Raw genomic sequence first — 57671 nt, forward strand, 5'->3', positions numbered from 1 at the left:
GACTTCGTGAAGACTGAGCAGTATCCGAATGCGACGAAGGATGATCGAGGTCGTCTGATGGTCGGCGCTGCAGTTGGCTACTGGGGAGACACTTGGGAACGCGCCTGTGCACTTCGCGATGCCGGCGTTGACGTCCTAGTTGTTGATACAGCTAACGGTGGTGCTGCCTTGGCTTTGGAAATGATCCGGAAGATCAAGGCTGACTCTTCTTTCGATGGTGTTCAGATCATCGGCGGCAATGTCGCGACAACCGAAGGTGCTCAGGCTCTGATTGATGCAGGCGTTGACGCTGTGAAGGTGGGTGTTGGCCCGGGTTCGATTTGTACAACGCGTGTCGTTGCGGGCGTGGGTGTACCTCAGGTGACTGCGATCTATTTGGCATCTCTTGCGTGCAAGCCGGCAGGTGTGCCTCTGATTGCTGATGGCGGCCTGCAGTACTCCGGTGATATCGGTAAGGCAATTGTTGCCGGCGCGGACACCGTCATGTTGGGTTCGCTTCTTGCTGGCTGCGAGGAATCTCCCGGCGAGGTTGTCTTCACGAATGGCAAGCAGTACAAGCGCTACCGTGGCATGGGCTCTTTGGGTGCGATGAGTTCGCGCGGACGCAAGTCGTACTCAAAGGATCGCTACTTCCAAGCCGATGTCTCATCGGACGACAAGATCGTTCCCGAGGGCATCGAGGGCCAGGTTCCCTACACCGGTTCGCTCGCTGCAGTTGTCTACCAGCTGGTGGGCGGTCTGCATCAGACGATGTTCTACCTGGGTGCCTCGACAATTGACGCGGTGAAGCGTAATGGTCGTTTCGTTCGCATCACCTCTGCGGGCTTGCGTGAATCGCACCCGCATGACGTCCAGATGACGACTGAGGCTCCGAACTATCACTCTTCGGCGAAGTGATTCGTCAGTAGGAAGTCTTTAAGGGCACGGCTTTGAGCCGTGCCCTTATTGCATGTGGGGCGAGTCCTTATTGCATGTGAGGCGTGTCCTTATTGCATGGGCCAGCGGCGATCAATGTGTGCGTCCCTGCCTTTTGATCGCATGAAATTCTCGAAGTTTTCTGCCCAAGCTGCGTGGGCTTCCTTCTGGAAGGCGTAGATTTCCCGACAGTCTTTCGATGCGCAGTCCGGATATTTCCGGGCAATAGCAGCCAGGACATCAAGGGTCATGATGACGTCATATTCAGCAGTGTGAGCGTTTTCTGAAACGGGAACGCCGTAAGCCGCTGCCATCAATGACAGCTGCTTCTTTCCTTTGCGGAAGCGTTCAAGATAGCGGTCCAAGACCAAGGGATCGATGATCGGTGCCGGTTCTGGGGTTCCAAGTCTGTCACTGAGTGTTGGAAGCGAGTGACGGCGAAGCTCTTCTTCGAGCAGGGTGAGGTCGTAGCTTCCATTGAAGGCAACGACTGGGTAGCCCTGCGCCATATGCGCTGTCAATGCAGATGCGATTTCATTGAGAACTTCTTCGATGGGGCGCCCATGGCTGCGTGCGTGCTGGGTGGTAATGCCGTGGATTTGTGCAGCTGTGTCCGGGATATCCACGCCCGGATCAGCTAACCACGTCGTAATCGTGTCAGAATCTGGGGATCCAGATGCGCCTTCGCTGCGCAGAACCAGAGCGGCGCTGACAAGACGGTCGCGATGGGGATTGACGCCTGTCGTTTCGGTATCGAAGCCCAGCCAGGGGAGCTGAGCCCAAGAATGAGGGTGTGTGTCTGCCATGACTTAAGTCTGCATCAGAGCACTGTCATTTGCGTCCAGATTTACTGTTCGCGGCGCATAAAAGTGTCCCGCTTCGACGAAGAAGCGGGACAGAATGGAATTGACCAGTGATCAGGGATGTAACGGCAAGGGGAAGGAGAAATGTGTGTATGCACAGGGCATCTGAGCGCGATCTCGTGATGTGAGCTTCCGGGTTGCACGTTCGCTTGTACGGCGCGATACATCCTGACGATTACGGTTTTCCGTGCGTGAACTGCGTCGGAAATCCTTGGTAATGGCAGCTGCTGCTGTCAACATGGTGACCTCCTACGGATCAAATGACGAACACCGGTAGTAGGTGTATCTATGTGACGACATAGACAGTTTGCCTGTCTGCTCAGTCTGTTTCAAGTGTTTCGTGACCTTGCTTTTTCTCTTTCACTTCAAGGGAAAATCGTGATTGAGCAAAGGTGAGGAAGTGGTGAAGTTTACCCAAGGCTTCCTCATAAAGAGAATAAAATTAAAGTAAAATTTTTGGGTTTTTTACCATGTGTCCACAGGTGTTTGCGATCGAATGTAAAACCGTATCGCCATGTAGACAATATGTGAAATAGCTTACATTATGTGGCTGGTGGGGCTTCGCGTCTTCCACCTCTTGGTGACGCGTCCGACGAGATTGTGCGACTAGAATGGCGTCATGGCTAACGAGGTCGAAATTGGTCGAGGAAAACGTGGTCGTCGGGCGTATACCTTGGATGACATTGCACTAGTTTCGGCACGCCGGACCAGGGATCCCGCGGATGTGAATGTTGGCTGGCAAATCGATGCGTATCACGTCGACGTCCCTATTATGGCCGCACCTATGGACTCGGTGATGAGTCCCGATACTGCGATCCTCTTTGGCAAACTCGGCGGAATTGGGGTCTTGGATTTGGATGGATTGTGGACACGCTACGAAAACCCCCAGCCGATTCTGGATGAAATTGCGCAGCTTCCGGCAGATGGCTCGATTGCGCGTTTGCAGCAGATTTATTCTGCTCCCATTCAAGAAGACCTCATCACCGAACGTTTGCAATATATTCGCAAGGCGGGTGTCGTTGTCGCCGGAAAACTCTCGCCGCAGCGTACCCAGCGCTACTGGCGTGCAGTTGTCGAGGCCGGGGTGGACCTCTTCGTCATCCGTGGGACTACCGTTTCGGCCGAGCATGTTTCATCGCGCGCGGAGCCCCTGAACCTTAAACGTTTCATTTATGAACTCGACGTTCCGGTGATCGTTGGCGGCGTCTCAACAGATACTGCCGCGTTGCACCTCATGCGTACCGGCGCAGCAGGTATTTTGGTTGGCTTTGGAGGGGGAGCGGCGCATGCAACGCGCCAATCTCTTGGAGTCCATGCGCCTATGGCAACGGCCATTGCAGATGTTGCTGCAGCGCGTCGCGATTACATGGATGAATCGGGTGGTCGTTATGTCCACGTGATTGCAGACGGTGGAATTGGGCGCTCTGGTGATATGACACGTGCGATTGCCTGTGGAGCGGACGCAGTGATGATGGGTGCGGCCCTGGCTCGTGCTGAAGAAGCTCCCGGACGTGGATGGCATTGGGGATCCGAGGCCACGCACCCAGAGCTTCCGCGAGGACACCGCGTTCGCGTGGGGACCTCGGGTACCTTCAGCGAGATTCTCTATGGGCCATCAACGCGGGCGGATGGAACGCTCAACTTCATTGGTGCGCTTAAGCGGACAATGGCCTCGACGGGCTATTCGGAAGTGAAGGACCTGCAGAAGGCCGAAGTCGTTGTCAGCCCTTACTGGCGCTAATAGATCTGGGTGGTGAACTTGAGCGTTCACCACCCAGAATGACAGGTGTTCACCTATGCTGTCTTTTCGCTTTCCGAGCCAAAAGTCGGCGTGTGGGACTTGAGTTCTCCCATCCTGTATGGAAGGAAAAGGGTGGAGAGAAGAGTGCCTGTGAACAGCCATGGCAGTAGTGCTGGCGCGGTGATCACATCAGCGTATTCGTTGAGGAAAGCGCCAAAACTGGGCATTGCGTTCATCTGGAAGGTTCCAATCAGAACTCCCAGAGTTACGAATGGAATTGCGAAGTTGTAAGCGATCGCAATCCAGCGGATTGACCGTGAAAGTTGGACCAGATTCGCCAGCCTGAGGATCAATCCCGCAAGAGTTAATGCAAACCCAATGATGATGCCCCATGCGAGTGGCTTGGAGAGCCACAACATCGGCTGATCGCTATACATCCCCTTCAATGAAAAAACGATTCCAAGGGTGCCAAGGAAGAAAAAGACGTAGATCAAGCTATCAAGAGATGATCTCTTTTCGTCGATGATTTTCATAATGTCTCCTCGGAGACGAGAAGGTTGAAATGAAGTGCCAATCTGGCGGTGGCGGTACGAAGGCCGCGAAGGGATAACGCGTGGCGTGCAGCGATTCTTTGGTGCACCCACTAATAATTATTCCTGAGAATTTAAGTCCTTGTCAATGGTTTTTGTGCAGGTCAGGGCATAAAAGTGGGACGGCAACGAAGTGCCGTCCCACGAAATAAAAAAGGTTCTGCCTATTAAGCTGCCGAGTCGATCAGTAGAATCGTGACAGATGGGCTGAGAAGAATCAATGCCATGACAAGGGCGTAGCCCAGATTGTGCGCATAGGACGGGCCGTCTGCTTCTGAACGATTCCAGATTGCCGTGAAGGGTAGGAAAATAGCCGCAAGTAAACCGGCCACCAGAACAGTGACACGTAGGCCGGGTGCAAAAAGACCTGCGAATAGAAGAATCGTGACGCAGGCGGCAGTAACAAATGACTTTCTCACGAAGAAATCATAGGGGTATTCTCAGGACTCTCTCAGTGAAAAAGCCTGTGATTTCAGTCAATCGAAAGTGTACTAATTTTCCCGCACGTCATGCGGGAAAAAGTTATTGGGCGTCAAAGGTCTGGGCGAAGACCGAAATGCTATCGCGAAGCTTCTTAATGTTCTTACGGTTCTGCTTCCCCTGGAATGCAGGAGCAAAACCTGTAGCCTCAACGCGCATTGCTACCGATGTGCCCTGCGGGATGGAGAAGGCTGAGATCCAAATCGTTTCACCGTAGGTCAGCATTGACATATCGGTTGTTGCCTTAATGTGACCTGTCGTGGGGTCAACCATATGAATACCCCACCCCAGTTTTTGTATCTCTTGAACCAGTAGAGGAAAGGTATTCTCAAATGGAAGTGCAACAATGAAACCACCGTCGGTTTGACGTTCGAAAAGTGCCATGAGAGTTCTCTTTCCTTCAACTTTTATGTTTGTATTTTAGTACGTAGAGCTGTGCCCCGGTTTGGATACCGTCCAAACTGGGGCACAGCTACGCGTGATACCCAGTAGGCTTACTTGTCAGCGGCGCTGGGGTGCGTCATATCCGCGGGAACAACCCATGCATCAAACTCTTCGGGCGTGACAAAACCGAGCTCCAGAGCGGACTCGCGAAGTGAAATGCCCTTGTGGTGGGCGTTCTTCGCGATCTTTGAGGCCTTGTCATAACCGATGTGGCGGTTCAGTGCGGTGACCAGCATCAGGTTGATATCCAGGTGGTGCTGAATCTTTTCGCGGTTCGGCTCAATGCCGTATGCGCAGTGGATATCGAAGGACACGCAGGCGTCACCCAGTAGGCGGATCGATTCCAGAACATTCCATGCCATGACGGGCTTGAAAACATTGAGCTGGAAGTTGCCCTGTGAACCAGCGAAGCCGACGGTTGCGTCGTTGCCGAAGACCTGGGTTGCGACCATGGTCATGGCCTCGCACTGGGTCGGGTTGACCTTGCCGGGCATAATCGACGATCCGGGCTCGTTCTCGGGGATGATGAGCTCGCCGATGCCGTCGCGCGGACCGGAAGCGTACCAGCGCACATCGTTGGCGATCTTCATGAGTGCATCGGCCAGAACACGCAGTGCACCAGAGACCAGCACCAGTGCGTCGTGTGCGCCCAGGGCTGCAAACAGGTTCGAGGCCTGCTTGAACTCAATGCCGGTTTCCTCAGAAATCTTCTGCGCAGCCAGCTGACCGAATGCAGGGTGAGCATTGAGTCCGGTTCCCACCGCGGTTCCGCCAATTGCCAGTTCACGTGCACGAGAATCCGCGTAGCGAATGCCGTCAAGTGCGAAATCGATCTGTGCAACCCAGCCGGAAATAACCTGGCCAAGCGTAATGGGCGTTGCATCCTGCAGGTGGGTGCGGCCAACCATGACGACGTCGGCGTATTCCTTCGACTTCTTGTCCAAGGTGTTGCGCAGCTGCTCAACGCGCGGGTACATCGCCTGAAGCTCCTGAACCACAGCAATGTGCATCGCGGTGGGGAAGGTGTCATTTGAGGACTGGCCGCGGTTAACGTGATCGTTCGGGTGAACGGGGGTCTTGGAGCCCATGACGCCGCCCGCAAGTTCGATGGCGCGGTTCGAGATCACTTCGTTGGCATTCATATTGGACTGAGTGCCCGAACCGGTTTGGAAGACAACCAGCGGGAAATGGTCGTCAAGCTTGCCCTCGATGACCTCATCGGCGGCGCGTGCAATCAGGTCCGCGATATCTTGGGGCAGCTCTCCCAGCTCGGCGTTTGCCAGTGCCGCGGCCTTCTTCAGCGTTCCCAGTGCGCGCACCATGGGGCGGCCCCAGACGAAAGTGTTACGGCCGATGTCGAAATTGTGCAGTGAACGTTCGGTTTGTGCTCCCCAGTAACGATCTGCGGCAACCTCAACGGTTCCCATCGAATCTGATTCGGTACGGGTGTTCTCAGCCATGAGTATCTCCTTCACCTCTGTGATCAGGACTGTACCTCTTAAGCGTACCCGTAGAGCTTCACATTTCAGGGGTCACATGTCCTACTTTGACACCTGAGCCAAAACGCAAGAGAAGCACCCTCAACATCTGCATAGGGTTAAAGGGTGAATCCTGTGCGCAAGACTCTTCTTCTTTCCCAGGCTCTGTGGGCAAAGTGCACTCTTCGCCTGGCCCCCGAAGCAGCCGGTGAGCGTCACGGGATCGTCCCTCCTTCCTCTTTCGTTCCCGAGGCCTCGGCCCGACCGCTGCGATTGGTTGCCATTGGGGATTCCTTGGTTGCGGGAAGCGGTGTAGAAAATCAAAATCTTGCTTTGACTCCGCGAATCGCACGAAAAATTGCCGATACGGTCAATCGGCCGGTTCAGTGGGAGACGCACGCGAAACTGGGGTCGACCATGCGTCGCGTACGTTACCGTTTTCTTCCCGAAGTAACTGGGCACATTGACATTCTCTTCATCTGTGCGGGGAGCAACGATGTCATGGCAAAGAGAAGTAAAGAAGACTGGCTTGATGATCTCCGAGCAGTAATTGAGCAGGCAAGAACTCGTGCCGATCACGTCATTGTGTGTTCTTCCGGCCAGCCGCACCATTCCCCGAAACTGCCTGCGATGCTCCGACGGGAGCTCGCGCGCAGAATTGATTGGCAGACCGCGGCTTCTCTGCGAATCTGTGGGGAATATGGAGTTGATTTTGTTGATGTCGCACACGCAGAGCTGGTTTCAGACTTCTGGGCGACAGATGGTTTCCATCCCAGCGCCTCCGGCTATGAACAAGCATCTGGATTGGTTGTTCAGGCGATGAGCTATCTTCCTGAAATGACTGCTACTATCCGGTAGATATCAAAGAAGGGCAATCCGAAGCGCTCATAGGGGAGTGACGACAATGCCAGAAGATACGCACTCTCACAGGAGAAAAGCGCGCGTGGCAATCTGTGCGCTATTTTTCACCAACGGGCTTCTTATTGGCAGCTTGGTGCTTCGCTTCCCTGAAATCAAAGATGCCTTTGACCTCTCGGCAAGTGTTTACGGCGTGACGATCGCACTATCGTCGCTGGGGGGAATTTGTGCGGGCCCCTTCGCAGCAAAGGTTGTTCGCCGCTTAACCTCGCGAATTGCGGCCTCGCTTCTGACAATTGGGATCGGAATCGCGGTACTGACAATCGGTCTGAGTGCGACTCTGCGTCCCTTAGTTTCCTCGGGTTCTCTTCACTCGGTTGTGTTGTATCTGCTTCTTGCGTTCGGTTTCTTCCTGAACGGCTGCAGTGATTCTTTGGTGGATGTCGCACAAAATATGCAGGGCTTGCGTCTGCAACGTGAATATCGACGTCCCATCATCAGTTCATTCCACGGAATGTGGTCCGTGGGCGCAGCAGCAGGCGGGGGCTTTGGGATTCTCACGACTGCCTTTCACGTTTCGCTTCTTGCCCATACCCTCATTGCTTCTTTGGGCTGCATTGCGCTGGGATTACTTGTCCTTCCTTTCACCCTTCCCGGCGTAGATCCAGACAACTCGGAAGAAACAGACCGAGAGGATCTCTCTCGTGTCCGAACTCGTCCCCTGGCTCCGGCGATCGTTTTGGGATTGCTTGTTGTTTTATGCATTTCCGGAATGCTCATCGAGGATGCCGGATCTAGCTGGGCGACGCTTTTTATGCGTGATTACGCGAAGACAGGCGCGGCGCTTGCGGGAAGTGGGTATGTTGTTCTGTTATCGACTCATGCTCTGGGGCGTTTTATTGCAGACCCCTTGGTTGGTAGATTTGGCCCGCGCGCAGTCGTAGCGGGTGGGGGAGGGCTCATCCTTGTCGGGATGGGAGGCGGACTACTCATAGGGACAACCCCTGCCCTGCTGCTCGGATTTGCGGCGGCGGGAATTGGTGCCTCGGCCTCGGTACCTATTGCCTACAATGCAGCTCACGATATCCACGGAATGGATCCCGCGGTTGGCCTGACAATTGTGTCGTGGTTGGGGCGCCTGGCTTTTCTTGTCGCGCCGCCTCTTGTTGGGCTTCTGGTTCAGCACACATCCCTTCTGGCAGCAATGCTGATCATTCCCGCCGCGGGCGTTGCATTGATGGCAAGCTCCCTTGTGCTTGCCCCCAGGCAGCTACGCGTGCAAAAGTGAAGACATGGACTTTCTTGGAATCAGCGGACCCGAAGCGATCATCATCGCTGTGGTGATCCTTGCGGTTCTAGGCCCCAAAGGAATGAGTGAGGCGGCGCGGCGCATCATTGATGTGCGTAGGCGCTACCAAGCGCTCACCGCCTCGTTCAGGCAGCAGTCGGATCAAGCGATGGCGCAGCTTCGCGCTTACGCTGACGACGCCGTGCAAGAAGATCGCGCAGCCAACACACCCCAATCGCCCCAAAATACAGAGCCAGAAGCGCGCACATCTGAAGAATCATCGACCACAGGTCGGGAAGTGGATTTGTAATCGCGGCGAATACGGTCGCTCCCACAACAGCCCAGCGCCAATGTCGAAGGATCTGCCCAGTTGAGGCAAGTCCCAAAGCGTGAATCCCAATAATGATCATGGGGAAAAGAAAAGACGCACCGATCACCAAGGTCAGGATCACGACGAAGCTGATATAGGAATCGAAATCCAGAAGCGCAGAGGTGCCTTGGGGAAGCTCAGAGAGTAAAAGGCTGACCGCATGGGGGAGGAACCACAGCGCCGAGGCGACTCCCGCAAGGAAAAGAATCGCGCTGGGGATCGCGATCAGTGCGGCGCGTCGTTTTTCCGTGCGCGTGAGAGCGGGGGCGATGAAAAGCCAGAGTTGGGTCAGCCACCACGGAGTCGTCAGAACGAAGCCCGCCCAGAGTGCGAAGGTGATGTGGGTCGAAAAGGGGCCGATGATCGTGCGGAAGTTTATTCCCGAGGCCCCGGCTGAGGCGAGCGGACGTGTGAGCCACGTGGTTGCCGGAGTGTAGAGGAACCACGCGCCGATTGCTCCGACGAGGATGCCTGCAAGACTGAGCAGAAGCCGCGCGCGCAACTCAAGGAGGTGGCGCGTCAATGACATATACGCTTCAGAGTCAGCCTTGGCCATTGGTCCGCGGTGAAGTGATGGTGCGTTAGAGGGGAATTACTTCGACGAATCCGTGTTTTCCGGCTGAGAGGTAGACGCCTGGTCGCCGGCGGATGAGGAGTCTTGAGACAAGTCGTTCATTTCCTCTTTGAGGATTTTTGCGCTCTTGCCGATGGAACGCGCCAAGTCGGGGAGCTTTTGGGCGCCGAAGAGTACAAGAACGACGACAAGAACGATGATCCAGTGGATGGGACGCATGGGTTCTCCTTCTGATACGGCTTCTGGGTTGAGCCTACACCGCCTTTCGTGATCTCAGCGTGAGAAAGACAACGTAAAGGGGACGTGCTTAGGTAACACAGGTTATCCTAAGTTCAGTTAATTAGGTTATGAGTGGTTATCGTAAATCATTCGGTTGGGAGATGAATGTTCCTCGCGAACTTCTTGATTGCCCTGAGAGAGGGAGTTGAAGCGGCCCTCATCGTTGGAGTGGTCGCAGCATACTTGGTCAAGGTCGGAAGAAAAAACCTCCTTCCCAAAGTGTGGCTGGGAGTTGTCATCGCGGCAGCCCTTCCCCTGAGTCTCGGCGCAATCATGACCTGGGGACCCTACACGCTGTCATTCCAGGCGCAGGAAATCCTTGGTGGAACGCTCTCATTGGTCGCGGTTGCCATGGTGACGTGGATGATCTTGTGGATGAGTTCAAACTCTCGCCAATTTGCGCGCAAACTTTGCGAAGACACTGCCGCACAGCTGGCCTCAGGCTCTGATTGGGGAGTCGTCTGGATCGCTTTCATTGCCGTGGCGCGAGAAGGAATCGAAACCGCGCTCTTCGTGTGGGCAACAATCAAATCCTCGGCAGAAAACTCGATCGCAGCCCCCGCGCTCGGAGTGGTCACTGGTTTGCTCGTCGCCGTTGTGATCGGCTGGCTGATCTACACCGGAGCCGCTCGCATCAACCTCTCTATTTTCTTCAATATCACCGGTCTGCTCCTGATTTTCGTCGCAGCAGGAATCGTTTCCTACGGTATCGGCGACCTTCAGGAAGCCTCGGTGATTCCGGGATGGGGAACCCCCATCTATGACATCACCGCATACCTTGATGGCTCGGTCCACTCGTGGCTGACCACCTCCTCGTGGTGGTGGACGCTTCTGGAAGCAATGTTCAACGTCAATGCCGCACCCACCCACCTGCAGCTTATCGGCTGGGTGCTCTACATCGTCATCATTCTGCCGCTCTTCCTGGTCCGTTCCGGGATGGTCGGCGCCAAACACCCCACCCTTAAAGGAGAACAATGAAAACCTCCCGCACACGCCTCGTCATTGGAGTTGCGGCTGTTTCTGCACTGGGTTTGAGCGCCTGCGTCGCCAATAACTCCTCGAGCACCTCGGCCTCGGGAAGCGCTGGCGCAAGCGATGCACCCCTGACCGTCACCATCACCGATGACACGTGTAAGGTTTCCGCAGCGAGCGTTCCCTCAGGCGTTGTCACCTTCAAGCTGACCAACAATGGAACCGTCCGGAACGAATTTGAAATCCTTGCTGAAGACAAGCTTCGCATTGTCGGAGAGCGCGAAAACCTGGGTCCCGGAACCTCAGTTGACTACACAGTCACTCTGCAGCCCGGTAAGTACTTCACTGCCTGCAAGAAGAATATGGTTGGCGCGTTGGTCGGCGCCGCTGAGTTCACCGTGACCGACTCGGGCAAGGCCGTCGAGGTCAGCTCGGATGAGCAGGCGCAGATCGATGCTGCCGTCACGAACTACACCGCATACGTTCGCGATCAATCCGGACAACTGCTCGAAGAGACCAAGTCCTTCGCCGAGCTCTACAAGAAGGGCGATTTTGAGGCCGCGCGCAAGGCCTACGCTCCCACGCGCATGTACTACGAGCGCATCGAACCCACTGCCGAGGCCTTCGGCGACATCGATCCCGCACTGGACCAGCGCGAAGCTGACTGGCAGGAAGAAGGTGCGGACGGTGAATGGACAGGCTGGCACGCCATCGAAAAGGACCTGTGGCGTCCCGATGGCTACCAGGGGCTGAGCGAGGAACAGCGCACAGCAATGGCTGACAAGCTGGTTGAGGACACTCAAAAGCTCTACGATCTGGTCTACTCCGACGACTTCAAGATCACTCTGTCAGATATTTCCAACGGTGCGATCTCGCTGCTTGAAGAGGTTGCCACCACGAAGATCACCGGTGAAGAAGAAGCCTTCTCTCACACTGATCTGTATGACTTCGTCGCAAACGTCGAGGGCGCGAAGGTTGCCTACGGCGAGGTTGAAGATATCGCGAAGGCCAAGGATGCCAAGCTTGCAGGAAAGATTTCCGATGCCTTCACCGAGCTTCAGCGCGAGCTCGATAAGTACAAGGACGGCGACGGTTACGTCTCTTACGACAGCATTGATGAAGCTGGCCGTAAGGCGCTTTCCGACAAGGTCAATGCGCTGCGCCTTCCCTTGGCTCAGCTGACCGCAGCAATCGTTCAGTAATTACTGAACACAGCGAGTTGGGCGTGGCGCACTTCGGAGGGGTGCCACGCCCAACCGCATCATCAAAATCCATCTGTCATTTAAGGACCCAGTCATGACTCAGCATCACGAAACAGCTGAAAACAATGGCAATGCCGACCACGAGGGCACCAGGGAAGGACTCTCGCGTCGTCAATTTTTAGGATTAGCCGGGCTTGGCGCACTTACTCTTGGGTTGGGGGGCGCCGGTGGATTTGCATTAGGACGTCACGCGGGTGATGGCATCGATGCCGATGTCATGAAAAAGAGCTACGAGTTTCGCGGTGAACATCAGCAAGGAATTATTACTCCGGCGCAGCAGCAGATGCACACCGCGGCATTTGACTTAACGACCACGAACCGCGACACGCTCATTGAACTTCTCCAAGACTGGACTTTGGCAGCGGAGCGTATGACCCGCGGCGAACTCGTGAAGGAGTACACGACATCCCTGAACGCGGCCCCTGCCGATACCGGCGAGGCCATGGGCTTGGGCCCCGCAGGCCTGACCATCACCTTCGGAGTGGGGAAGACACTGTTCATCGATGACGAGGGGCGCGATCGATTTGGTTTAGCGGATAAGCTGCCCGTTGCCCTTCGCGATGGTATTCCCCCCATGGCTGCCGAGAAGCTCGACCCCAAGCGCGGCGGGGGAGATCTCATCATTCAGGCCTGTTCTGAAGACCCGATGGTCAATCTTCATGCTCTTCATAACCTCACGCGCATCGCTTTTGGCCGAGCCACCATGCGTTGGACCCAACTGGGCTATGGACGGACCTCCTCGACCTCAAAGTCTCAGGAAACGCCTCGTAATCTTTTTGGCTTCAAGGATGGGACATCCAACATCAAGGCTGAGGACTCCCAGTCGGAACTCGATAAGCACCTGTGGATTCAATCCGGTGACGATCAGGGCTCGTGGGCTGCTGGCGGCTCCTACATGTGCGTTCGTAAAATCAAGATGATGATGGAGGTCTGGGACGAACTGGTCCTGGCTGAACAGGAACAGATCATCGGGCGCGATAAGATCCACGGAGCGCCTCTGTCAGGCGGCGAAGAATTCACCAATCCTGATTTCGCGAAGGAAGGACAAGAGGGCAACCCCACCGTTGGATCTTCAGGTCTGGCAATCGCTCCCGATTCACATGTCGCCATGATGAATCCGACCAACAACTCGGGACGGCGCATGCTGCGCCGCGGATATAACTACCTTGAAGGTGTGGACTACCTGGGGCGCTTGGATGCGGGTCTGTTCTTCGTCGCCTACGTTCGTAACCCCGCTGAAGGCTTCATCCCTGTACTTTCCAAGATGAAGAGTGATCAGCTGACTGAATACCTTCAGCACCTAGCATCGGGTGTATACCTCATGCTCCCGGGTATCAAAGAAACTGACACCTACGTGGGACAGAAGCTCTTCGAGTAAAGGGGAAATGTGATGACTGAATCGAATCAGACGGGCGAACACGCAAACCTAAGCGAGTCCCTTCCCATTTCGCAACGTCCGGCCTCGAACGCTCCCGGACACTGGGTTCTCGCCCGCGTTGGCAAGCGCGTTCTGCGTCCCGGAGGCTTGGAACTGACCCTTCAGATGCTGTCCAATGCACGCTTGACCGGTGCACGCGTCGTTGAGTTCGCCCCCGGACTTGGACGCACTGCAACGGAAATTCTGGCTGCGCGACCGGCCTCGTACACGGGGATCGAAAAAGACCCGGCCGCTGCACAGCAGGTCGCCGAGCTGGTTGGTGTGCGTGGGACGGTTGTGAATGCTGACGCTGCCGCGACCGGCTTGGACGCGGGAAGCGCCGACGTAGTCGTGGGCGAGGCCATGCTCACCATGCAGGGAGAGAAAGCTAAACGCGCGATCATTTCCGAGGCCGTGCGGCTGCTGGCACCGGGAGGACGCTATGCGATCCATGAGCTTGCTGTTCAACCTGATGATATCGACGAAGAATTGCACACTCGGATTCGTCAAGACCTTGCGCGAGCTATTCACGTGAACGCGCGCCCGCTGACCTGCGAGCAGTGGGCGGAACTACTGGAAGAGTGCGGCCTCGTTGTTGAAACGATTCAAACCGCGCCGATGGCTCTACTCGATTTCTCGCGCAATGTCCGAGACGAAGGCTTTGCACAGACGCTGCGAATCATTCGAAATGTTCTTTCAGATCGAGAGCTACGTGCCCGTGTGCTAGGAATGAGGAAGACTTTCCGCACATATCAACAGTGGATGTGCGGGGTGACAATCGTGGCTCGTAAGCCACTGGAAGGAAACACCAATGACGCTCAGTGACGACACAAATCTTGAGGTCCCCGTGCCGATCATGACTGATGTTCAAGACATCGCCTCGATGATCCAGATCAACGAACAGGCCACGGTTTCGCGCACCGTCATGCACTGTGAAGGGATGCGTCTGGTGCTCTTCTCCTTCGATAAGGACGAGATTCTCAGTGAGCACACCGCGGCAATGCCCGTGATTCTTCAGACCCTCGAGGGTGCTCTGGAAATCGTCGCTGATGGCCGTACAGTGATTCTGCGTCCGGGAGATGTTATCCACTTCGGAACGCGCCTTCCGCATGCAGTGCGTGCATTGGAGCCCTCGAAGTTGGCTCTTTTCATGCTCGACTCGCGCGAGCGTGCACCGAAGAAGTAAAGCGAGAAAATGTTGATCGGGGCTGGGTTTGTGAGTAACCCAGCCCCTTTCGTATGAGAGGTTCAGTCGACGAGGGCACTGACGGCGCTGTCCAACTCACGCAGCCAGGCCTCGGCAGATACATCCGAAGGCATACGCCAGTCTCCGCGCGGAGAAAGGGACCCGCCGGCCATGACTTTGGGGCCATTGGGGAGCGCGCTGCGCTTGAACTGCTGGGTGAAATAACGACGGATAAACAGACGCTCCCACTTCACGATCTCGTCTAAGGAATACGAAACCTTGTCCTCTTCGGGGTAGCCAGCTGGCCAGTCCCCGCGAGAGGCGTCCGACCATGCGTGCTCTGCCAAGAATGCAATCTTCGACGGACGAGCTCCGCGTCGCAGCACGTAGTACAGGTTGAAGTCTTGAAGGTTGTAGGGGCCGATCTTGTCCTGCGTGGACTGCATCTTTTGTCCGGGCTTTGCGGGAACCAACTCTGGAGAAATTTCGGTTCCGAGAATTGATAGCAAGATCTCGCCAACTTCGGGGGAGAACTGGCCAGAAGACACCACCCAGCGGATCAAGTGCTGGATCATCGTCTTGGGGACGCCGGTATTGACGGCGTAGTGACTCATCTGGTCGCCCACACCATAGGTGCACCAACCCAGCGCGAGCTCCGACAGATCGCCAGTACCCAAGACGATACCGCCCAGGTGGTTTGCGAGGCGGAAAAGATAGTCCGTGCGCAGTCCCGCCTGAACGTTCTCAAAAGTGACGTCGTAGTCGTCGTGCCCATCCGCGTAGGGGTGATCGATATCGGCCAACATCTGCCGGGCAGCGGGGGTGATATCGATTTCCTTGAAGGACACTCCGAGCCTCTCGCACAGTGCAATCGCATTGGTCTTCGTGCGCGCGGAGGTTGCAAAGCCGGGAAGCGTGTAGCCCAGAATATCTGTGCGCGGGCGCCCCAAGAGATCCATCGCACGAGCCGCAACGATCAGTGCGTGCGTTGAATCCAAACCACCAGAAACCCCAATGACGACCTTGGGCTGTCCGATTGCGCTCAGGCGCTTCGCGAGTCCCGCGACCTGAATGTTGTAGGCCTCGTAGCAGTCCTGTTCCAACTGGCTTGGATCATCGGGAACGAAGGGGAAGCGATCGACCTCGCGTTCGAGCCCCAGATCCGTTCGCGGCGGGTTCATCTCAATGGCAATGCTGTAAGGGCGTGGGATGGACAGGCCCTCGAGCATCTTTTGAGCATTGTCGGTAAAAGAATTCTGGCGCGTACGTTCGGTGCGCAGATGCTCGACATCCACGTCGGCGATGGTGATCTGGGTTCCCGAGGCGAAACGCTGACCGGCGGCAAGAAGCTGACCGGCCTCGTAGATCAGGGTCTGCCCATCCCAAGCAAGGTCGGTCGTTGACTCACCCGGGCCGGCGGCGGTGTAGACGTAGGCACAAGCACAGCGCGCGGAAGTTGACTGTGCCAGGAGCTTGCGTTCATCGCCTCGTCCGACGGTAATGGGGGAGGCACTGAGGTTGAGCAGTACGGTTGCGCCTGAGAGTGCAAGGAGTGAAGCGGGAGTGACGGGAACCCACATGTCTTCGCAGACCTCAATTCCCACACACAGCCCGGGGATATCAGTGACATCGATCGTCACGGAGCCGAAAGGCAGCAGGGGAGCGTCACCCGTGTAGGGCTCTGTTGGTGCCCATGGAGCCTGAAGGAGATCGTTGTCAAAGCTCGGTGGAGTCACGAAATGGCGCTTTTCGTAGAACTCGCGGTAGTTCGGAAGATAGGACTTCGGGATGACTGCAAGTGCGCGGCCTCGGTGAATTGCAATCGCGCAATTGTAGAGGGCTGCTCCCTTGCGCAGTGGTGCGCCCACAACGATCAGAGGGAGAAGATCCGCGCTGGCAGTGATGATTGCAGTGAGCGCGCGCTCGACCTCGTCAAGAAGAACGTCTTGAAGGAGCAGATCATCGATGGCGTAGCCAGAAACGCACAACTCAGGGAAGAGCGCGATCGATACACCGCGTTCGTCGCAGGTGTGCGCCGCTGCGATGATTTCTTCAGCATTGGCCAGTGGCTGTGCGGGATGAACGGGGAGCGTCACTGCCGCCACGCGCGTAAAGCCCTGGTCATAAAGGGAATGGAAGTTCATGGCTCTCCTCCTGAGTCGCTAGGGCTATTGTCGCCTACTTGGGCGCCTTGCGCCTTCCCGAGGCCGTACCTGCGTAGGTGTGTCTAGCTCAGTTCGCCCATGACGCTTTCAAAAGACTGAGCAACGGGATCACGGATGATGAGGTCGGCGTCAGCATCGGCGTTCGTTGGCGTTGCGTTCATCAAGACCAGGTGTGAGCCTGAGAAATAGTTGAGCAGTCCGGCGGCGGGATAGACGACCAGAGATGTTCCAGCAACGATCAATAGATCGGCGTGCGCAATTGCCTGAACGGCTCCGCTGATGACTTCCTCGTCCAATGCCTCTCCATACATGACGATATCGGGACGGAGTCGTCCGTGGCAGCGCGGACAGGTTGGGACTAACTCTTCAAAGGCCTCGGGAATAGAGGAAAGGGGATAGCCGGCCCCGCAAGCGGTGCACAGAAGGTGCTCCCAATTTCCGTGAAGCTCCCAGACTGTGCGTGAGCCCGCCCGTTGGTGAAGGCCATCGATGTTTTGAGTGATGACGCATTCGAGAAGACCATCCGACTCGAGCGTGGCAAGTGCGCGATGGGCGCCGTTGGGTTCGACCGGCTTGTGCACCTCGCGGAACCACTCCCAATAGGCCTCGGGATGGAGTGAAAAGAAATCGATACTGAGGACTTGCTCCAGAGGGATTGTGCGCTCTTGGAAATAGAAACCGTTTGCGCCTCGGAAATCGGGAATACCTGACTCCGTGGAGACACCAGCGCCGCCGAAAAATACTGTCGAAGCAGAGGTGCGAATCCAATTCGCAAGGGTTGAGATATCACTGGTCATTGTGGCTCCTTAGGCGATGGAACCTATTTAGAATACGCCGAGGCCGGGGTGCGCATTGCAGCCCCGGCCTCGTATTGTGATGAAAAGTCGCGTCTAGACTCAGATCAGCGTGAGAGCCTGACGTGCGATCGCGAGTTCTTCGTTCGTGGGAACAACCATGACGGTAATTGAGGAATCATCGGTCGAAATGGTTGTGGGAGCAGAGAAACGCTGGTTGTTCGCCTCGTCATCGATGCGCACACCGAAGGGGAGCAGACGCTCGCAAACCTCGCGGCGCAGATCAGCATCGTTTTCACCAATGCCAGCGGTGAAGGTAATGACATCAAGGCCACCGAGCTCCGCAGTGTAAGAACCGATGTACTTGATGATGCGGGTGACATAGATGTCCAGGGCCAGACGTGCGCGGCGTGCAACCTCGGGATCCTCGGAATCGGCCATGTGGCGAACAGCGCGCATGTCGTTTTCGCCGGTCAAGCCCTTCAAGCCCGACTGCTTGTTGAAGAGGTCATCGACCTCGTCGGCGCTCCAGCCGGTCTGACGCTGCAAGTGGAAAACAACGGCGGGGTCGATGTCGCCGGTGCGGGTTCCCATGACCAATCCCTCGAGAGGAGTCAGGCCCATGGAGGTATCAATGGGGCGGCCAGCCTTAACGGCGGAGACGGATGCACCATTGCCCAGGTGAAGGACGATCTGGCGCAGAGCGTTATCGCCCAGCAGGGAAGCGACCTTTTCGGAAACGTACTGGTGGGAAGTTCCGTGAGCGCCGTAACGACGGACTGAGTACTTTTCGGCAACTTCCTGGTTCAACGCGTAGGTTGCGGTGTCCTCAGGCAAGCGCTGGAAGAAAGCGGTGTCGAAAACGGCGACGTGAGGAGTGTCGGGCATGAGCTCGCGCGCAACATCGATTCCCTTGAGGTGTGCGGGGTTGTGCAGGGGAGCCAGTGCGCACAGATCATCAATCAGGTCACGAACTTCGTCGGTGATCAGAGCCGGTCCGTCGAAGTACTTACCGCCCTGAACGATGCGGTGGCCAACAGCCACGATGTTGGCCTCGGCAAGAGAGGGGCCAACCTCATCGAAGAGGCGCAGAACTTCGCGCATACCAACTTCGTGATCGGCAATGGGCTCGTTCACATCGACGACCTTCTCGCCGTACTTGTGCTGGATGTGGCCCTCGGATTCACCGATGCGCTCAACCAAGCCCTTGGCGATCGCATCGCCGTTCTCGGGGTTGATGAGCTGATACTTGATTGAGGAAGAACCAGAGTTAATAACAAGAACGGTGTCGGTCACGACGTGCCTTTCTAAGAATCACCTGCGATGCCGCGGTGCGCGGCGCAATGAAACGCATGGATGAGTGGTCTGATGAGTGCAGTTTACGCGTGGTAGTGATGGAGACGGAATTCGAGGGTGTGGGATTGTCCCCACACCCTCGAGATCTGTTAGCCCTGTGCCTGAACGGCAGTCAGGGCGACGGTATTGACAATGTCTTCAACCAGTGCGCCGCGTGAGAGGTCATTCACAGGCTTGTTGAGTCCCTGCAGAACCGGGCCAATCGCAACAGCATCGGAAGAACGCTGAACAGCCTTGTAGGCAATATTTCCAGCGTTGAGCGAGGGGAAGACAAAGACGTTCTCGTGGCCGGCGATGGGGGAGTCAGGCAGCTTGACCGAGGCGACGGCCTCGTCAACGGAAGCGTCGAATTGGATCGGTCCCTCAAGGGCCAGCTCGGGAGCCTTTTCGTGCGCCAAGCGAGTGGCCTCGGCAACCGCATCCACGTCCACGCCGGAGCCAGAGGTGCCGGTCGAGTAGGAGAGCATTGCAACCTTCGGATCGAGGCCGAACTGGCGCGCGGTCGCGGCCGAGGAAATCGCGATATCCGCCAGCTGCTCGGGGGTCGGGTTGGGGTTGACGGCGCAGTCGCCGAATACCCACACGCGATCCTTCAGCAGCATAAGGAAGACCGAAGAAACGATTGAGACGCCGGGAGCGGTCTTGATGATCTGGAAGGAAGGAACGATGGTGTGAGCGGTGGTGTGGATGGCGCCCGACACCATGCCGTCGGCGTCGCCCATGTGGACCATCATCGTGCCGAAGTAGGAGACGTCGCGAACCTTATCGCGAGCTTGCTCAAGGGTCACGCCCTTCTTGGCGCGCAGGCGTGCGAATTCTTCCGCGTAGCGCTCTGCATATGCGGGGTCATCGACGGAAACGACGGTAGCTGCCGAAACATCCAGGCCAAGCTCCGCTGCTCGTGCGTTAATTTGCTGAGCATCGCCGAGCAATACGAGATCGGCAATTCCGCGTTCAAGAACAATGGCTGCTGCGCGCAGGACGCGATCATCTTCGGGTTCGGGCAAGACGATGCGCTTGCGGTTGGAGCGGGCTCGCTCGATGAGGTCTGCCTGGAAGGAAAGAGGAGTAACAACCTGGGGAGCTTCCAGTGCCGAGGCCGCTTCCAGAGTTTGTGCGTTGAAAGGCAGTTCGAGAACGGGAAGTTGAGTCTTAATGTGCGAGGCGACTGCCGAGGGAAGAGCAACTGCTGCGACGCGAGTTGCGTGCTGACGTGCGCGACGCTCAAGAACCTCGATTTCACGTTCAATGAGTTCAGGGGAGGCGCCTTCGGTATCGAAAGCTGCGATGACGCGAGCGTTGGTTGATGCTGCCACGTCGAGGTTCCACCCCAAGGTGTCGAAAGTTGAGACGGAGCCTTCGGGGAGTGCATCGATCAGGACAATATCCTCTGCGTGGCTGCGGATATCTTCTACAACGCGTGGAAGGGCTTGCTCGGGGTCGAAGGTGATGGCCTCGGTAGTGGAGGTGCCGGCGGCGCTCACCCGTGCCAGCGTTGAGGCGGGGACAAGCGCTGCGAAGTCGTCACTGACCTGTGAGGCGGCTTCTGCCTGGGCGGCAATGACGATAAAACGGGTGCTCACGTCTACTCCTTTATATCGGTATGTATTTTGGCTGGATTGGTTAACAATCAAGTGAGCCGACGGGGTCTATCGTAGTCCGCTCGTTTGAGTGCGTCGCGCTTATGTCTGCTTTCGCGATACCCTGAAGGCATGGAAGATCAGTCCTCGGGATCAACAGGTGGAGTCGCTACCTTAGCGAGCGTTGCCTTTGTTGTCCTTGCGTGCGTGCTGATTACTCTTCTTGCTGTCTTTAATCACCCGCATAAAGCTGTTCTGGTCCTGGTTGTGACGATGTTCATCATGGCGCTGATGCGTGCAGTGTGGCCAGGACGTCCCTGGTTCGCTTCAAGGCGGCGATGGGCGGACGTTGGATTGTATGTCTTGCTCGGAGCTGTCATTTGGTACTTCTCGCCCTACACCGCAACCCTGGGGCTCGGCTGAATGTGACCCGGTAGACAAAGTGTCCATAATGTGGCCGATGGTGACTTCTTAGGCGAAAGCTGTCACTCTTGCCAAGTCCGTACTTCTTTATACGAGGTTTGAGCAATGAGAAAGTTTCTTGAACAGAGCGGCATCCTGATCTGGGTGCTGGTAGCGATCGTTCTGGCATTAGTTCTGGGATCTGTCACCATTGGCGATTCCCACATTATGCCGTCGGCACTGGGCGATGTTTTCGTCACTTTCTCTACTATTTTTGGGCAGTTCCTGTCCTTCTCAATTCCGCTCATCATCATCGGTCTTGTCACCCCGGCAATCGCAGACCTGGGTAAGGGTGCAGGCCACTGGTTGGGTCTGACTGCGGCTCTCGCCTATGCCTCGACCATGTTTGCGGGCTTCCTGACCTATGGAGTGTGTGCGTACTTCTTCCCGAAGATTCTTGTCGGACAGCTGACTCAGGTCGAAACTCCGAAGGAAGTTCTCAAGACCTACTTCACCATCGAAATGCCTCCGGTCGTAGGAGTGATGACCGCGCTCTTGCTGTCCTTCGTCGTTGGAATTGGCTTGTCGTTGGTGCCTCGGGGTGTTCTACGTAAGGGCTTTATTGAGTTCCGTGCGATCATCACCCGACTGATCGAGAACATCATTGTTCCTCTTCTGCCCCTGCATATCTTCGGTATCTTCTTGAATCTTACCTACACCGGCGAAGCGGTTCACATCATGCGAACTCTGATCCGCGTGGTTGTCATTGTTCTGGTTCTGGAAGTAGTCATTCTGCTCACGCAATACTTTGTTGCCGGTGCGATTGGCCGCGTCAACCCCTTCAAGGCTCTCTTCACCATGCTGCCCGCATATCTCACGGCTCTGGGTACTTCCTCCTCCGCAGCGACGATTCCTGTCACCTTGCGACAGACCCGTAAGAATGGCGTGTCCGATGCCGTTTCCTCTTTCACGATTCCTCTGTGCGCGACGATTCACTTGGCAGGTTCGACCTCGAAGATTTTCGCTTTCGCCTTTGCGATCGTCTATACCCAGGGCATGACGGTCACCACCGCGCAGTGGGTCGGATTTATCTTCATGCTCGGCATTACCATGGTGGCTGCTCCGGGCGTCCCCGGCGGTGCAATTATGGCTGCTACCGGCATTTTGCAGTCGATGCTGGGCTTCGATGATTCTGCAGTTGCCCTGATGATTGCCACTTACATTGCTCTTGACTCCTTCGGTACCGCAACGAACGTGACGGGAGATGGTGCTATCGCGATCATCATGGACCGTCTGACAGGCGGAAAGCTGGGGCCCGAGGCCGATTCTGAGCACACTCGTGAACTTGCCTTTGACGGAATGGCATACCTCCACAAGGTTTCAGTCGAGGGTGTTGTGACTCCGGAAGAACTCGCAGAGTCTGCTGCCCTGAACGGTACGACCATTGCCGAGACTGGTCGTTCCTGAACAATTTTTCACCTCGAATTTAAGGTAGATGCAACGGCGTGCGTTAAGCAATAGACTTAATGCACGCCGTTCGCTGTTGATCATTGTGGGAATGGAGCATGACTCGTGGAGCAAGTTGCCTTCGATAGCACGTCAGAACCGATAAAGATCGGTGTCCTCACCTCCGGTGGCGACGCCCAAGGAATGAACGCTGCGGTTCGTGCGGTTGTCCGCACTGCGCTGGCACGTGGCGCTCAGCCCTACGCGATCCTCGACGGCTGGGCGGGAGCAGTTAAAGGCGGAGCTTCCATTCGCGAAATGAGCTGGTCGGACGCCTCGGGAATTCTCGCAGAAGGCGGGACCGTCATCGGAACCGCTCGTTGCCCCGAATTTCGTGAATACGAAGGCCGTCACGCGGCAGCCTTGCACCTGATTGAAAAGGGAATCGACCGCTTGGTCGTCATCGGAGGTGATGGTTCGCTGTCAGGTACGGAAGAATTCCGTACCGAGTGGGCCCAACATCTCAGCGAGCTGGTCGATGAAGGCCAGATCAGTGCCGAACAGGCGAAAGCCCACGAACGCCTCTACATCGTCGGGCTGGTTGGTTCCATCGACAACGATATGGTCGGCACCGACATGACGATCGGCGCGGACACTGCACTGCACCGAATCGTCGACGCAATCGACCAGATTTCTTCAACTGCGGCCTCGCACCAGCGCACGTTCATTGTCGAGGTCATGGGACGTCACTGCGGTTACCTTCCCTTAATGTCTGCGGTTGCAGGCGGCGCAGACTATGTCTTCACTCCTGAAGACCCGGCTCACGACGGCTGGGAAGACGAGATGGTCAATCTGCTCAAGGAAGGGCGCGCAGCAGGGCGACGCGAATCGATCATCATCGTCGCTGAAGGAGCAATGGATCGCGCGGGAAACCCTATTACTTCCCAAGACATTGCCGATGCGTTTAAGGAACGTACCGGCGAAGACGCGCGAATCACCATTTTGGGCCACGTCCAACGAGGCGGTACCCCCTCTGCCTATGACCGCTGGATGTCGACCTTGCTTGGCTACGCCGCAGTTCAAGAAATCCTTAACCCCGCAGATCCGGATGTCGCCTCGATTCTGGGCGTGCGGCACAACCGCGTAACCCGTATTCCTCTCATGGAAGCGGTTCATGAAACTCGCGGCGTAAAAGACCTCATCAAGGCCGGGGATTTCCAGGCGGCGCAGGCTGCTCGTGGACGTTCTTTCACCGTGATGGTGGGAATCAACCAGCTTCTGGCGACGCCTCCTCATCTTGCGGACAATCCCCCGAAGGAAAGTGGCAAGCGTGTCGCCATTCTGCACGCCGGGGGCCTTGCGCCGGGCATGAACACCGCGGCGCGCGCTGCCGTCAGGCTCGGTATCGCTAAGGGCTGGACCATGCTTGGAATCGATGGTTCTTGGGCAGGACTTGCTGATAATCAGGTTCGCGAGCTGACGTGGGATGACGTTGAAGGATGGGCATTCCACGGTGGTGCTGAACTTGGGACGCGCCGCCCCATTCCCTCAGTGAACGAGTACTACGCCTTGGGACGCGCGATCGAACGTAATGAAATTGACGCACTCTTGGTGGTCGGTGGTCTGAATGCATACCTGGCCGTCAAGGAAATGACCTCGGAGCTCGATCGGTACCCAGCTTTCCGTATTCCCATCGTTCTGGTGCCGGCCTCGATCGACAATAACCTTCCTGGCGCTGAACTGGCGATTGGCACTGATACCGCGCTGAATAATGCGGTGTGGGCTTTGGACCGTATTAAGGAAAGTGCCGCCGCCTCCAAGCGCTGCTTCGTCGCAGAACTCATGGGACGCCGCTGCGGCTACCTCACGCTCATGTCAGGAATCGCCTCGGGCGCCGAATACGCCTATTTGAATGAGGAAAACACGACCCTGGCAGAGATTGATGAGGATGCGCACCGCCTGCGTGAAACTTTCGAGGCCGGTCGCCGTCTATTCCTTGTTGTTGTCAACGAAGAAGCGGACGTGCATTACAACCGCGAGTTCCTTGCGAACGTTTTCGAGGCTGAGAGTGGCGGGCTTTACGACGTCCGATCCTCTGCGCTTGGACACCTCCAGCAGGGCGGTGCTCCCAGTCCTTATGACCGTCTTCTTGCCACTCGCCTAGTCTTTGCCGCTCTAGGTGAATTGGACAGCCAGTTCTCGCAGGGACGTTCGCAGGCTGTCTACATCGGCGACGTGGGGAATACAATCCAGGTCCGTCCGGTAGACCGAATGTTCGATGATTTGGATATGGCGAATCGTCGTCCCTTCGATCAGTGGTGGCGCGATCTCCGCCCGATTCTTACCGCAGTGTCCATGCAGTCCCAGCCGCGGGAACTTGAGCCGGTGACTATCATGCAAGCAGAGAGCTTTAATAACTAAGCGGGAAATTCCCGTGACCGTCGATCATCAGGAGAAAGCACGATGAGCGCAATTGACCCGACGACAACCCCCGCTTGGGCAGCACTGGATGAGCATGCAGAAGTGTTCAACCCTGATCTGCGTAGCTGGTTCCAGGAAGACCCAGAGCGCGCCCAGAAGTGGACGAAGAAAGTCGGGGACTTGTACATTGATCTGTCAAAGAACCTGATTGACGAAGAGACTCTGAATCAGCTTCTTGAACTAGCAGATCAGACCGAGGTCTTTCCCCTTCGTGATGCCATGCTTCGTGGTGACCGCATCAACGTGACTGAGAACCGTTCGGTCCTCCACACCGCGCTGCGTCGCGCCCCCGGTGAGGAATTGATCGTTGATGGACGCGACGTCGTTGCAGATGTCCGTGAGGTTCTCGATCGTGTCTATTCCTTCGCAAACCGCGTCCGCTCGGGTGAATGGGTTGGTGTCACTGGAAAGCGCGTCGCAACCGTTGTCAACGTAGGTATTGGCGGCTCGGATCTTGGACCCGTCATGGCATACGAAGCCTTGAAGCCCTACGTCCAAGAGGGCTTGGAATGCCGCTTCATTTCCAATATTGACCCGACCGACGTGGGAGAGACCACCAAGGATCTCGACCCCGAAACCACTCTGGTGATCGTCGCTTCGAAGACCTTCACGACTTTGGAGACCATCACCAACGCCCATGCGGTTCGCGATTGGTTCCTGAGCTCCCTGCGTTCCAAGGGAATCATTAACAATGATCCCGAGCAAGAGAAGGATGCAATCTCCAAGCACTTTGTCGCTGTCTCGACGGCACTGGACAAGGTCGCAGAGTTCGGTATCGATCCGGCAAATGCCTTCGGTTTTTGGAATTGGGTTGGCGGCCGTTACTCGGTAGATTCCGCAATTGGGACCTCACTGGCGATCGCAATCGGTCCTGAGCGCTTCGAGGAATTCCTTGGAGGAATGCGCGCAATCGACCAGCACTTCGCCTCGGCAGCGCCCGAGGATAATGTCCCGCTCATCATGGGCTTGCTCAATGTCTGGTACTCGAACTTCTTGGGTGCGGACACGCATGCAGTGCTTCCGTACTCGCAGTACCTGCACCGTTTCCCCGCATACCTGCAGCAGCTCACCATGGAGTCCAACGGTAAGTCCGTTCGCCGCGATGGCTCTCCGGTCTTCTACGACACCGGTGAGGTTTTCTGGGGAGAACCTGGCACCAACGGTCAGCATGCCTTCTACCAGCTGATTCACCAGGGAACCCGTATGGTTCCGGCAGACTTCATCGCCTTCGCACAGCCTTCGTGGCCGATTCGCGACGCTGATGCGGATATGCACGAGCTGTTCTTGTCGAACTTCTTCGCACAGACCAAGGCTCTTGCTTTCGGTAAGACCGCAGAAGAGGTTCGCGCTGAAGGCACTGCAGAAGAACTGGTTTCAGCCCGTGTCTTCACGGGCAACCGTCCCACGACTTCGATTATGGCGCCCGCGCTGACTCCTGCTGTCCTCGGCCAGCTCATCGCCCTCTACGAGCACATCACTTTCGTTGAAGGCGCTGTGTGGGGTCTTGACTCCTTCGACCAGTGGGGCGTGGAACTTGGAAAGGTGCTCGCCAAGCAGATTCTCCCCGCAATCGAGGGTGACCAGACGGTCTTGGACCAACAGGATTCATCGACTCGTTCGCTCATCGAGTTCTACCGCGCGAATCGCACGAAGTAATCGCTTCTGATCATCGGGAGCCGCGCCGAGGGGCGCGGCCCCCACCGCGTCTCTGCAGTATTGAGACGGGGGTCGCCTAGGCTATGTGTTGTTCGCAGACTTATTCAATTGGCGACGTAGCCAATCCGTCACGGGTATATTGGACAATCCGTTGTTCCGATCGGAGTAGGGGTGAGCATCGCGCACTTGGCGGTTTGTCGCTGCAGCGTCGTCGATCTGTTGCCACTCGTCGTCGGTGAGCGAGTCGAGCGTGGCAAGGACGTAGACTATATCCCGCGTCTGTCGGTAGGTACTAGAATCGGCGAGAGCGCGGATGAACGTAGCTCTCGCCTCTTCGCGCGTCTTCTCCTGTGTTGCAAGCCAGGTACCTATCTCCCTAGCGATTTCCGCTTGGCTCGAAGGATCGGTAACGATGAGTTCCTGCTTGTCCATCAGAAAACCCGCGGAGTGCTCCTTACTGTCGTAGCGCACCCAGAGGGCCGGTATGCCGCGTCCTATTGCCCAGCCGATTTCCTGTTGGCACCATGGACTCTCTGTGTATCCCTGTGAGGCGATACAGACAAGAGCAGAACTGTTTGCAAGGTGATCACGGATCGCCTGCGCCCAACTTGCGCCCGGCTTGATCGAGTGTTTGGCCATAGTGGCATCGATTCCGAGGATCGCAAGCTCCTCTCGTAGCACTTGGGCGCACTCATCGCCCTTTTCGTCCTCGTGATAACTCAGGAATACACGCATGCGATCTCCTATTGGCTCTCGGTGGAAGCGTTCACCGACAAGGAAGCGAGTCCCTTCGCAATCAGGGGTCCGAGATCAGAAGCGCGCTGTGTGGTTGCGAGGCGTTGTAGGTCGTTGTTGTCCAGACCGGTGTGCGCAGGGACGAATCGTTGCTTGATCTCGTCGATTGCCTCCCGATAGGAATCACACTGGTTGATCTCTGCCAGCGCTTCATCTGGGACAGGAAGATCTCGCCCGAGACCAAGCTCGCGGGCCAATAGGGCAGCGGCTCCGCCGAAACCGCCCGCGATGAACAGCGGCTGATCTTCTCGGAGCGTATACAACGCCTCTTCGACGATTCCGGGGAAGTCACCGATGTATCCGTTTGGAATGTCCGTTGACTGACGCCGTGTTTTTCCTCCGATCAGCAAGCGCGCGTTGCAGTACTGGGGGAGGGCCTGCCTAATTTGGCGCAGGGCATTGGCAGTCTCCTTGGGGTCGCCCTGCCACGGCGGAAGGTCATCAAAGTCCTCGATCTTGCGACCGTCTTTGTTAAGTACGACGATGGAGGCGTACCCGGCGAAGTGGTTGGCTGCTTGGGAGAGTCTCTCGATTGATGCGCTGCTTGTCAGGGAGACGTAGGGGACCGCCAAACTGAACATGTTCCCGGGGTGTATATTGTCCTGTTCAGGATCGCCCGCTAGGCGTGCGTAGGCTTTGACTGATGCAGTGTAGCTGGACACTGTGTCCATGACCGCCGTTGTCAGATCAGGGACGTGCGTGCCGGGAGCGCCCGCATACAGGAGGCTGCCCCCGCCGATCAGCATCATTTGTGAAACTTCCGCAACAGCGCATTCAAGGTGTGTCGGATGCAGGCCGATAGCCGTCAGATCGTCGGCTAGGGCCATCGAGATCCCTAGGGCCTTTCCGGCCAGCGGACGATCCTGCGAGAGAAGCGGAATTGTCAACTTGGGTTCGTCTGTGCCAAGGACTCCGCCCGCAGCAAAGAAAGACCTGGGGGTCAGTAGGTGCACCTGTCCTTTCTCATAACCCGCTTGGACGCACAGATCGACTAAGAAGTCTTGTTCGGCGGCGAGGAGGGGTGGGTCGGGGTGAATCAGCCACAGGTGCTTGTCATTGCCGTATGTCTGCCGGTGTTCTTGGATAAATTTCAGTAGCACGGTAGGTTCGGGCGCGGTGGGAGGTGCGCAATCGAAGCCGGGGTGATTCTTGGATGGTGACGGTGCAGTACTCGCCTTCGCGAGGTTAACGTGTGCGGGAATTTCCTGGCAACGCCACAACGCGAATTTGAGAGCCTCATCGACGAGGCGGTTCAGAGCAGTGACGATGGCCTTGTCGACGGGGTCATCCTCCTGCGTTCCTTCTGGTGGTGCCCATCCCTTGGGGATCTGTGGACACGCGATTGTCGGGACGTGGTCGAGGAGGAATGAGCCGCGTGTCTCTCCGGCGGTGAGCGCGGAGAGACACACGATAGGCACTCCAGCGCGCTTTGCCTCGTACACTTCCCACTGAGTCCACTCGCGACAGGAGTAATGATCCGTGCGCACCATGAGAAGCGCGCTCGTCCTGGCGCGCTCGCGTATGGCCTCGTCCCACTTCTCGCCCGTCTGTAGGTCGTACACGTCGAAGAATGGCAGTAAGTGAGTCCGGTGAATCTGATTTCGGACTCTCGTGGTTACGCCTGTCGCGGTGAGGCCGGTGCGGTCTGTCTCGGGTATATCGGCTTGTGCGTGTGACACGAAGATTTGTAGACGGGTGTTGGACGAGTTAGATTCCATTCCTGCTTGGCGCCACAAGAGGTGTTGGATTATCGCCTGTCCTACGCCTCGGATTACCTCACCTGCAGCGTAGGCTTCTTCGCCGATGACGGGCCCCTGGCAGCCAGCTAGCCTTTTCATGAGTGGAGCGGAAGTGTCGAGGCCTTTCGCCCCAATAATCGGGAAGACAAGGACACCAGGTGTGCCTGCTGAAGATGCAGTGTCGCGCAGCGTGCAAAGACTCTTCAAGTACTCGTGCCATGCGCTGTCTCCAGCCTGCGAGGCTTTGATCATATGACGGCCAATGACCGGAATGATAACGGTGTAAGGGGACGCTGTGTTGGTCGGTGAGTTTTGATTGGGGGCCTGTTCACCGTCTGGTGTTGTGTCAACTGTGCCGCAGCGCGTAGGGATCGGCGCAGGTGCATCGCAGTTTGCGTTGCGGGGATAGGAACGGGAAAAGATTTCGATCGCGCTGCCTGCCAGGCCGGAGAAGTGCTCCGAATGGTAGTGGTCAATCAACTTTTCGAAAACGTCTCGACCGCATTGGTCTTTTGGATGCCAGACGACGTAGATATCGAGCACCGTTGGGGAAGGAGCTGCGAGTTCTAGGGCTAAATCAGCGGTCGGTATGCTGTGCGTCATACTGTCTCAGTCTAGGCGTGCGATGTTTGGTTGACTAGCTGATATGGGCTGTCATCAAGGGGCTTTATGTTGTTGTGTCACTAGTTGACATGTTGCGGCAGATGTGATTGAAGTACGTTCGGATGGGCAGACGTAGATGATGCGCGCCTAGTGTCCGGTCGGACGCGCCTTTGAGTGATTTTGGGTTGGCTGAAAGTACGCGCATGCTCTGCGCCGGGAGAGGTATCTGTCTTTCGGGGATCGGGTGCGGCTCACTTCTAGCCGAAGAAAGGTGCCGCTTCGGTGCAGACTGCGGCGAAAGAGGCAATACTTCTTGTGAGAGTAGTGATGGTCTCTAGCATCGTGACCTCGGTAAGCATCATCAACGCGGGGGTGAGCGAGACATTCCTCGCAGGCTTGCCCGACATCCAGCGCAATACTGTCGCCCGCCAGTTCGACTCACTTATCAACGCACCCACGCCGTTCTACCTCCTAAGCATTGGCGAGCGCCTTATCGCCATTGCCTTGCACATCGCCCTTGCCATGTTGGTCTGGATGGTGGTCAGGTTCACCGCTGGTGGATTCTCGGCGCGATCCTCGTCCACGCTTGGGCAGATGCAGGGACTGCTTCGTATCAAAGTGGAGTGGTGAGTGTCATCGTGGCGCAGGTGTGTGCGTTGATCGTCACCATCATCCTCGCGCTCGCGGTGAGGAAACTCTACGTCTCCACTAAGGTGCCGCTCGCTCGCGGGGGCGCGCAGGCATCGTGAGCGAGCGGCGGGCGGGACACGTGCGCTCACGCGGGAATGTCGCGCACGCGGTAGGCGATGAGGCCGCCAGCACAGCACGCGATGCCCACGCCGAGCTGGACGACCAAGGGTAGCCAGTGGGTCGTTCCCCATGGGTCGGCCACATGCCCGAGAACGCTGAGATCTTGCGCCCACTTCGGCATGTCTATGAGGCCCCCGTAGAAGCGCGCGAAGGAACTCCACGCGATGACCGCCCACGTCAGGGACCGCCACCGGGGCGCTGCACCCACCAGTAACGCGGCAATGCCTGCCGCCGCCACGACTCCCGGCAGTTGGGTGAGCGTGGAGACGAGAGCCCGGCCGGCGGCGTGGTCCTCGCTCACCTGGGTGGCCGTGGCGGCTGCCAGCACCGCGCCTGACACGACGAGCAGGAGCACCCCTGAGCCGATCGCGTCGGTCAGGGCCGCTATGAGCGCGCGAGTGCGCGGGACTCCGCAGGCCAGCACCGCCTCGGGCAGCCCCCGCGCCTCCGACGCTGCCAGGTCGAGCACCCGCTGGACGACCGCAGTGGCCACGAGGGACACCATCAGGACCGTGAGCAACGTGGTGTACTGGACGACGGGCCGCATCTCGGGGGCCATCTTGTCGATGTAGGCGGCGCTGGCCGGGTTATTGGCGATCAGGTCGGACACCCCGCCCGACATTACGCCGAAGAGTGCGGCCGTGAGCGCCAGAGCAAAGGCCCATGCTGCTAGCCGCTGAACGCCCAGGCGCGCGATCAAACCTAGGGCACCGCTGACGCGCCACCGCCTGGTGGACACGGAGCGGTCGGCCAGTAGTGCGCCCAGCAACTCCCGGCGGGAGTGGAGCAGCCCCGCCAGCGCCACCAGCGCGGCCGCAATCCCCACGAAGACGGCGAGCGCCCAGACGCGCTGCGCCCCGAAAGGCTCGGCGATGTCCCGCCACGCCAGGGGGCTCAGCCAGCGCAGCCACGCGACTCCCGCCTCGTCGGCCAGGATGCGGACGGCGAAGGCTGCCCCGAAAAACGTGAGACACAGTCCCCGTGCGGCTGAGGTATCCCGCACCAACTGCGAGGCCACCAGGGCGACTCCTACGAAAGCCCACCCCTGGGCAATGGTTACACCGCCGAAAACCAGGGCGCCCCTCAGGGGAGTCTCGCCCACGACGGCGTTCACGCCGATCAGTGAGGCCGCTAGTCCGATACCCAGGATTGCCATGGCACCCAGCGCCCACACCAATGCCGAGGCAAAGGGTGCCCACCTGCCCGCGCCCGCGCCGAGCAGGACTTCGACGTATCCGTCCTGTTCGTCACGCCGGGCCAGCGCGGTCGTGAGCATGATCGCCATGATCGCCACGAACCACAGCAGGTATCCGCCGTCCTCCCAACTGGCGAACTCCCCTACGCTTCCGGTGGCGGGTGCCGGGCCGAAGAGCAGGCGTACTCCCGGCGCGTCGCCCATCTGGGACAGGAGTGTGGTGCGTTCCTCGAAGGAAGGGTAGGTGCGCTGCAGAGCGATCGGATTAACCAGGAGGAATAGCCACATCGGCGCCATCCACGCCACCGCCTGCCATCTGTAACGGCGCGTCGCTAGCCCCAGGCACCGGCGCAGTCCCGTGAACGCGCTCATGATGCCGCCCCCTGGTCCCCCGAGTAGTGGCTCATGAACAGGTCCTCCAAACTCGTGGGCTCCACCTGCACGTCGTCGACCCCCAGGCCCGCGACCACGCCCAGGACGGCGGCCACCAGGGAGGAGGGGACGCGGGTCTCCACGCGGGTGCCGGTGGGGCGGACGGGGGCGCCGAGTCCGGCCAGGGCCTCGACGAGGCGGTGGCGCCGCGCGTCCGACTCCCCGACGCCGACGCGGATGGCGGTCTCGGCCAGGGAACGCAGATACGACAGGTCGCCGCTCTCCACGGTGCGCCCGTCCTTGATGATCGTCACGTGCGAGCACAGGTCCTGAACCTCCGCCAAGACGTGGCTGGACAGCAGGACGGTGGCGCCCCGCTCGGCGGCCTCGCGGACCGCGTCCGTGAAGACCCGCTCCATGAGGGGGTCCAGGCCCGATGTCGGCTCGTCGAGGATGAACAGGTCCACGGGCGCGGACAGGGCGGCCACGAGCGCCACCTTCTGTGCATTGCCCTTGGAATAGGTCCGCACTTTCTTGGTGAGGTCAAGGTCGAAGCGCTCGGTGAGCTCCTCCTCGCGGGCGCGGTCGCGCGAGCCACGTAGGCCCGCCAGGGTGTCGAGCACCTGCCCGCCCGTGAGGCTGGGCCACAGGCTCACCGATCCGGGCACGTAGGCGAGGCGGCGGTTGATCGCGGAGGCCTCGCGGGTGGGGTCCATCCCCATGACCCGGGCACGGCCGCCGTCGGTGTGGTACATGCCCAGCAGCACGCGGATCGTCGTGGACTTCCCCGCGCCGTTGGGGCCCAGGAAGCCGTGGATCTGGCCCTTCCCGACCCCCAGGTCGAGGCCGTCCAGCGCCTTGACCTTCCCGAAGCTCTTGATGAGGCCCTCGGCCTCGATGAGATTAGACAAGGTCCCAGTCCTTTCCTGTTTTCTCTTCAAGTACCGGACCAAACTCTGGGTCGTCGCGAACGCGACGAAGCAAGAGCTTGATGACTTGTCTCTGGTTCGGCTCGGGATAGCCGATCTTGGACAGGCGGGCCACCTGCTTCCATAGGAGGTGCCCGGGTCCGCCGCTGGGCAGGTCTTGCAGCACTCTGAGGGCGGTCGACCTGTTGCGCTCGAGGACTGCCCACGTGGTCTCTTCAAGTTCCTCGATGACGCGCTTCCTCTCCTCGTCGTCATAAGCATCGGGGTAGCGGTTGCGGTCGAGCTTAGCGAACGTAGTGAGCATGCTGGCCACCGCTCGGTGGTCCTCGTCGCTGAGTCCATCAATGAGAGGACCCAGCGAGGAGGGAATGAGTCCCGACAGCGCCAGGGTCAATATGATGCGCCGGTCCGTGTGCACGATGGACAGCGTTGCTGGGTCCTCAATAAGGACCTCGATGCGATTGTAGAAATGTTCGAGGACGACCGGGAGCGGCGAAAGCACCTCGCCCGAGCGTACCCTGGCAACGAGTCGGTCTATCCGCTCGCACTGGTCGCGCAGGACCGCCATGCGGGCTTCAATCTGGGCTCGAGTCGCCAGCAGATCGGCCTCGATGGCGTCGATCGGCTGATCGGGTCGTTCGGGGAGTATCTCGGGTATCTTCCCCAGTGGGATGCCGGACTCAGCAAGCCAACGGATACGCAGCAGGCGTGCCAGGTGCTCGATTCCATAGTCGCGGTGCCCCGCGACGACCGGGGGCACAGGCAGAAGCCCCACGCGGTGGTAGTAGCGCACCGTCCGCGTTGTTGTACCCGCGAGGTCAGCCATCTCTTTGACTCTCATGGAACCCATCGAACACTGTGACCCTACGTCACTGTCAAGGGCACGCGAGAAACAGGATCGTGAACGTCTTCGTCGGAGCCCTGCACCCCAAGATTCGAGCTGATCAGCGCTGCAGTGCTGCTGGGTGACGCCAGCATGGTGTCATGAGGATTTTTGTGGTCGGCGCAGGGGTCTTGGGCCTTGCATGCGCGGACGTGCCCGCCGACGAAAGGTGTTCCGCTTGCTTTGGTGAAGCCTTCACGCACGCGGCCATCGTCTCCGCCCGCGTATTCACCGGCAACCGTCCCACGACGTCGATCATGGCCCCTTCCCTGACCCCCGTCGGTCCTGGGCCAGCTGATCGCCCTGTACGAGCACATCACCTTCGTTGAGGGTGCCGTATGGGTGTTTATCCCTGAGCAGCCTGAGAGAAGCGAAGGGCGTAGAGGCGAAAAATAGTTTTAGTGCTGAAGGTGCTCGTGTTTTGCGTGGGAGATTGATTCGACCTGGAAGGTTGAATGAGCAATTTCGACCGGGAAATGATGCATCGCGCACTCGTTCAGAGAGTGAATAATCTGGTCTCGCTGACCGGCAGTGACGGCCTCGGAAACCTCAATATGCGCGGTGACGGTGATCAGGTTTGAAGCCACCGAACTCACGTGAAGATCGTGAACGTCCTCGACCAAGGGAATCGACAGCATGTGCTGACGGACCTGCGCAAGGTTGATTTCCTCGGGGACTTCCTCCATCAAAATCCGCAAGGTTCGAAGCAGCAGCATGCATGCACGCGGAGCCATTAACAGCGCGATGAAGATCGACGCTACTGCATCCGCGCGGTTCCATCCGCCGATCAATTCAACAGTTGCAGCAATGATGACTGCAACAGAACCCAAAGCATCATTGGCCACCTCAAGAACGGCTGCGCGCATATTGAGCGATGCGTGGCGCCCGCCGATCAGTACCAATAGCGAGAGTGCGTTTGCCACCAAACCCAAAATTCCAACCCACAGCATGGGTGCTGCATGAACCTCGACGGGGGAGAGCAAGCGTTGAATGCCTTCAATCGCAACTAAAATACTGATGATGACCAACATGCCTGCTTGGAAGGCTGCGGCAAGAACTTCTGAGCGCGCCCATCCCCATGTCCGCCGGTTATCACGGGGGCGCAAAGCAAGCGTTGCCGCGATAAAAGCGATGACCAGCCCCGCAGAATCGACCGCCATGTGCCCGGCATCGGCTGCAAGAGACAAAGAAGACGTGAAGTAAGCGGCAACAAGTTCTGCGATGAAAACCGTCGCTGTAATTGCTAGCGCAATCGCAAGCCTTTTACGAGAGGCAGTATGTCCGTGCGAATGATCGTGGCCATGGGAATGCGTTGTGGACTCAGGGAGTTCTTCAATGGCGCTCGGTGACTCTGCGCAAGGATCTTCCTTTACGCCGGGCAGACACGGAGCCGTCGCATGTTCATCTCTGGGAGAAGGAGTGGGTGTAGAACGCATAGAGCAAGCATAGTGCCCTGTCTTGGCTGAAGACAGGGCACTGAGAGTTGACGAAGCTGGTGATTAGAGTGTCAGCATCACCTTTGTTGCGCGACGCTCGTCCATTGCGGCATAGCCCTCGGCTGCTCGCTCAAGGGGGAGGACCAAGTCGAAGACGGCACCCGGGTTGATCTCACCGCGGTAGATGAGATCGATCATGGTAGGCAAGTACTTGCGCACGGCTGCAGGCCCGCCAAACATGTGGATCTCCGCCCCAAACATGCGGTTCATGTCCAGGGAGACGCCGTGAGGAACGCCCACGAAGGACAGGTGGCCACCGGGGCGTACGCAGCCCAGGGCTTGGTCGAAAGACGCCTCGTTGCCCACTGCCTCGACGACGCCGTCTGCGCCTAGACCGCCGGTCATCTCCTTGATCCGAGCAATACCTTCTTCGCCGCGCTCCTCAACAATGTCAGTCGCGCCGAATTGACGGGCAAGTGCCTGACGATCCGTGTGACGCGACATCGCAATGATGCGGGTTGCCCCCAGTTGTTTGGCAGCGATGATCGCGCCGAGGCCCACGGCGCCGTCGCCCACGATAACAATGGTCTTCCCCGGAGCTGCCCCGGCCTCGTCGGCGGCGAACCAGCCGGTGCCGAGGACGTCGGAGGCGGCCAGCAGGGAGGGAATCTGCTCGGGCGTGGGGACTGCAGGCGTCTTCACCAGGGTGCCGTCCGCGAGGGCCACGCGGGCATACTCGGCCTGGGTGCCGCCGGCGCGCGTGCCGACGAAGGGGTCACCCTGGGAGGCTGCGGTTGAGCAGCGTGAGGGGTAGCCGGAGCGGCAGATCGCGCACTCGCCGCAGGAAATGCAGAAGGAACCCACGACGAAATCACCGGGCTTGACGGTCGTCACGGAGGAGCCGACCTCGATAACCGTGCCGACGTACTCGTGGCCCATGCGCTGCTCGTGAACGGGCTGAGCACCGCGGTAGGGCCACAGGTCCGAGCCACAAATGCACGTGGCCGCCAGCTTGATGATGGCATCCGTGGGTTCGAGGATGGATGGCATCGGCATCTCTTCGACGGTGACATTGCCGGGTTCGTGCATGACAACAGCGCGCATGGCACTCCTTGGATAGAAGGTCTATTTTCATAAAACTAGTTCGTCAATGGCTGGGACTGCAGTTGATAGAGCGCGATTTCACTGAAGGCAAAGAATGCTCTCTCAGCTCGCTGAATCTTAAGCAAGTACACTGAAGCCCATGGCTTTCACTGTTACCAGCGTTAATGTCAACGGAATCCGCGCCGCACACCGCAAGGGCATGATGGAGTGGCTCGATGCCAACCCCTGTGATGTTCTTCTTCTCCAAGAAGTCCGTGCGGATGAAGAAATCGCCACTGAGCTGCTGGGCGATTCGTGGGAAAGCATCATTCTTCCCTGCCGAATCAAGGGGCGTGCTGGCGTCGCAGTTGCAGTGCGCAAGGACAGTGCTCATATCAGTGGAGAACCGCGCCTTTTCCTTGATGATCAGGAAAGCGACGTTGATTCGGGACGCTGGCTAGAAACGGTGGTTGAAACCAAAGCGGGTCGCATCCGCGTCGTTTCCGCCTACTTCCACTCGGGTGAAAAAGACACCCCCAAACAGGACGCGAAGATGGCCCATCTGCCGCGTATTGGCCGCCGCATGGGGGAGCTTCTTTCCGAGGCCGAAGCAGGTTCTACGGACGTCTTAGGAACCGTTGTGGCCGGAGATTTCAATATCGTTCGAACCAGGTCCGACATTAAGAATTGGACCTCGAACCACAACAAGCGCGCGGGTGTGCTCGATGAGGAAATTGCATTCCTGGATCAGTGGCTTGATGCGGGGTGGCATGACGTCATGCGTGACCTTGCTGGAGACGTTCAGGGACCTTACACATGGTGGTCTCAGCGCGGTCAGGCATTTACCAATGACACCGGTTGGCGTATCGATTATCAGTTCGCAACACCCGCGCTGGCTGCAAAGGCCCAGTCTTTCTCAATCGGTCGCGCGGCCTCGTACGAGGAACGGTGGAGCGACCACGCCCCACTGTCGGTGAGCTACGAACTCTGAGTACTCAGGCACTCTCGAAATCAAAGAGGGCCATGGAAGAGTAGACGCCGTTCTCATCCACGCGATCTAAGCGGAATCCGGGAACCATCCACGAGGCCTCGTCGTAGGGGCCCAAACTCATTGCGCGATCAAGGACCGCGTCGGGGACGCCCTGCGCCAAGGTGACGTGAGCGTGATAGGGGAAGCGCACAGGTGCATCCAAGGGACCCGATCGAATATCTTCGGCCAGCATCGTGCACTCGCGCTCGCCCTCGGCAAGGGAAAGGTAAACGACGGGAGAAACGGGGCGGAAAGTGCCGGTATCTCCCAGAGTGACGCGGAAAGGTGTGTAGCGCTGAGCGACGCTGCGAAGGTGCTCGATCACTTCTTCGCGCCGTTCCATATCCACTGCGGTGGGCGGCAAGATTGTAATGTGCGCGGGCACCTTCGTGCCCTGATCATCCCCAAGGCTCACGCGTATATCGGTAAGAACGCTCACCCATGGTTCAGGCAGGGCAACAACAACGCCCAGCCATTCTTGGCCCGGTAAGCGCTGTGGAAGATACATTGAACTACCTGAAATGGGGAATAGGAACCTGCTCATGGTACATGGACGCGGGGGTTCGGGGCACATTGAGCTGACAAAGATCGTTGCGTAGAGAACTGCCTGAATAGGCTAGGCTTGTCGGTAGTGTACGAGTTTGAAACACCCAAGGAAGTGTGCACGTGGAACTGTCATGGTCAGCGGCTTTTAGCGCCGAAGAAGGACGCGAACTAGCTGCTCAGCTCTTTGAAGAAACTTTTGGCTACCAGCCCCTAGATGTCTGGTCTGCCCCTGGACGTGTCAACGTTATTGGCGAGCACGTCGACTACAACGGTGGTCCCTGTCTGCCAATCGCCCTGCCGCATCGGGCATTCATTGCCTATGCCCCTCGCGAAGACCGTTTGCTGCGCCTGGTGTCGCCCCAGACTCGCGAGGCCGTGGATGAGTTAGACCTCGACCTCATTGCTCCGCGCGGAAGCGAGGGTGAAGTGAATGGCTGGGCCGCATATCTTTCTGGCGTTGCGTGGGCCCTCGAAAAGTCGGGGTATGGTCCCCTTCACGGTTTTGACGCCGCGCTCTACTCCTGCGTACCCCGCGGTGGTGGGCTTTCATCTTCGGCTGCACTCGAGTGTGCGATGGCTGTCGCGATCGACGAGGCCGAAAACCTGGGCCTGGCGGGCCCGCTGAGTGCGCCGAACGATCAGGGGCGAGCAATCCTTGTCGAGTGTGCTCGCATGGCAGAAAATCAGATCGCAGGCGCGAACACCGGCGGCCTGGACCAGACCGCTTCACTGCGTTGCCTCAGTGGACACGCGCTGGCATTGGATTGTCGAGATATGAGCGTTGAGCACATTCCTTTCGATCTGGAATCGCAAGGGCTTGCTTTACTGGTCATTGATACCCGTGCTGCTCATTCGCTCGCAGATGGGCAGTATGGTCAGCGTCGTGCCGATTGTGAAGAGGCCGCACTCCAGTTGGGCGTTGAACAGCTTGTTGACGTCGAGGACCTTGAGGCCGCCACTCAAGCTTTGAGTGATGAGCGCTTGATTAAGCGTATGCGTCACGTTGTTTCTGAAATTGCGCGCACCCGTGCCCTTATTGAGCTCCTGCAGGAGGGGCCGCTTGAGGGGGATCGCCTCAAAGTCGTGGGCGCTCTCATGAATGATTCACATGACTCACTGCGCGATGATTACGAGGTGTCGTGCCTAGAGCTCGATGTTGCCGTTGACGCCGCGCGAGCAGCAGGAGCTTACGGAGCGCGAATGACCGGTGGTGGCTTTGGCGGAAGTGCAATTGCGCTTGTTGACCGCGAGCGTCTAGAGGAAACCGCGCAGGCGGTCGCACAGGCTTATAGCGAACGCGGATTGGATGCACCGGCATTCATTGTCGCTGTACCTTCTGCGCCGGCCGGCAAACTCTGATGCCACGCAATTGACGGATGAGCGAGGTGTGCCATCTCTTTCCTGGACGCAGATGCAGGAAGGGGGTGGCACAATCGTTCTATGACTTCAACGGATCCCTGGATGGTTGTCGGCCTGGGTAACCCTGGCGCGCAGTACGCCAATACCCGTCACAATGTCGGCCATATGCTCATCGATCTTCTTGCCCACAATGCGGGAGTTCAGCTCAGTTCGCACCGATCGGGAACCCACTGCGCGGATATTCGGCTGGGAATGCTTCCCGGAGGGATCCCCGGGCCCCGCGTTATTGTGGCAACCAGCGATTCCTACATGAACACCTCCGGCGGCCCCATTGGCCGCCTTGCAAAGTTCATGAATGTTGATCCCTCGCATCTTTTGGTCGTCCACGATGATTTGGACCTTCCCGCTGGCTCATTGCGCTTGAAGACCGGTGGTGGCGAAGGCGGGCACAACGGCTTGAAGTCGATCTCCCAGGTACTGGGGACAAAAGACTACAACCGTCTACGTATCGGCATCGGACGTCCGCCGGGACGCATGAATCCAGCTGACTACGTTTTAGCTCGGATGAGTGGCAGTGAGCTTGATGACCTAGCCGTCACCATCGCCCAGGCTGCCGATGTTGTCGAAGATATTGTGACCACCAGTTTCAGTGAGGCGCAGCAGCGCCTGCACACGCGTCAGGGAGCCTAAGTGCCACAGTTTTCTGCTCTTCTTCCCGTCTTTGCTCAGGATGAGGCGCTTCATCGCGTCCTTGAATCCATTGATCACGGTGAATCAGGATGCGTCGTTGCACCTGCGGGTGCCCGCATTCCTCTGATCGCCTCAATGACTCAGCGTCGGGATAAGACAATTTACGTCGTTGTTCCTACGGGACGTGAAGCAGAAGAAACCGCAAGTGCTTTACGCGCGTGGGTCGACGATGTCGAGGTTTTCCCCTCGTGGGAAACGCTTCCTCACGAGCGTTTGTCGCCGCAGGTTGACACCATGGCGCAAAGAATTGCTGTCCTACGTCGTCTGATCCACCCGCAATCGGGAGACGAACATGCCGGGGCGCTGAATGTTGTCGTCATCCCCGTTCGCGCGCTCATGCAGCCCATCATTCATGGGATTGCGGATCGCGCTCCCGTACGCGTTAAAGCGGGGGATATTGTCGATCTACCCAACCTTGCCCGGGAGCTTGAAAACCTGGGTTATACGCGCGTTGATATGGTTGAGCAGCGCGGGCAATTCTCGGTTCGTGGTGGCATTCTTGATGTTTTCCCGCCCCAGGAAGCACACCCTTTGCGTATCGAATTGTGGGGGGATGAGGTCGATGAGATCCGCGCCTTCTCACTGTCAGATCAACGAACATTGGGAGTCGTTGATTCGGGTGTCTGGGCTGTTGCCTGCCGCGAATTACTGCTGACGCCGCAAGTTCGCGCAAAGGCCCGCGGTGAGATGGATCGTCTGCCCGGCGCCGCGGAGATTCTCGAGCTTGCCTCTCAAGGAATTGCCGCTCCCGGCCTCGAGTCCCTAGCGCCGATCCTTGTCGGCGGAATGGATTCCTTCCTTGACCTGATCCCAGCGGGCGGGCTATTTGTCACCATTGATCCCGAACGTATTCGCGCTCGCGGCGCGGACTTGGTTGCAACAACCGAAGAGTTTCTCTCTGCCGCATGGTCACAGGCCGCAGGTGGGGGAGCGGTCCCTCTCGAAGCGGGCGATGCCTCCTTCATCCCCCTTGAGGAAATTTGGGGAGCACAGGGCCGCCCGTGGTGGGAGCTGACGGCCCTTCCCCCGGCTGAACTTGCCGAGGCCATGGCGAAGAATTCCCACGGCCTCGGGGATGAGGCGGGAAACGATGTCGCGTCGGGGGTGCTGCTCAAAAAGGAAGCGCACTCGGTCATCGTGTCGGACACCTTGGTGGCGCTTGGCGCACGCGATGTTCGCCCCTACCGAGGGGACTACACTCGCGCACTCGAGGATATTCGAACGCTTATCCGCAGCGGATGGACGCTCATCCTTGCTGCAGAAGGTGAGGGCCCTGCACGGCGCCTGTATTCGATTGCAACCGATGCAGGAATCGGAAGCAGAATTGTTCAAGAAATCGACCCCACGCAGGATTCATCGGTTCTTGATGTTGTGGCGGCTCCCCGAACGAAGGGTTTCGTCGCGCCGGATCTAAAACTGGCGATTATCTCCGAGTCGGATCTTTCTGGGCGGGTTGGAGCGACGACTCGCGATATGCGCAAGATGCCCTCGAGGAGACGCAAGGGCGTTGATCCGCTCAGCCTGCATCCGGGGGACTACATCGTCCACGACCAGCACGGTATTGGGCGCTTCATCGAATTGGTGTCCCGCACGGTTGGGCGCGGTGAGGGCCAGGTGACCAGGGACTACTTGGTCTTGGAATATGCGCCGTCGAAACGAGGCCAGCCCGGAGATCGTCTCTTTATCCCCACAGATAGTCTGGATCAGATCTCGAAATACACCGGGTCTGACCAGCCCGCACTGACCAAGATGGGCGGTGCCGACTGGGAGAAAACAAAAGCTAAGGCGCGTAAAGCCGTTAAGGAAATCGCGCAAGAGCTCATCCGCTTGTACGCCGTCCGCCAGGCGACGAAGGGCCATGCCTTCGGCCCAGATACACCCTGGCAACGCGAATTGGAAGATTCCTTCCCCTACGTCGAGACCCCCGATCAGCTGGTGACCATCGATGAGGTCAAGGCGGATATGGAAAAGCCGATGCCCATGGACCGTCTGCTGACGGGCGATGTCGGCTACGGAAAGACCGAAATTGCCGTGCGCGCGGCTTTTAAAGCGATTCAAGATGGCAAGCAGGTCGCACTGTTGGTTCCAACGACCCTTTTGGTTCAACAGCACGCGGAAACCTTTGCGGAGCGTTACGCGGGATTCCCAGTGACGATCGGAACTCTCTCGCGCTTCTCAACGCCGAAGGAAGCGGAGAAAGTCAAGGAAGGCTTGGCCTCGGGAGGAGTGGACCTGGTGATTGGTACCCACTCGCTGCTCAGCGGCGCCATTGCTTTCAAGGACTTGGGCTTGGTCATCATTGATGAGGAACAGCGTTTTGGTGTTGAACACAAGGAAACGCTCAAAGCTCTGCGCGCGGATGTCGATGTTCTCTCGATGTCGGCAACACCTATTCCCAGAACTTTGGAGATGGCGGTTTCGGGTATTCGTGAAATGTCGATTCTTCAGACTCCTCCCGAAGAACGACAGCCCGTCCTTACCTTTGTGGGTGCCTACACCGATGCGCAGGTCAGCGCGGCGATTCGCCGAGAGCTCCTGCGCGATGGGCAGGTGTTCTACGTGCACAACCGCGTGGACTCCATCGCATCGGTCGCCGCGCATATTCAAGAACTTGTTCCCGAGGCGCGAATTAGAGTGGCCCACGGAAAGCTCAACGAACATCAATTGGAAAGCGTCATCGTTGATTTCTGGAACCACGATTTTGACGTGCTGGTGTGCACGACCATCGTGGAAACCGGACTGGATATTTCCAATGCAAATACCTTGATCGTTGACCGCGCGGATACCTTTGGTCTGTCCCAATTGCACCAGTTGCGTGGGCGTGTGGGTCGAGGCCGCGAGCGCGCATATGCCTACTTCTTCTATCCCTCGGACCGTCCGCTTTCAGAAACCGCTCATGAGAGGTTGCAGACGATTGCCCAGAACGCTGATCTGGGGGCGGGTCTTGCCGTTGCACAGCGTGATCTTGAGATCCGAGGCGCCGGTAACCTTCTGGGTGGTGCGCAGTCGGGACACATTGAAGGCGTGGGCTTTGACCTTTACGTTCGGATGGTTGCCGATGCGGTTGCGGCCTTTAAGGGCCAGCGCAAGGAAGAGAAGAAGGATCTGCGCCTAGACGTAACCGTTGATGCACATATTCCCGAAAGCTATATTTCCGCAGAACGCTTGCGTTTGGAGGTCTACGGAAAGATCGCCGCGGTGGAAAACAGTGAGCAGGAAAAGGATCTGCGCGACGAAATTACAGACCGCTATGGTCCCATTCCGCCTCAGGTGGACTTGCTCTTCGAAATTGCGCGTCTGCGTGCTCTTCTTCGACAGATTGGGATCGACGAAGTCGCTACACAGGGCAAGTACCTGCGTATTCACCCGATCGAATTGAAGGAATCTCAGGCGCTTCGTCTGAAGCGTTTGTACCCCGGTTGTGTTGTCAAGGCTGCGGTTCGCCAAATTTTGGTTCCGCTCCCCATGACGGCGCGGGTTGGGGGAGTGCCTTTGACCGATCACGCCTTGCTTGAATGGATCGAGAACCTTCTGACGAAGGTTCTGAATCCGACTGTGGCTTCAACGCGCTGATGAGAGCGCTACACTGACACTGACTACGAAGTGAATGAACCGGAGGATATTTTCATGGTTTCACGTGCGCGCGCATCAAAGGCCGCGATCCTTCTTGCCGTGTGTGGTTTGGGACTCGGAGCTTGCTCTGCTCACCCGGGAACCGCCGCAATCGTTGGGGATACGCGTATCAGTGAAGCCGATGTGAGCTTGACCAGTCAGCAGCTCAGTGGGCTGCTTGGTCAAGATGTCGATGCCTCACGGTTGCTTCCGACTCTCAGCCAGAACCTGGCCATCGGCAAGCTTGCCGAGAAGAACGGCATCACGGTCTCTGATCAGGAAATCACTGACAGCCTTGCTGAAATGGGACAAGAAGTTGTTCAGCGTGGCGGAAAGAGCACGCCCATTACGAATCCCAGCTCTTTGCTGAAGACCATCATTAAGAGCTCGATCGCCCAGCAGAAGCTGCGTTCCTCCGGGATGTCTCAAGAGCAATTGGCCCAGGCGAATGCGGAATTGGCAAACACGATTCAATCAACCAAGGTTGAAATTAATCCCCGGTACGGCACTTTGGATGCGCAAAGTGGTTCGCTGACTCAAGGTGTTTTCGGTGACGTCATCCGCGCCAATAGCGGAGCACAGCAGTAGCTCGACTCAGACTGATCGATCGTCTAAATGTGATGTATCGCCCACCCGAGAGGGTGGGCGATACGGCATTTATGGGGACCTATGTCTAATTTTCGCCAAATTACGCACGAATGCCGTCATGAATATGCAGTGCTGTATGGGTGTAGCAGTTCTGCTTGAGCGCCGAATGTACTAGCGTTAGATACGACAGTAGTCACGTAGTTAATCGATTGGAGAATTAACGTGGCAAGCATTGAAGCAATCGGAGCTCGCGAGATCCTTGATTCCCGCGGTAACCCCACCGTCGAGGTTGAGGTCGTCCTTGAAGACGGCACCTTTGAGCGCGCAGCAGTTCCCTCTGGTGCATCCACCGGTGCATTCGAGGCCGTTGAGCGTCGTGATGGCGACAAGGGTCGTTACCAGGGCAAGGGCGTTCAGGACGCCGTTGACGCTGTGAACGAGATCATCGCCCCCGAACTCATTGACGAAGACGCATCCGATCAGCGTCGTATCGACGAGATCATGATCGAGCTGGACGGTACCCCGAACAAGGGCAAGCTCGGCGCCAATGCAATTCTCGGTGTCTCCCTTGCTGTTGCAAAGGCTGCAGCTGAGTCCGCAGGCCTGCCCCTGTACCGTTACTTGGGCGGCCCCAACGCTCACATCCTCCCCGTTCCCATGATGAACATCCTCAACGGCGGTTCTCACGCGGACACCAACGTTGACATCCAGGAGTTCATGATTGCTCCTCTGGGTGCCCCGACCTTCCGCGAAGCCCTCCGCTGGGGCGCAGAGGTCTACCACACCCTCAAGGCAGTCATCAAGGAACGCGGTCTGTCCACCGGTCTGGGCGACGAGGGTGGCTTCGCGCCGAACCTCTCCTCCAACGCCGCTGCGCTGGACCTGATCATCGAGGCCATCGAGAAGGCCGGCTTCAAGCCCGGCACCGATGTTGCACTCGCACTGGACGTCGCTTCCTCCGAGTTCTTCAAGGATGGCCTGTACCAGTTCGAAGGCGAAGGCCGTTCGACCGACTACATGGTTTCCTACTACGAGAAGCTCATCCGCGACTACCCGCTGGTCTCCATCGAAGACCCGTTGTCGGAAGACGAATGGGACGCATGGACCGCTCTTACCGCAGAAATTGGCAACCGCGTCCAGCTCGTTGGCGACGACCTCTTCGTCACCAACCCCGAGCGTCTGCGCAAGGGCATCGAGCTGCACGCAGCAAACGCCCTGCTGGTCAAGGTGAACCAGATCGGTTCGCTGACCGAGACCTTGGATGCCGTGGAAGAGGCACACCGCAATGGTTATCGCTCCATGACCTCTCACCGTTCCGGCGAGACCGAGGACACCACCATTGCTGACCTCGCAGTTGCCACCAACTCCGGCCAGATCAAGACCGGTGCTCCCGCTCGTTCCGAGCGCGTCGCGAAGTACAACCAGCTCCTGCGCATCGAAGAGGATCTCGACGATGCAGCAGTGTACGCGGGTCGTTCCTCCTTCCCCCGCGCTTCCTTCTGAGAAGAACGCACTGATACGCTCCTAGAAGCGTGAAGAAGGGTGGGTGACGAGAAATCGTCACCCACCCTTCTTTTCTTTTTGCGATCCGCCCCTCATTTGTTACCACGCGAGTTTTAGAGTCGACCCGAGTGCCCGATATAAGGCACCATAGGGACATGGCTCAGAAACCGAAAAAGGGACGACCGGTCGTTCCCAACGCCCGCAGGCGGCGTAGTGTCTCTGAGCCCGATGCGCAACGGCGGCCTCGGCAAGGAAGTCGAAATCCTCTGCGTTCTTCTGTCGCAGGCTCACAAGCCTCACCTTCAGCGAGTTCTTCTCGCCCGCAAGGCGGAAGGAAAGAAGAAAGAACGGCTCGGATGCGTTCTTCTGCGACGGCAACAACGCAGCGTCCTGCCTCCCTATCCTTTGGGGGAATCGAGATCTCTTTGAGGATCTTGGGGCTTCTTCTTTTGGGTGCGCTCCTTGCCCTTCTTCTGGTTCCCTCATTCATGCAGCTGTGGAGCCAAGAACGCGAACTGTCTGCGATCAAAAACAAGGTTCAACAGACGCAGGCCGATAACGAAGCCAAACGTCAGCAACTTCAACTTTGGTCGAATCCGCAATACATTGCTTCTCAGGCGCGAGAGCGTTTGGGCTACGTCAAACCCGGAGAAACTCAGTATTCGGTTCTTGATCCTGGCAAGGACTATCAGGATCAGGCTCAGGTTGCTGCCGCGCGTGAAGCTGGACCGGCTCGCCCGTGGATCCAGGTTCTTTCGCTTACCGTTGAAGAGGCAGATCACCCAACGGGGAATATTCAAACCGCTCAGACTGAGGGGGATAATTCTTCGACCTCGCCCAGTGAGTCCCCTCAGCCCAGTGAAACGGCGAGTACGGAGCAGGGCAGTGGTGCCTCGCAAACTCCAAGCTCACAGGGGGCAGGAAACTAACGTCCTCTTTGCCGCTCACGCTGAGAGTGAGGCCTCGCATAGTGGGCTTTTTCATCCCGCATGAACTATGCAGGTAGCGGCCTATTTCGTGTCTATTTTCATCGGGCTTACTGCCGTCATATGCCCGCGATCGAGTAAAATAAACCGGGTTTATTCGAAAGGTGAGGAATGATGAGCGCCATTACGCCGGCCAGCGACGCCGATCTTCAGGTCCTTGAAGAACAATTGGGACGCGTTCCGCGCGGCGTTGTTGGGATTGCAGCCCGCTGCGTGTGTGGAAAACCCACGGTTGTGGCAACCGCGCCTCGCCTTGAAGACGGAACTCCTTTCCCCACGACTTTCTACCTGACCAGCCCCGGCGCTGTCCGTGCGTGCTCGACCTTGGAAGCAACCAAGGTGATGGAGGAATTCAATCAGGACCTTGCCGAAGATGAGGAACTGCGTGCGGCCTACCAGCATGCTCATCAGGCCTACATCGCAGCGCGCGAGGAATTGGGCGCGCACTTGAAACTTGATGTGCCTGAAATTCATGGAGTTTCTGCCGGTGGAATGCCAACCCGCGTCAAATGTCTTCACGCACTGGTTGGACATGCCCTGGCCGCTGGTCGCGGCGTGAATCCGATCGGGGATCGCGCGCTGGATATGATGCGTGAGCGCGGCCTGTGGGACCCGGCCGCCTGCACCTGCTGACTGACAATACGACTAAGAAAGAATGAGATCATGACGCGGGTAGCGGCAATTGACTGTGGAACAAACTCAATTCGACTTCTAGTGGCCGATGGCGTGCTCAAGGGTGATGCCATTGCGCTTAACGATTTGACGCGGCAGATGCGCATTGTGCGCCTTGGGCAGGGCGTTGATCGTGCGGGACGACTGGCTCCCGAGGCGATCGAGCGGACACTGGTCGCAGTGCGTGAATACAAGCGAATGATTGACAATCTGGAAGCCGAAGAGATTCGTTTTGTCGCAACCTCTGCAATGCGCGATGCGGAAAACCGCGATGAATTCATTGAACCTGTGAAGGAAATTCTGGGCGTTTATCCAGAGGTCATTCCCGGAACCGAGGAAGCCGCGCTGTCCTTCGCTGGTGCAGCCAGTGGCGTTGTCGGCCAAGAACGCGGCAAGGTACTTGTCGTTGATATTGGTGGAGGCTCGACCGAAATGGTCGTGGGAACTCTGGGAAAGGGAGTTACCGAGGCTTATTCGGCAGATATGGGCTCAGTCCGCGTGACGGAGAAGTTCTTCGCTTCTTGTGCCAGTGACCAGCCGATTCCCGATGGGGTGCAGGCGCAGGCAAGTGAGTGGATTGATGCTCGCCTTGACGAGGCCGAGGAGGTCGTTGATTTTTCCTCGGTCCGCGCCGTAGTTGGTGTCGCCGGCACCATCACAACGATTGCTGCGCACGCTTTGGGTTTGAGTTCCTACCAGCCCGAGAAGATTGATGGTGCTTTCTTGAGCCACGAGGCCACCGATTCCTCTGTGCGTTTTATGCTTGAGCAACCTCTTGCTGTGAAAGCCGCTCTGGGCTTTATGCCTGAAGGGCGTGCTGACGTTATTGCAGGCGGAGCGCTCATTTGGAAACGCGTCATGGATCGAGTGACTCTTCGCTGTGAGAGTAGCGGACACGAAATCGCGGGCGCGTTGGTCTCAGAACACGATATCCTTGACGGTATCGCACTTTCGATGCTCAATCATCGATAGTGGGCTGTGCCCCCATAGCCCAATTGGCAGAGGCAACCGACTTAAAATCGGTGTGTTGTCGGTTCGAGTCCGACTGGGGGTACTCATTAGAACAGGAACCGAGGGAAAGGAAACTGACATGTCAAACCCCGTGTTCTCCAAGATGGAGCGCGATTGGTCGCGCGCTGATTCGACCCCCGCTGGTTACCCGACAATGCCCGGCTATCAACCAACAAATGCTCAGCCTTCTGGAACAGCGGTGCTGGACCCGCAGCGCTACCCCTATGCTCAGCAACAGGCCTCGGCGCAAACTTCTACGCAGAACCCCTACGGTGCGCCAAGCGGAGCCCCGGCGGTTGATCCTTCGGCCTACGCCGATATGCAAGCCGCATACCAGGCGCCCTCTGCAGATGCCGTTGACCGCGGTCGCATGACCTACGATGATGCGCTGATCAAGACAGGCATCACCTTCATGGTCCTGCTTTTGGGCGCAGCCCCGGCATGGATTCTGACGCTGACAACTCCGCTTCTGGGGCTTGGTCTTGCTGTTATCGGCGGCGTTGTTGCCTTCATTCTTGCTATGGTCAATAGTTTCTCCAAGACCATCCGGCCCGCACTGGTGATTGCGTATGCCTTTGCTGAGGGGCTTATGCTGGGTGCTATTTCGTCCTTTATGGAAATGGAATTCCCGGGTATCGTCGCTCAGGCATTTATCGCAACCGTTGTGGTTACCGGCCTGACACTGGTGCTTTTTGCCTCTGGTAAGGTTCGTAACTCGCCCAAGCTCATGAAGTTCACGCTGATTGGCATCTTCGGTTTGCTGATCACCCGCCTTGCGAATGCAGTGCTGGTTGCCTTTGGCTTGATGGCACCAATTGATTCGATGTACATCATGGGTATTCCGCTGGGAATTGTTGTCTCAGTGGTTGCTGTTTTCCTTGCGGCGATGAGCCTCATTAGTGATTTCGATACCGTGAAGCAGGGCGTTGAACGAGGCGCTCCCGCAAAGTTCGCGTGGTATTGCGCCTTCGGCATTATGGTGACGGTTGTCTGGATGTACATGGAGATTCTGCGCATCCTGGCAATTCTGAATCGTCGATAAACTTGTTTGACGTTTGACGTTTGACGTTTGAAAGGGGGCCGTTTTCGAACAGAGACGGCCCCTTTTCTATACGCAGTACATTTTCCCGCCGCTCACCGAATGGGTTGTTCGAGTCTAGATATGCCTGTCTCTCCAGTGAATCCGGGTTGATCGCTGGGAACATTCGTGCAATTTAGGGAACGCGTGTCCTATGACGCGCGCCTAGGTTCTGGGAATGTTTAACTAGAGCGTCACCATTTTTCCCCACTGTGATTCCCCAAGGAGGAACCATGGAAAACGTGAACGTCAGCGGCGAATTCGGCCGCAAGCCCACTTTGGAATTTACCGACTCAACCCCCAGCGATGAACTGCTGGTTGAGGTTCTTCATGAGGGCGATGGCCAGGTTGTTGAACCCGGCGATACGATCCACTGCCACTACCTGGGTCAGGTATGGGATGGCAATGTTTTCGATAATTCCTATGATCGTGGCGCACCCCTGAGCTTCCAGATTGGCGTCGGTATGGTGATCCGCGGATGGGATGAAGGGCTGATCGGACAGCGAGTTGGATCTCGCGTTCTGCTGTCGATTCCTTCTGATTATGGCTACGGTTCGCGTGGTGTTCCCCAGGCTGGAATCCGCGGCGGCGATACGCTAGTCTTTGTCACCGACATCCTCGGTGTCTCCTGATTGTGAACGATAGACAAGGCAAGGTATGAGCGAGAACGAAACACCGCGTACTCACAGTTCTTCCCAGCAACCGGATCGGGGATATGGAGAGGAAAGTGCGGGGAGCTCAGGCCTTGCCTCGTCATTTTTTAAATCCCTGGATGAGCTGCGACGCCGCGTGAACGAGCAGCGGCGTGCAGTTCAGTCCTCGACCCCCGAGAAGGATCCTGCTTCTGCTGCCAGCGACGCTTCGCCTCGTGATGCTGCCGAGGCCGTTCCGTGGTCCTTGCGCGTGGGCGCTGCGGTTGCATGGCGTGCGATTGTCGTTGCGGCTGCCGTTGGGCTGCTGCTGTTTGGAATGTCCTTTATCTATGGAATTGTTGTCCCTGTCGCCGTTGCAATACTCTTGACGCTGTTCTTAAGTCCCTTGGTATCTTGGCTACACCGAAAGCTGCACTTCTCGCAGGCTCTGGCTGCTCTCAGCGGCCTACTTGCGACTTTGCTCGTCATTGGTGCGGCGCTGTCAACGGCTGGGGTTCAGATTCTGAACCAGTTTCCATCGCTGCTGACGCGTGCGAATGAAGGCGTATCCGCGCTTTTAACCTGGTTGCAAAACAACCCGATGGGGCTTGATACCTCAACCATCGATTCCCATCTTCAAAACCTCCAATCCGAGGTTGTCACTTGGGTTCAAACCCATGCCCAGACCTTGGTCTTTGGTGCCTTCAACGCCACCTCTTCTGCAATTTCATTGGCCACCGGCTCGGCGATTGCGCTGTTCTGCCTGTTCTTCTTCCTCAAAGACGGGCGTAAGATCTGGGTCTGGTGCGTCCGTCTGCTTCCCAAGGGTGCACGCGAACCCGTTCACGAGGCCGCAATCCGTGGTTGGGCCTCGATGGGCGGCTATGTGGTTGGACAGATGCAGGTCGCCGCCATTGACGCCTTAAGTATCGGTATCGGTGCCTACTTCCTCGGTGTTCCCTTGGTCATCCCGATTATCGTTTTGGTCTTCTTCGGGTCTTTTATCCCGATTCTTGGCGCGTTCTTCTCGGGAAGTGTTGCCGTCCTTGTCGCGGTGGTTGATCAAGGATTTACCACTGGTTTGATCATGCTGGTGATTATTCTGGTTGTCCAGCAAGTCGAAGGGAATCTGCTGCAGCCGCTTCTCATGTCCAACGCGGTGTCCTTGCACCCCTTGGTTGTTATGCTCGGTGTGACAGCGGGATCAATGGTTGCCGGAATTGCCGGTGCGATCTTCTCTATTCCTGTTATTTCCTTCATTAATTCCGTGGTGCTGTACCTGCATGGCCATGATCCTGAGCCATCATTGGCGACGAAGATTGATCGTCCCGGCGGTGCTCCCGGAACCCTTGATGCGATGATCGCCCATTCCTATGGGGAAGATCTTCCGCTCCTTGCAGGGGATGCGGTTGATGCACACACCTATGCCGTGGATGAAGAGCTGAGCGAACGTATGGTTACTGTCGGAAGTGCAGAGCCGGGCGATACTGTAGGGAGGCATGTGGCCGAAGAAATCGCAGAGAGCGACAAGGCTTATGGAAAAGAGAACGACTAGTGTGATAAGGCCTTGCGTGAGCGCGTTGTTCTGATTGAAAGCGTAAAACTGTGGGGGTTCCAGAGTTCAGCTCTGGAGCCCCCACAGTGCGTTTGGGTTTACTTAGCCGACGAAAGGCTTCGCGTCCAAGATCTCAACGGTGATCTCGCGGCCGTTGGGGGCCTCGTATGTCAGGGTGTCACCCTTGCGGTGTCCGATGACTGCGGCGCCCAGCGGAGCCTGTGCGGAGAAGACCTGTACGCCCAAGTCGCCGCCGGCGTCACGCGAGCCCAGAAGGAACTTCTGTTCGCGGCCAGCAACCATGGCAGTCACAACCATTCCGGGCTCAACAACGCCGTCATCGGCAGGAGTTTCACCGACCTGCGCATTACGCAGCATTTCTTCCAAGCTCTGAATGCGAGTCTCATTCAAGGACTGTTCGTTGCGTGCAGCGTGGTAACCGCCGTTCTCGCGCAGATCGCCTTCTTGGCGTGCGGCGTCAATAAGACGCGCAATTTCGGGGCGGCGTACCTCGACGCGTTCCGTCAGCTCCGCCTGGAGCTTGTCATACTGGGCTTGGGTCAGCCACTGAGTATCAGCCATTACTTTGCCTCCGACATGTGTCGATGAATATCGACGTGTTCTTAGACTCTACAGATTTGACAGCCTACCAGCCTTAAGGGTGCTGCGGGCGCATTTGCGCTATCTGTGGAAAAAGAGTTACAGGACAGCGAGATACACGGCTACGCAGTGGCATGCCCACGCGAGCACGGTGCACAGGTGGAAGATCTCGTGGAAGCCAAACCAACGCGGTGAAAGGTCTGGTTTTTTCGTTGCGTAGACCACTGCTCCGATTGTGTACAGAATTCCGCCTGCAAGAAGCAGCCACACAATCACCGCGCCACCCAAGGCCCAAAACTGCGGCAGATACCAGACCGCGACCCATCCCAGGGCGACGTAGATCAGTGTTGCCAACCAGCGCGGTGCGCTCGGCCAAAAGAGGTTGAGCAAGATTCCCAGGAGTGCTCCTCCCCAGACAATGGACAAGATTGTCACTGCTTGGGCATGGGGGAGGATCGCGATGGAGAGAGGGGTGTATGTTCCCGCGATCAGAAGGAAGATGTTTGAGTGGTCAAGGCGGTTCCACACGATTTCCCAGCGGGGGGACCAATAAAAGCGGTGGTAGAGCGCAGAGATTCCAAAGAGAATCAACGAGGCCGCAAGATAGATTGCGGAGCCGCCTTTGGTTGCGCCGGTGGGCGCAAGGCAGGTGAGGACAATCGAGGCCGCCAAAGACAGTGGCGCCGCAACAAGGTGAATCCAACCCCGCAGGTGGGGCTTAACCGATACCTTCTGTCCGGGAAACCACTGGGTGGGTTTGAGGGAAGCGATTTTCATGAGTGCCTCCACGAAAGATCAACCTACGCATGCGTAACTTACTAAACCGTAGGGTACGCCAATTTACAGGGAAAGGCAGCAGTCTTCCGCTGATTGTGAACAGTGAAACTGGATGTTTGCATGAGGAAGAAATATGCGATGAGCGTCATATTCGCGATACTCTTAACCCATGTTGACGCGCTCACGCGTGGAAGGGTTTAGCAGTGTCACAGTGGAATGTGCTTTATGACGTCTATGAAAGGCGCCTCCGTGCGTCTTTGGTGGGGCGTCCTATTCCTCGTCACGTTGGCGTGATTTTGGATGGGAATCGTCGTTGGGCTAAATCGATTGGCTTCACCGCGTCTCAGGGGCACCGTGTTGGTGCAGGGAAGATCACTGAATTCTTGGGTTGGGCCGAAGAAGTCGGCGTTGAGATCGTTACCTTGTGGATGCTTTCGACAGATAATCTATCCCGCCAAAGTGATGAGCTCTCCGAGCTGCTCGCGATCATTTCTCAGGCTGTCTCGGCATTGAGTCAGACCGGTAAATGGCACCTGCGAATTGTCGGTGACCTTCGATTGCTTCCTGAAGATATTGCCAATTCCCTTCGGCAGGCTGCTCAGGAGAGTCCCTCAAAGAGCGCTCTGAGCGTCAACATTGCGGTTGGCTATGGTGGCCGTCATGAGATTGTCGAGGCCGTGCGTGAGGTGATCCGTGACGCTGGGCAGCGGGGTGAAAGTCTTGAAGAACTTGCTTCGCGTTTGAAGGACTCGGACATTGCCGAACACCTGTATACCGGTGACCAACCCGATCCGGATCTTGTCATTCGAACCTCTGGCGAACAGCGACTGTCAGGCTTCATGATTTGGCAGTCTGCGCACTCTGAGTTTTATTTCTGCGAAACCTATTGGCCTGACTTTAGGAAGATTGATTTCCTTCGCGCACTGCGTGCCTATGCGCAAAGAGAGCGGCGGATGGGGAAGTAGCTCCCTGCCGTGAAGGCTTCAGCTTGATACAGCGTGGGGGCGCGGATCAAAAGATCCGCGCCCCCACGTCTTTCAAAGCCAGGTGATTAAAGAGTCTTAGGCTAGGAACTCGGCGAGCTCCGACAACCACGGTGGGTTCGCACCCGCACGAGAGACCGTAATATCGCTGATCGTTGCCGCGCGCTCCAAGATGAAGTCGACCTTTGCGGCATCCAAATCACGCAGAGCGGGTCGCGACATGGCACCCACCAGACCGAGGGACCACAGGGCGTCGATCAGACCTCCCATGAAGGAATCGCCTGCGCCGACGGTGTCTTCAACCTTGACATCTCCCGCGGGGATTGAACGGCGAACACCATTGGAGGTGAATGCCGCTGCGCCATCCTTGCCCTTCGTGACAACGATCAGTGAGGGACCCGCGGTAAGCCAATCACGCACTACATCCTCGATCTCGCGACCGTTGGTGAGCCAAGCGATATCTTCGTCGGAAACTTTGACGACGTCGGAGATGCCGATGAACTTATTGACGGTGGCCAATGCTTCTTCAGGCGTTCCCATGAGAGCGGGGCGAGCATTGGGGTCATAGGTAATGATGGCGTGCTGGCGCGCAGTGACCATTGCATCCAAAACGGCGTGTGCGCCCGGTTCGATCACTGCAGCAATGGAACCGGAGTGGACGATTCGAGCCTGGGTGGATACGGCGATAGGGCTATTTGGAGCCCAGTCAAGATCAAAGGTGTAGGTCGCCGCACCCTTTTCGTTGAGCTTTGCGAGTGCGGTTGGTGTGTGGTCGGCTCCAAAGGACTCCTCGGTGATAACAACGTGCGAGGCCGTGAAGTGATCTTCAAGGATGTCGCCACGTTCATCGTGTGCCAGCCATGTTTGCAGGCCAACGTTACGGCCTAAGCGACCGAGCGTCATTGCGACGTTTGCTGGTGAGCCCCCGGGGATCTCGACGGCCGCGATAGGACTATCCGCGGGGACCACAATATCCATTAAGGCTTCTCCGATGGAGAGGATGTGGGGGTCGATTGCGAGGTCCATGTTTCCTCCTGTTTCCAGACCACTTCGGCTGGTTTCCTCGAACAATTGGCGTTCTCAGTCTAACCAATCTCTGGGGCCTGGGCGACGGAGAATTACTTTTCTGTTCCCTGTTCCATCCTTTGGGTTGCTGCGTCCAAAATCGAACGACAACGGGTGGCAAGCGCTTCGCCGCGTTCCCACATGGCAAGAGTGTCTTCTAGGGGAGCCTGTCCGCTCTCCAGCGTCTTCACGATGGTGATTAATTCATCGCGTGCTGCTTCATACGACAGGGATTCCGGTGCTGGGAGCGTATTTTCTGCCATGTGATCCTCCAAGTTGGGTGGTGTACTTTGGTGAGAAGGTAGGACGGGTTATTCGTTTGCTGCTGCGCTATTTGTTGCTTGGGTGGAGCCAACGACTTGGGCGACCAAGCGGCCTGAGGCAAGGATGCCTTCGACCAAGGTACCCTTTGGAACTTGCGAGGCGTCTCGAACCAATTCGCCAGAGGGAAGCTTGAGCATGGAGTAGCCGCGTTCCAAAGTGGCCTGCGGTGAAAGAGCACGCAGGGTTGCCGACGCCTGAACGATTCCCTGGCGTTCCTCGCTCAGTCGGCGTTCAATTCGGGAACGCAAATTTGTTACCGCTGAATCAATGAGGACACGATGAGGTTCCAGCGTTGCTGCCGGCGTGAGGAAGATGGGACGCGAAACAACAAGATCCAAATGATGGCGTTCTTGTGTCAGTCTGCGTTCGATTGCATTCCGCATTGCTTGAGAAGCGCCAGCTAAACCTTCAAGTTCTTGGGCAAGGTCAGGAACAATGCGTCTGGCTGCATCCGTCGGAGTCGATGCGCGAAAGTCTGCCACGTAATCCAAAAGTGGCGCGTCGCCCTCATGTCCGATTGCCGACACCAGGGGAGTGGAGGTGGCTGCAGCGGCGCGTACCAAGGCCTCGTCAGAGAAGGGAAGAAGATCCTCAACGGAACCGCCGCCTCGGGCAACAACAATCACGTCAACTTCAGGGATTTGATCGAGCTCGGCAATGGCATCGCTGACCTCACGCACCGCGTACTGGCCCTGGACTGCAACCTCGCGGACTTCGAAACGCGCAGCGGGCCAGCGTGCACTTGCATTCACAATGACGTCATCTTTTGCCTTCGCATTTCGCCCGCACACAAGGCCAATGACGCGCGGCAGGAAAGGAAGGGGTTTCTTACGTCGTTCATCGAAGAGGCCTTCGGCTGCAAGTTTTTGACGCAGGCGTTCAATTTGAGCCAATAGATCGCCAAGGCCTTGAAGGTGAACCTCGGCTGCTTGGAGGTTCAAGCTTCCGCTGCGTTCCCAAAAAACAGGCTTGACGCGTGTGACGACTTTGACGCCTTCTTCAAATCCTGCACCGACTGCAGAAATGACATTCGGGAAAGCCGTAACGGTCATTGAGGTGTCAGATTCGGTGTCGCGCAGGGTGAAAAATGCCATGCGCGAGCCCGGGCGCGGGTTGTATTGAACGACCTGACCTTCCACCCAGAGCGAAGACATTCGGTCAACGTAGATCTTGATGTTCTGCGTGAGTCTGCGCAGCGGCCATGGGTTTTCGCGCGTCGTATCAGCTGCTTTTGCTGCGGGGGGCATGTTCTCTGGCACGAAATAAGCATGACACAGGCCAGGGGCATTTGCGTCCAGACTGGGAAGGAAAAGTAATTATGGTTCGCAGATGCACATGGCGGCCTGTACGGTTGATCTATGACTCATGACGACACTCTTCGTACTAGCGAAAGCGATTCCCACGCCGAAGGCGGGAAGATCCTGCTTGCAGCGCCTCGTGGATATTGCGCGGGTGTTGATCGCGCGGTTGATGTCGTTGAAAAGGCTTTGGATCTTTACGGTGCGCCCGTCTATGTCCGTAAAGAAATCGTTCACAACAAGTTTGTCGTCGAATCTTTGACGAAGCGCGGGGCGATCTTTGTTCAAGAAACCGATCAGGTTCCTGAAGGCGCCCGCGTGGTGTTCTCTGCCCACGGTGTTTCGCCCGAAGTTCATGCGGTTGCAGCCCAGCGCCATCTTGCAACAATCGATGCGACCTGCCCGCTGGTGACGAAGGTGCACCGAGAGGCCGTGCGTTACGCGAAGGACGACTACGACATCATCTTGGTCGGCCACGAAGGTCACGAAGAAGTTGAAGGTACTTTTGGCGAAGCTCCCGAACACATTCAAGTGGTTGGAACGCCTGAAGAAGTCGACAATCTGGTCGTTCGTGACCCTGAGCGCGTTGTGTGGATTTCGCAGACGACCCTTTCTGTTGATGAGACGCGTCAAACGGTCGATCGCTTGCGCCAGCGTTTCCCCAAACTTGTTGATCCGCCTTCAGATGACATTTGTTACGCGACGCAAAATCGTCAGGGGGCCGTGAAGGTCATTGCCCCTCAGGTTGATGTCATGGTTGTTGTGGGCTCTGCGAATTCCTCGAACTCGGTACGTTTGGTTGATGTTGCCCTCGAATCAGGTGTTCCCACTGCGTATCGCATCGATAAGGCCGAAGAGCT

General features: G+C 57.4%; 54 protein-coding genes, 1 tRNA gene and 1 pseudogene (2 of these 56 cut by a window edge). 32 read left to right on the forward strand and 24 right to left on the reverse strand.

Annotation, left to right across the window (positions count from 1 at the left end):
- Positions 1-897: the 3' portion of an IMP dehydrogenase gene (guaB, locus tag RW023_RS04055; protein WP_009408854.1), read on the forward strand. Its footprint begins 621 nt before the window's first position; 897 of the gene's 1518 nt are visible here — the last part of the coding sequence; its start codon lies beyond the left edge, outside the window; it ends in the stop codon at positions 895-897.
- A gap of 89 nt (positions 898-986) precedes the next feature.
- Here guaB and RW023_RS04060 read toward each other — a convergent pair whose 3' ends face one another.
- Entirely contained in the window at positions 987-1721 is a 735-nt protein-coding gene (locus tag RW023_RS04060) for an exonuclease domain-containing protein (RefSeq protein WP_315579995.1), read from the reverse strand.
- 676 nt (positions 1722-2397) lie between these two features.
- Here RW023_RS04060 and RW023_RS04065 point away from each other — a divergent pair.
- Positions 2398-3519: a GuaB3 family IMP dehydrogenase-related protein gene (locus tag RW023_RS04065; protein WP_019126456.1), complete on the forward strand. Its 1122-nt coding sequence runs from the start codon at positions 2398-2400 to the stop codon at positions 3517-3519.
- A gap of 53 nt (positions 3520-3572) precedes the next feature.
- Here RW023_RS04065 and RW023_RS04070 read toward each other — a convergent pair whose 3' ends face one another.
- The 4 genes from RW023_RS04070 to fumC form a co-directional block, all read right to left on the reverse strand.
- Positions 3573-4052, reverse strand: a complete 480-nt coding sequence (locus RW023_RS04070; protein ID WP_315579996.1) for a hypothetical protein — start codon at positions 4050-4052, stop codon at positions 3573-3575.
- Between the two features lie 224 nt (positions 4053-4276).
- Positions 4277-4528, reverse strand: a complete 252-nt coding sequence (locus tag RW023_RS04075) for a hypothetical protein (RefSeq protein ID WP_315579997.1) — start codon at positions 4526-4528, stop codon at positions 4277-4279.
- Positions 4529-4631: 103 nt separating this feature from the next.
- Entirely contained in the window at positions 4632-4973 is a 342-nt protein-coding gene (locus RW023_RS04080) for a hypothetical protein (protein WP_315579998.1), read from the reverse strand.
- A 110-nt stretch (positions 4974-5083) separates the two neighbouring features.
- The gene (gene fumC, locus RW023_RS04085) at positions 5084-6493 is read right to left on the reverse strand and encodes a class II fumarate hydratase (RefSeq protein ID WP_315579999.1); all 1410 of its coding nucleotides are present in this window, start codon (positions 6491-6493) and stop codon (positions 5084-5086) included.
- Between the two features lie 153 nt (positions 6494-6646).
- Here fumC and RW023_RS04090 point away from each other — a divergent pair, with 153 nt between their 5' ends.
- From RW023_RS04090 to RW023_RS08395, 3 genes and pseudogenes are all read left to right on the forward strand, one after another.
- Positions 6647-7369, forward strand: coding sequence for an SGNH/GDSL hydrolase family protein (locus RW023_RS04090; protein ID WP_315580000.1), 723 nt, complete (start codon positions 6647-6649; stop codon positions 7367-7369).
- A 46-nt stretch (positions 7370-7415) separates the two neighbouring features.
- Positions 7416-8657 (forward strand): MFS transporter, encoded by a 1242-nt coding sequence (locus tag RW023_RS04095; RefSeq protein WP_315580001.1) that lies wholly within the window; start codon positions 7416-7418, stop codon positions 8655-8657.
- Positions 8658-8661: 4 nt separating this feature from the next.
- Positions 8662-8745: pseudogene (locus tag RW023_RS08395) on the forward strand (hypothetical protein); the annotation flags it as partial.
- 58 nt (positions 8746-8803) lie between these two features.
- On the opposite strand, the gene tatC reads toward RW023_RS08395, so the two are convergent.
- A complete protein-coding gene (gene tatC / locus RW023_RS04100; protein WP_315580002.1) occupies positions 8804-9583 on the reverse strand; it encodes a twin-arginine translocase subunit TatC in 780 nt (259 codons plus the stop codon).
- Positions 9584-9619: 36 nt separating this feature from the next.
- Positions 9620-9820, reverse strand: coding sequence for a Sec-independent protein translocase subunit TatA (tatA, locus tag RW023_RS04105; RefSeq protein ID WP_315580003.1), 201 nt, complete (start codon positions 9818-9820; stop codon positions 9620-9622).
- A 165-nt stretch (positions 9821-9985) separates the two neighbouring features.
- Here tatA and efeU point away from each other — a divergent pair, with 165 nt between their 5' ends.
- The 5 genes from efeU to RW023_RS04130 all read left to right on the forward strand — a co-directional run bounded on the left by efeU (position 9986) and on the right by RW023_RS04130 (position 14717).
- A complete protein-coding gene (efeU, locus tag RW023_RS04110) occupies positions 9986-10858 on the forward strand; it encodes an iron uptake transporter permease EfeU (protein ID WP_315580004.1) in 873 nt (290 codons plus the stop codon).
- Complete coding sequence (efeO, locus tag RW023_RS04115; protein WP_315580005.1) at positions 10855-12054, forward strand: iron uptake system protein EfeO; 1200 nt, start codon at positions 10855-10857, stop codon at positions 12052-12054. The genes efeU and efeO overlap by 4 nt, the downstream gene beginning before the upstream one ends.
- Before the next feature lie 94 nt (positions 12055-12148).
- The gene (gene efeB, locus RW023_RS04120) at positions 12149-13492 is read left to right on the forward strand and encodes an iron uptake transporter deferrochelatase/peroxidase subunit (protein WP_315580006.1); all 1344 of its coding nucleotides are present in this window, start codon (positions 12149-12151) and stop codon (positions 13490-13492) included.
- Between the two features lie 12 nt (positions 13493-13504).
- Entirely contained in the window at positions 13505-14356 is an 852-nt protein-coding gene (locus RW023_RS04125) for a class I SAM-dependent methyltransferase (RefSeq protein WP_315580007.1), read from the forward strand.
- Positions 14343-14717 carry a cupin domain-containing protein gene (locus RW023_RS04130; protein WP_314968581.1) on the forward strand — a complete coding sequence of 125 codons (375 nt, stop codon included), beginning with the start codon at positions 14343-14345 and terminating at the stop codon, positions 14715-14717. The genes RW023_RS04125 and RW023_RS04130 overlap by 14 nt, the downstream gene beginning before the upstream one ends.
- A gap of 62 nt (positions 14718-14779) precedes the next feature.
- Here the strand turns inward: RW023_RS04130 and RW023_RS04135 are convergent, their stop codons facing one another.
- The 4 genes from RW023_RS04135 to pta all read right to left on the reverse strand — a co-directional run bounded on the left by RW023_RS04135 (position 14780) and on the right by pta (position 20615).
- On the reverse strand, positions 14780-16861 hold the full coding sequence (locus RW023_RS04135) for an NAD(+) synthase (protein WP_315580008.1): 2082 nt from the start codon (positions 16859-16861) through the stop codon (positions 14780-14782).
- Between the two features lie 83 nt (positions 16862-16944).
- Positions 16945-17679, reverse strand: coding sequence for an NAD-dependent protein deacylase (locus tag RW023_RS04140; RefSeq protein WP_315580009.1), 735 nt, complete (start codon positions 17677-17679; stop codon positions 16945-16947).
- A gap of 99 nt (positions 17680-17778) precedes the next feature.
- On the reverse strand, positions 17779-18972 hold the full coding sequence (locus RW023_RS04145) for an acetate kinase (protein WP_315580010.1): 1194 nt from the start codon (positions 18970-18972) through the stop codon (positions 17779-17781).
- A gap of 149 nt (positions 18973-19121) precedes the next feature.
- The gene (gene pta, locus RW023_RS04150; RefSeq protein WP_315580011.1) at positions 19122-20615 is read right to left on the reverse strand and encodes a phosphate acetyltransferase; all 1494 of its coding nucleotides are present in this window, start codon (positions 20613-20615) and stop codon (positions 19122-19124) included.
- A gap of 129 nt (positions 20616-20744) precedes the next feature.
- On the opposite strand from pta, the gene RW023_RS04155 reads away from it, so the two are divergent.
- From RW023_RS04155 to pgi, 4 genes are all read left to right on the forward strand, one after another.
- Positions 20745-21035 carry a DUF3017 domain-containing protein gene (locus tag RW023_RS04155; protein WP_315580012.1) on the forward strand — a complete coding sequence of 97 codons (291 nt, stop codon included), beginning with the start codon at positions 20745-20747 and terminating at the stop codon, positions 21033-21035.
- A 105-nt stretch (positions 21036-21140) separates the two neighbouring features.
- Positions 21141-22481 carry a dicarboxylate/amino acid:cation symporter gene (locus RW023_RS04160; protein ID WP_315580013.1) on the forward strand — a complete coding sequence of 447 codons (1341 nt, stop codon included), beginning with the start codon at positions 21141-21143 and terminating at the stop codon, positions 22479-22481.
- 105 nt (positions 22482-22586) lie between these two features.
- The gene (locus tag RW023_RS04165; protein ID WP_315580014.1) at positions 22587-24881 is read left to right on the forward strand and encodes a 6-phosphofructokinase; all 2295 of its coding nucleotides are present in this window, start codon (positions 22587-22589) and stop codon (positions 24879-24881) included.
- Between the two features lie 42 nt (positions 24882-24923).
- Entirely contained in the window at positions 24924-26597 is a 1674-nt protein-coding gene (gene pgi / locus RW023_RS04170) for a glucose-6-phosphate isomerase (RefSeq protein ID WP_315580015.1), read from the forward strand.
- Between the two features lie 81 nt (positions 26598-26678).
- Here the strand turns inward: pgi and RW023_RS04175 are convergent, their stop codons facing one another.
- Both RW023_RS04175 and RW023_RS04180 read right to left on the reverse strand, forming a co-directional pair.
- Complete coding sequence (locus RW023_RS04175) at positions 26679-27332, reverse strand: toll/interleukin-1 receptor domain-containing protein (RefSeq protein WP_315580016.1); 654 nt, start codon at positions 27330-27332, stop codon at positions 26679-26681.
- Between the two features lie 8 nt (positions 27333-27340).
- Positions 27341-29734: a hypothetical protein gene (locus RW023_RS04180; protein WP_315580017.1), complete on the reverse strand. Its 2394-nt coding sequence runs from the start codon at positions 29732-29734 to the stop codon at positions 27341-27343.
- A 282-nt stretch (positions 29735-30016) separates the two neighbouring features.
- On the opposite strand from RW023_RS04180, the gene RW023_RS04185 reads away from it, so the two are divergent.
- Positions 30017-30364 carry a YhfC family glutamic-type intramembrane protease gene (locus RW023_RS04185; protein WP_315580018.1) on the forward strand — a complete coding sequence of 116 codons (348 nt, stop codon included), beginning with the start codon at positions 30017-30019 and terminating at the stop codon, positions 30362-30364.
- Positions 30361-30483 (forward strand): hypothetical protein, encoded by a 123-nt coding sequence (locus tag RW023_RS04190; protein WP_315580019.1) that lies wholly within the window; start codon positions 30361-30363, stop codon positions 30481-30483. Before RW023_RS04185 ends, RW023_RS04190 begins: the two co-directional genes overlap by 4 nt.
- A 26-nt stretch (positions 30484-30509) precedes the next feature.
- Here the strand turns inward: RW023_RS04190 and RW023_RS04195 are convergent, their stop codons facing one another.
- From RW023_RS04195 to RW023_RS04205, 3 genes are all read right to left on the reverse strand, one after another.
- Positions 30510-32036: a beta-carotene 15,15'-monooxygenase gene (locus tag RW023_RS04195; protein ID WP_315580020.1), complete on the reverse strand. Its 1527-nt coding sequence runs from the start codon at positions 32034-32036 to the stop codon at positions 30510-30512.
- Between the two features lie 71 nt (positions 32037-32107).
- Positions 32108-33022: an ABC transporter ATP-binding protein gene (locus RW023_RS04200; RefSeq protein ID WP_315580021.1), complete on the reverse strand. Its 915-nt coding sequence runs from the start codon at positions 33020-33022 to the stop codon at positions 32108-32110.
- The gene (locus RW023_RS04205) at positions 33015-33890 is read right to left on the reverse strand and encodes a MerR family transcriptional regulator (RefSeq protein ID WP_315580022.1); all 876 of its coding nucleotides are present in this window, start codon (positions 33888-33890) and stop codon (positions 33015-33017) included. Before RW023_RS04205 ends, RW023_RS04200 begins: the two co-directional genes overlap by 8 nt.
- Before the next feature lie 134 nt (positions 33891-34024).
- Here RW023_RS04205 and RW023_RS04210 point away from each other — a divergent pair, with 134 nt between their 5' ends.
- On the forward strand, positions 34025-34252 hold the full coding sequence (locus RW023_RS04210) for a hypothetical protein (RefSeq protein WP_315580047.1): 228 nt from the start codon (positions 34025-34027) through the stop codon (positions 34250-34252).
- A 69-nt stretch (positions 34253-34321) separates the two neighbouring features.
- On the opposite strand, the gene RW023_RS04215 is transcribed toward RW023_RS04210, so the two are convergent.
- Entirely contained in the window at positions 34322-35359 is a 1038-nt protein-coding gene (locus RW023_RS04215; protein WP_315580023.1) for a cation diffusion facilitator family transporter, read from the reverse strand.
- A 63-nt stretch (positions 35360-35422) separates the two neighbouring features.
- Positions 35423-36463 (reverse strand): zinc-dependent alcohol dehydrogenase family protein, encoded by a 1041-nt coding sequence (locus tag RW023_RS04220; protein WP_315580024.1) that lies wholly within the window; start codon positions 36461-36463, stop codon positions 35423-35425.
- A 139-nt stretch (positions 36464-36602) separates the two neighbouring features.
- Between RW023_RS04220 and RW023_RS04225 the strand changes: the two genes are divergently transcribed.
- Positions 36603-37433, forward strand: coding sequence for an exodeoxyribonuclease III (locus RW023_RS04225; RefSeq protein WP_315580025.1), 831 nt, complete (start codon positions 36603-36605; stop codon positions 37431-37433).
- 4 nt (positions 37434-37437) lie between these two features.
- Here RW023_RS04225 and RW023_RS04230 read toward each other — a convergent pair whose 3' ends face one another.
- Complete coding sequence (locus RW023_RS04230; RefSeq protein WP_315580026.1) at positions 37438-37980, reverse strand: 2'-5' RNA ligase family protein; 543 nt, start codon at positions 37978-37980, stop codon at positions 37438-37440.
- Positions 37981-38138: 158 nt separating this feature from the next.
- On the opposite strand from RW023_RS04230, the gene galK reads away from it, so the two are divergent.
- The 12 genes from galK (at position 38139) to RW023_RS04290 (ending at position 51764) form a co-directional block, all read left to right on the forward strand.
- Positions 38139-39377 carry a galactokinase gene (gene galK, locus RW023_RS04235; RefSeq protein ID WP_315580027.1) on the forward strand — a complete coding sequence of 413 codons (1239 nt, stop codon included), beginning with the start codon at positions 38139-38141 and terminating at the stop codon, positions 39375-39377.
- A gap of 81 nt (positions 39378-39458) precedes the next feature.
- The gene (pth, locus tag RW023_RS04240) at positions 39459-40067 is read left to right on the forward strand and encodes an aminoacyl-tRNA hydrolase (protein WP_315580028.1); all 609 of its coding nucleotides are present in this window, start codon (positions 39459-39461) and stop codon (positions 40065-40067) included.
- Entirely contained in the window at positions 40068-43700 is a 3633-nt protein-coding gene (gene mfd, locus RW023_RS04245; RefSeq protein ID WP_399499335.1) for a transcription-repair coupling factor, read from the forward strand.
- Between the two features lie 54 nt (positions 43701-43754).
- A complete protein-coding gene (locus RW023_RS04250; RefSeq protein WP_315580029.1) occupies positions 43755-44327 on the forward strand; it encodes a hypothetical protein in 573 nt (190 codons plus the stop codon).
- Positions 44328-44549: 222 nt separating this feature from the next.
- Entirely contained in the window at positions 44550-45830 is a 1281-nt protein-coding gene (eno, locus tag RW023_RS04255) for a phosphopyruvate hydratase (protein WP_009408921.1), read from the forward strand.
- A gap of 356 nt (positions 45831-46186) precedes the next feature.
- Positions 46187-46759: a septum formation initiator family protein gene (locus tag RW023_RS04260; protein WP_315580030.1), complete on the forward strand. Its 573-nt coding sequence runs from the start codon at positions 46187-46189 to the stop codon at positions 46757-46759.
- A gap of 168 nt (positions 46760-46927) precedes the next feature.
- Positions 46928-47449 (forward strand): DUF501 domain-containing protein, encoded by a 522-nt coding sequence (locus RW023_RS04265; protein ID WP_399499336.1) that lies wholly within the window; start codon positions 46928-46930, stop codon positions 47447-47449.
- A 30-nt stretch (positions 47450-47479) separates the two neighbouring features.
- On the forward strand, positions 47480-48460 hold the full coding sequence (locus RW023_RS04270) for a Ppx/GppA phosphatase family protein (RefSeq protein WP_315580032.1): 981 nt from the start codon (positions 47480-47482) through the stop codon (positions 48458-48460).
- Positions 48461-48468: 8 nt separating this feature from the next.
- Positions 48469-48542: transfer RNA gene (locus RW023_RS04275), tRNA-Leu, on the forward strand.
- A gap of 36 nt (positions 48543-48578) precedes the next feature.
- Positions 48579-49541 (forward strand): Bax inhibitor-1/YccA family protein, encoded by a 963-nt coding sequence (locus tag RW023_RS04280; protein ID WP_315580033.1) that lies wholly within the window; start codon positions 48579-48581, stop codon positions 49539-49541.
- 269 nt (positions 49542-49810) lie between these two features.
- Complete coding sequence (locus RW023_RS04285) at positions 49811-50209, forward strand: FKBP-type peptidyl-prolyl cis-trans isomerase (protein ID WP_048714111.1); 399 nt, start codon at positions 49811-49813, stop codon at positions 50207-50209.
- Positions 50210-50234: 25 nt separating this feature from the next.
- Complete coding sequence (locus RW023_RS04290) at positions 50235-51764, forward strand: AI-2E family transporter (RefSeq protein WP_315580034.1); 1530 nt, start codon at positions 50235-50237, stop codon at positions 51762-51764.
- 102 nt (positions 51765-51866) lie between these two features.
- Here the strand turns inward: RW023_RS04290 and greA are convergent, their stop codons facing one another.
- The gene (gene greA / locus RW023_RS04295) at positions 51867-52346 is read right to left on the reverse strand and encodes a transcription elongation factor GreA (RefSeq protein WP_296490017.1); all 480 of its coding nucleotides are present in this window, start codon (positions 52344-52346) and stop codon (positions 51867-51869) included.
- 117 nt (positions 52347-52463) lie between these two features.
- On the reverse strand, positions 52464-53141 hold the full coding sequence (locus RW023_RS04300; protein ID WP_315580035.1) for a hemolysin III family protein: 678 nt from the start codon (positions 53139-53141) through the stop codon (positions 52464-52466).
- A 203-nt stretch (positions 53142-53344) separates the two neighbouring features.
- Here RW023_RS04300 and RW023_RS04305 point away from each other — a divergent pair, with 203 nt between their 5' ends.
- A complete protein-coding gene (locus RW023_RS04305) occupies positions 53345-54106 on the forward strand; it encodes an isoprenyl transferase (protein WP_315580036.1) in 762 nt (253 codons plus the stop codon).
- 96 nt (positions 54107-54202) lie between these two features.
- On the opposite strand, the gene RW023_RS04310 is transcribed toward RW023_RS04305, so the two are convergent.
- From RW023_RS04310 to xseA, 3 genes are all read right to left on the reverse strand, one after another.
- The gene (locus tag RW023_RS04310) at positions 54203-55150 is read right to left on the reverse strand and encodes a carbohydrate kinase (RefSeq protein ID WP_315580037.1); all 948 of its coding nucleotides are present in this window, start codon (positions 55148-55150) and stop codon (positions 54203-54205) included.
- Between the two features lie 92 nt (positions 55151-55242).
- Positions 55243-55452 (reverse strand): exodeoxyribonuclease VII small subunit, encoded by a 210-nt coding sequence (locus tag RW023_RS04315; RefSeq protein ID WP_315580038.1) that lies wholly within the window; start codon positions 55450-55452, stop codon positions 55243-55245.
- Between the two features lie 48 nt (positions 55453-55500).
- Complete coding sequence (xseA, locus tag RW023_RS04320) at positions 55501-56760, reverse strand: exodeoxyribonuclease VII large subunit (protein ID WP_315580039.1); 1260 nt, start codon at positions 56758-56760, stop codon at positions 55501-55503.
- Positions 56761-56871: 111 nt separating this feature from the next.
- On the opposite strand from xseA, the gene RW023_RS04325 reads away from it, so the two are divergent.
- Positions 56872-57671: the 5' portion of a 4-hydroxy-3-methylbut-2-enyl diphosphate reductase gene (locus tag RW023_RS04325; RefSeq protein ID WP_315580040.1), read on the forward strand. It continues 253 nt past the right edge of the window; 800 of the gene's 1053 nt are visible here — the first part of the coding sequence; its start codon is at positions 56872-56874; the stop codon falls past the right edge of the window.

The sequence above is a fragment of the uncultured Actinomyces sp. genome (assembly GCF_963542285.1).
Taxonomy (GTDB): domain Bacteria; phylum Actinomycetota; class Actinomycetes; order Actinomycetales; family Actinomycetaceae; genus Pauljensenia.

Excerpts from the sequence above, each read along its gene's own strand:
- RW023_RS04300 (WP_315580035.1), bottom strand. The coding sequence starts at position 53,141 with ATGAAAATCGCTTCCCTCAAACCCACCCAGTGGTTTCCCGGACAGAAG.
- RW023_RS04080 (WP_315579998.1), bottom strand. The coding sequence starts at position 4,973 with ATGGCACTTTTCGAACGTCAAACCGACGGTGGTTTCATTGTTGCACTT.
- RW023_RS04310 (WP_315580037.1), bottom strand. The coding sequence starts at position 55,150 with ATGGACCTCGCAATCGACCCCCACATCCTCTCCATCGGAGAAGCCTTA.
- RW023_RS04195 (WP_315580020.1), bottom strand. The coding sequence starts at position 32,036 with ATGGCGCCGATGTGGCTATTCCTCCTGGTTAATCCGATCGCTCTGCAG.
- pgi (WP_315580015.1), top strand. The coding sequence starts at position 24,924 with ATGAGCGCAATTGACCCGACGACAACCCCCGCTTGGGCAGCACTGGAT.
- RW023_RS04155 (WP_315580012.1), top strand. The coding sequence starts at position 20,745 with ATGGAAGATCAGTCCTCGGGATCAACAGGTGGAGTCGCTACCTTAGCG.
- tatA (WP_315580003.1), bottom strand. The coding sequence starts at position 9,820 with ATGCGTCCCATCCACTGGATCATCGTTCTTGTCGTCGTTCTTGTACTC.
- RW023_RS04270 (WP_315580032.1), top strand. The coding sequence starts at position 47,480 with ATGACGCGGGTAGCGGCAATTGACTGTGGAACAAACTCAATTCGACTT.
- RW023_RS04215 (WP_315580023.1), bottom strand. The coding sequence starts at position 35,359 with ATGCGTTCTACACCCACTCCTTCTCCCAGAGATGAACATGCGACGGCT.
- RW023_RS04130 (WP_314968581.1), top strand. The coding sequence starts at position 14,343 with ATGACGCTCAGTGACGACACAAATCTTGAGGTCCCCGTGCCGATCATG.
- greA (WP_296490017.1), bottom strand. The coding sequence starts at position 52,346 with ATGGCTGATACTCAGTGGCTGACCCAAGCCCAGTATGACAAGCTCCAG.
- RW023_RS04140 (WP_315580009.1), bottom strand. The coding sequence starts at position 17,679 with ATGACCAGTGATATCTCAACCCTTGCGAATTGGATTCGCACCTCTGCT.
- RW023_RS04060 (WP_315579995.1), bottom strand. The coding sequence starts at position 1,721 with ATGGCAGACACACACCCTCATTCTTGGGCTCAGCTCCCCTGGCTGGGC.
- RW023_RS04160 (WP_315580013.1), top strand. The coding sequence starts at position 21,141 with ATGAGAAAGTTTCTTGAACAGAGCGGCATCCTGATCTGGGTGCTGGTA.
- pth (WP_315580028.1), top strand. The coding sequence starts at position 39,459 with ATGACTTCAACGGATCCCTGGATGGTTGTCGGCCTGGGTAACCCTGGC.
- RW023_RS04280 (WP_315580033.1), top strand. The coding sequence starts at position 48,579 with ATGTCAAACCCCGTGTTCTCCAAGATGGAGCGCGATTGGTCGCGCGCT.
- RW023_RS04205 (WP_315580022.1), bottom strand. The coding sequence starts at position 33,890 with ATGGGTTCCATGAGAGTCAAAGAGATGGCTGACCTCGCGGGTACAACA.
- RW023_RS04095 (WP_315580001.1), top strand. The coding sequence starts at position 7,416 with ATGCCAGAAGATACGCACTCTCACAGGAGAAAAGCGCGCGTGGCAATC.
- RW023_RS04180 (WP_315580017.1), bottom strand. The coding sequence starts at position 29,734 with ATGACGCACAGCATACCGACCGCTGATTTAGCCCTAGAACTCGCAGCT.
- efeO (WP_315580005.1), top strand. The coding sequence starts at position 10,855 with ATGAAAACCTCCCGCACACGCCTCGTCATTGGAGTTGCGGCTGTTTCT.
- efeU (WP_315580004.1), top strand. The coding sequence starts at position 9,986 with ATGTTCCTCGCGAACTTCTTGATTGCCCTGAGAGAGGGAGTTGAAGCG.
- RW023_RS04220 (WP_315580024.1), bottom strand. The coding sequence starts at position 36,463 with ATGCGCGCTGTTGTCATGCACGAACCCGGCAATGTCACCGTCGAAGAG.
- RW023_RS04315 (WP_315580038.1), bottom strand. The coding sequence starts at position 55,452 with ATGGCAGAAAATACGCTCCCAGCACCGGAATCCCTGTCGTATGAAGCA.
- RW023_RS04265 (WP_399499336.1), top strand. The coding sequence starts at position 46,928 with ATGATGAGCGCCATTACGCCGGCCAGCGACGCCGATCTTCAGGTCCTT.
- RW023_RS04285 (WP_048714111.1), top strand. The coding sequence starts at position 49,811 with ATGGAAAACGTGAACGTCAGCGGCGAATTCGGCCGCAAGCCCACTTTG.
- efeB (WP_315580006.1), top strand. The coding sequence starts at position 12,149 with ATGACTCAGCATCACGAAACAGCTGAAAACAATGGCAATGCCGACCAC.
- RW023_RS04250 (WP_315580029.1), top strand. The coding sequence starts at position 43,755 with ATGGTTTCACGTGCGCGCGCATCAAAGGCCGCGATCCTTCTTGCCGTG.
- RW023_RS04230 (WP_315580026.1), bottom strand. The coding sequence starts at position 37,980 with ATGTATCTTCCACAGCGCTTACCGGGCCAAGAATGGCTGGGCGTTGTT.
- RW023_RS04175 (WP_315580016.1), bottom strand. The coding sequence starts at position 27,332 with ATGCGTGTATTCCTGAGTTATCACGAGGACGAAAAGGGCGATGAGTGC.
- xseA (WP_315580039.1), bottom strand. The coding sequence starts at position 56,760 with ATGCCCCCCGCAGCAAAAGCAGCTGATACGACGCGCGAAAACCCATGG.
- RW023_RS04225 (WP_315580025.1), top strand. The coding sequence starts at position 36,603 with ATGGCTTTCACTGTTACCAGCGTTAATGTCAACGGAATCCGCGCCGCA.
- RW023_RS04065 (WP_019126456.1), top strand. The coding sequence starts at position 2,398 with ATGGCTAACGAGGTCGAAATTGGTCGAGGAAAACGTGGTCGTCGGGCG.
- RW023_RS04260 (WP_315580030.1), top strand. The coding sequence starts at position 46,187 with ATGCGTTCTTCTGCGACGGCAACAACGCAGCGTCCTGCCTCCCTATCC.
- RW023_RS04070 (WP_315579996.1), bottom strand. The coding sequence starts at position 4,052 with ATGAAAATCATCGACGAAAAGAGATCATCTCTTGATAGCTTGATCTAC.
- RW023_RS04135 (WP_315580008.1), bottom strand. The coding sequence starts at position 16,861 with ATGAACTTCCATTCCCTTTATGACCAGGGCTTTACGCGCGTGGCGGCA.
- RW023_RS04125 (WP_315580007.1), top strand. The coding sequence starts at position 13,505 with ATGACTGAATCGAATCAGACGGGCGAACACGCAAACCTAAGCGAGTCC.
- RW023_RS04210 (WP_315580047.1), top strand. The coding sequence starts at position 34,025 with ATGAGGATTTTTGTGGTCGGCGCAGGGGTCTTGGGCCTTGCATGCGCG.
- tatC (WP_315580002.1), bottom strand. The coding sequence starts at position 9,583 with ATGGCCAAGGCTGACTCTGAAGCGTATATGTCATTGACGCGCCACCTC.
- RW023_RS04290 (WP_315580034.1), top strand. The coding sequence starts at position 50,235 with ATGAGCGAGAACGAAACACCGCGTACTCACAGTTCTTCCCAGCAACCG.
- fumC (WP_315579999.1), bottom strand. The coding sequence starts at position 6,493 with ATGGCTGAGAACACCCGTACCGAATCAGATTCGATGGGAACCGTTGAG.